We start from the raw sequence: 56,922 nt of genomic DNA on the forward strand, positions 1-56,922 counted from the left end.
CGTCGATGCGCCGAACCCCGGTCCGGTCCTGTGTTCGTGCTTTGGCATCGGCATCAATACCATCGTCGATGCGATCGAAACCAGGGGCCAGATGTCGGTGGACCAGATCGGGGCCGCGTTGGGTGCGGGCACGAACTGCGGCTCCTGCCGCCCGGAGATCGCGGACCTGCTGTTGTCGGCGCGCGCGCGCGAGGCGGCGGAATGACGTTGGCCAACCACGTGCGCACCCTGGGTCGCGGCCCGGGCCGGTCGCGGGACCTGACGCAGGACGAAGCCTTCGATGCGATGTCCCTGATGCTGCGTGACGATACCGCGCCCGAGGCCGTGGGCGCGCTGCTGATGCTATTGCGGATGAAGGGCGAGACCGCGCCGGAAATCGCCGGGCTGGCCGCCGCCGCACAAGCGCAGATACCTGCCCTGCCACAGGTCGATCTGGACTGGCCGACCTATGCGGCGGGCCGGACCCGTGGCGCGCCCTGGTTCCTGTTGTCGGCGAAACTGGTCGCCGCGGCCGGACGCCGCGTTCTGCTGCATGGCTGGAATGGCGCGGACCCCAAGGTGCGCGCCGGATTGCAGCAGGCCGGTATTGCCGTCGCACGCTCCGCTGCCGATGCGGAGCGTCTGCTTGGGCAGGACGGCATTGCCTACATGCCCCTCGAGGTGTTGCACCCTGCCCTGTTTCGCCTGCTTGGCCTGCGCGGCGTTCTGGGCCTGCGATCCTGCGTGAACACGATCTGCCGAATGCTGAACCCCGGCGTTGCGACGGCAAGCGTTCAGGGCGTCTTTCACCCCTCGTATCGCCTTTTGCAGGCCGATGCAGGTGCCTTGCTCGGATGGCGGAACCTGTCGGTCATCAAGGGTGGCGGTGGTGAGTTCGAACGCCATCCCAGCAAGGACATCGCAAGTTTCGGCCTGCGCGACGGCGAGCTTTGGGAACAGAGGTTTCCGGCCGTCGCGGAGGAGACGCGCCGCCTTGCGACCCCCGCTGTTGCCGGGACGGAGCCGGCGCAGCCATGGGATCCGACGGGCCCTTCTGCCTTCGAGACCGAAATCATCACCGGAACGGCGGCCCTCGCGCTCGACACTCTGGGTGCCCGCGACGCCGCAACACTGGCCCGGAACCTCTGGGCGTCCCGCAAGATGCCTGTCCTGACCTGAACAGCCGGCCTGACAAGGAGACCTGTCATGAAAGCCTTCCCCATGTTCATCCGCACCACCGGGCGCCGCGTCGTGATCGTGGGCGGCGGCGAGCAGGCAGCGCAGAAGGCCCGCCTTCTGCTGAAATCCGACGCATCTCTCGTCCTCGTAAGCCCTCAGCTGGATCAGGAGCTGGCCGAACTGGTGACGGAAGGGCGTGCAATCCAATGTCGCGACCTGTCCGCCGATGTCTTCGATGATGCCGCCATGGCGTTCGTCGGCACCGGCTGCCCGGGTCTGGATGCGGCGGCGCATGCGCTGGCCAAGGCCGCGCGCTGCCCCGTAAACGTGGTCGATCAACCCGATCTTTGCGACATGACCACACCGGCCATCGTCGACCGCGATCCGATCGTCGTCGCAATCGGCAGCGAAGGCACCGCCCCCGTTCTGACACGCGAGATAAAGACCCAGCTTGAACGCATGTTGCCCCTGTCGCTTGGCGGTCTTGCGGCACTGGCCGGCCGGTTGCGGCCCAGCGTTGCGCGCAACGTCCCGCGCGCGGGGCGCCGCGCCTTCTGGGCCTGGGTCTTCAAGGGGGCACCCCGCGACATCTGGGTGCGCGGCGCGGAACGTGACGCGGCGCGGGCGATCAAGACCGCCATCGCCACGGGTGGCGCGCCAACGCGCGTTGACAAATGCGGGCACATCGCACTGGTCGGGGCGGGTCCGGGTGCGCGCGATCTGTTGACCCTGCGTGCGGTTGAACGCCTGCAGGAAGCGGATGTGATCTTCTACGACCGGCTCGTCGACCCGGATGTCTTGGAGCTTGCGCGGCGGGATGCCGAGCGGGTGTTCGTGGGCAAGCATGTCGGGGCAAATGCATGGCCGCAGGATCGCATCAACGACGTGATCGTGGCTGCCGCCCGCAAGGGACAGCGCGTCGTCCGTCTGAAATCCGGCGATCCGGGCATCTTCGGCCGCGCAACCGAGGAGATCGAGGCCGCCCGCGCGGCGTCCATTCCGGTCGAGATCGTGCCGGGTATCACGGCTGCCTCCGCAGCCGGGGCCAGCCTGTCACGCAGCCTGACGGAACGCGGTGTGGCCAACACGCTGGTGTTGTCCACGGGCACGGGCCATGCGGGCGACCCCCTGCCCGACAGCACGCGCCATTGCGGCCCGGGAACGACGACCGTGTTCTACATGTCGGTCCGTCAGGCCGGGCGCCTTGCAACGCAGTTGATGAATCAGGGTCTGCCACCGACCAGTCCGGTCGACATCTGCGTCGAGGTCTCGAAACCGGGGCAACGTCACGTCGCCGCCACGGTGGAAACCATGGCCGATCGGATCGCCGCGTCGCAGATTGCAGGCTGTGCCGTCCTGCTGGTGACATGGCCCGCGCATCATGCGGCGGTCAATCCAGCCGCTGCACCCATGTCCGAAGCGACGGTTCAGAGTGTGCCAAGCCTGCGCCTGATGCCCGCCTGACGGCGGACAAAAGGGTCACTGGCCACTTACCGAAGGCGCCGGCGGATACCCGCACCGATCGCATCGACGACCGTGACCGCGGCAAGCACCACGAGGAGAAGCGCCGATACCTGCGCGTAGTCGAGGATGCGCAGCGCCCCGATGAGGTCGGTTCCGATGCCGCCCGCGCCGACCATGCCCATCACGGTCGACGCGCGGAAATTGTATTCCCAACGATAGATGGACATGTCCACGAGGCGCGGAAAGACCTGCGGCATGATGCCGTGCGAAACGACTTGCAAGGGTGCCGCCCCGGCGGCCTGTACGGCTTCGATCGGTCCCGTATCGGCGTGTTCGACGGCCTCGGCTAAGAACTTGCCCAGCATGCCGATCGAATGGAGGCCAAGAGCCAAGACGCCGGGAAGCATCCCGAACCCCACCGCGGCCACGAACACGATCCCGAGGATCAGTTCCGGCAAGGCGCGCAGGACGTTCAGGATAAGGCGGGCCGTGCCATATGTAATCGTGCCCGGTGCGGTGTCGCGCGCCGCCAGCAAGCCAAGCGGAACGGCGGCCGCTAGGGCCAGTGCTGTGCCGGCAACCGACATCGCCAAGGTCTCTACCAGCGGCCATATCCACGCCCGCCAGCGGGAAAAGTCAGGCGGAACCATTTCTGACAGCAACGTGCCGATCGCAGGCACGCCCCCCGCAAGGCGTGCGCCGTCGAAAAAGCCGGTGATCGCAAGACAGACCGCGACCGCCCCGACACCTGCAAGCGCGGTCAATCCCTTGCGCCGCCGACGCCTGCGGTCGGCCGCGAGGATGGCGTCGGCGTTCAGGCTCACTCGTCCAGCACGGTTTTCCGGATGTCGCGGATGATGTCGTAGTCAGCATCCGTAATCGGTGCGAACCGTTCGGCCTTGAACGGACCAAGCACCGCATCACCCGTCTCCGTTCCCTGTGCGAGGCCGAGGAAGGCCGCGCGAATGCCATCCCGCAGCCCCGTCGTCAGATCGGTCCGCATCACCCAAGGATATTGCGGCAGGTCTGCGGTGGTGTGAATGACCGCGACGCGCGTTGCATCGATGACACCCCGATCGATCAGGCTTTCGAAGATCGGCTCGCTCAGCCCCCCTGCTGCTGCATTGCCAAGCTCCACGTTGCGGGCGACCGCATCATGCGCCCCGGTGAACCGTGCCTCGTAATCGACACCCGCGACCGCACCCTCCAGCAGGAGCGCGTGGCGCGGTGCATAGTGGCTGGAGGTCGAGGCGGGATCACCGAAGGCGACATCCACCCCCGAGCCGACCAGATCGGCAACCGACACAATCCCGGATCCGGTCCCGGCGATGACAACCGAACGGTAGGTCGTGCTACCATCCGTCACGCGGGCCGCGAAGGGTTCGATATCGAGGTCGCCGCCCGCCATCCGTTCCTTGGCGATCGTGTAGGACACGGGTCCGAAATAGGCGACGTCGATGCGGCCGAAGCGCATCGCCTCGATCATCGAGGAATAGTCGGTCGTCACGATCATCTCGATGTCACGCCCGATCTCGGCCTCGAGATGGGCGGCAAGGGGGGCGTTGTCCTGAATGACGGTGGCCGCGTCCTCGTCCGGCAACAGCGCGACGCGCAGGACGTCCGGATCGTGCGTGCCCTGCGCCTGAACGGCACCGGCAAGAACGGCAAAGGCAAAAGCGACAGTCTTGAGCATGACGAGAGGTTCCTATTGGGAGGCAATGCTGCCGTAGATGCGGGCAATGTCGGACGCCATGAGCGCCGCAGGCGGTCCGTCGAATACGATGCGACCACTGTCAAGCCCGACGATGCGATCAGCGATACCGCGTGCCGCCTCCAGCTGATGCAGGCTTGCGACTGCCGGAATTCCATCCTCGTGACAGATCCTGCGCAGCAGGCGCAGCACATGTTCCGCCGAAGTCGGGTCGAGCGATGCAATCGGCTCATCCGCGAGGATCGCGTGCGGCTGCTGCGCCAGGGCGCGCGCGATGCCGACGCGTTGCTGCTGTCCTCCGGACAGGGCGCTGCAACGGGCCAGCGCCTTGTCCGCCAACCCGACCCGGTCGAGACAGGCAATCGCGATCTTTCGGTCCGCCGCAGGTAGGCCCCAGATCGTACGCCACGCGGGATGATGGCCAAGCCTGCCCATTTCGACGTTCTTCAGCGCGGACAGCCGCGGGATCAGGTGATGCTGTTGAAAGATCATGGCGGTCCGCCGACGATGGTCGCGAATGGCGCGCGCACTGGCAAGCGGTGTCGATGTCCCGTCCGCAGCCCATTCCACGGTGCCTTCGGTCGGCATGACCAACAGGTTCAGCATCCGCAACAGCGTGGATTTTCCCGCGCCTGACGGCCCCAGAAGAATACAGAACTCGCCTGCCCGAAAGCTCAGATCGGACGGGTGCAACCCCACGGTTCCATCGCCATAGGTCGCGCCGCCCCCCACGAGACGCAAGGTTGACGCGGGTCGGCCTTCGTTGGCGGACTTCATGGATTGAAACGAATTGCGACGTCTTTCATTCCGCCTCCGTCGCATGGTTGCGCGTGCTGGGAAAGGCGATCCGCACGGATCAGGTGATGGGGGGGCGGCCCGCGTCCCGAATGTGCCTGCAGATCGTTCGACCGGCACGCATGCGCGCATGTTGCGCACAATATCGGCGCGGATCGATGGTCCGTTCCTGCCGGGCCGGCCGGTTCTTACCCAAGTTCGAGACTGGTCACCGCGAACAGGACCGGTGGCGCGATACCCGGCGCGACGGTTCCGCCTGCGTACATCCGTGCGGTCTCGAACGAGGGCTCGAACCCTTCGCGGCGCAGCATCTCGCCGAAACCTTCAGCCCCGCCGGGGACATCGATCGACAAGGGACCCGGCGTGTATGCGGCCGCAGCCCCCAGGAGGGCCATCGCAGATGTCCGGTCCGGCGCGATCAGGGGGCCGATCTTCGCGCCCTCACGGCAGCGCCTGATCGTGACGGCCCCGGTGGGCATGTCATCCACATATTGCACGAACGTCTGACGGCCGTGCGCGCCCGCGAACCACGCGCGCATGTAGGCGGGTTTCAGGCGGCCCGATGCCTTCGCTTCGAGCGCAACGAGGACCGGGATATCCCGGTCGCTGGCCCGGCGGATATCGCCCGCGGACAATGGCGCGAGGCTGCCGACATGGCGCACCGTCTTTCCTTCCGGGCGAAATCCGGACCTTGCATAGTTGTCCTGTTGGGCAGGAACGCCGTCGAGGCCGACGATGCGCTTGCCCGCATGGGCCATCGCATGTTGCCAAAGGCTCAGACCGGCGCCCTGCCCGCGGTGGGAAGGCCGACAGATATAAAGGCCAAGGAACGCGTAATCCTCGTCGTGACGCACGACCGATATGGCGGCAACGGGCGTGCCGTCTTCCTCGGCCACGAAAAAGCCCTCCGGATCGGCGGCCCAGAAGGCGTCTGCGTCGTCCAGACCGGGGTTCCAGCCCTCTGCGGCCGCCCAATCGAGCACGGTATCGAGTTCGCTCCGCAGCATGGACCGGCAGCGGATCATTCGCCCAGCGCCTCACGCAGGGATCGCGGCGGTGGGGTCTGATCGCGCAGGTCAAGTTGCGACAGCAGGTCCACGAGATGGCCTTTCATCAGTTCCGATGCCTCGGCGGCGTCGCGTTGGCGGAAAGCGTCGAGCAATGCGTGATGCGCGTGGCTTTCGCACAGTGCGCTGCGTCGCCGCCAGTAGAGCGCGATCACGAGGGATGAGCGCGAGATCAGCTGCCGGATGAAGGCCTCGATGGTCGCCTGGTCGGCGATGCGCGCGATCTCGATGTGGAACTGGCCCGACAGGCGCAGGGCCTGCCCGGTATCCCCCGCGTCGAGCGCCGCATGTTCGGCCTCGATATGGGTTTCCAGCGCGGCGAGGTCGCACGATGTGATGCGCACGGCGGCCGCAGCGGCTGTCGTCGGCTCCAACAAAGCGCGCGCCTCGAAGACTTCGCGCGCATCGATCACCGAGGGCTGGGTGACGAAGGCGCCACGGTTGCGTTCGAGGGTCACGAGCCCCTCCTGCGCCAGAATGCGCAGGGCCTGACGCACGATCGTCCGCCCGACGCCGAACGTATCGCCGACCTCGTCTTCGGCCAGCTTCATGCCCGGCAGGACACGATGCTCATGCAGGGCCTCGGTCAGGCGATTGGCGATCCTTTCGGGCGTGAAGGACGCGGGGGCGGCACTTGTTTCGGTCACGAAATTCTCCGGTTCTACCCTGTCCTGTCAGGTCGGAGGATTCGCGACAAGGGGGACAGAAAGGCGCAGCACATCACGGACCAGATCGTATACGATCCGGGTTTAATTCGTGTGCGAAGGAGGCATTGCCTGCGGAAAGATCAGGCAATCCCTGCCGCCGTCGAACCGGGAACCGCCTCGGTGCTTGGCAAGTCATCACACTCGGCAAAGCGTCGAAGGCGACTGCTGGGGGAACACCGTGCGATCCAAACATGATCTCGAACTTGTCGGCCTGACCAAACGCTATGGCGATACGGTGGCCGTCGATGCCATCAACCACCTGTTTCGCGCAGGCAGCTATACCTGTCTGCTGGGCCCGTCGGGCTGTGGCAAGTCGTCGACCCTGCGCATGATCGCGGGGCACGAGGCCGTCAGCGACGGGTCGATCCTGCTGTCGGGCCGGGATGTGTCATCGCTGGCACCCGCTGCGCGCGGCACCGCAATGATGTTCCAGAGCTACGCGTTGTTTCCGCACCTGAACGCGCGTGACAACGTCGCCTTCAGCCAGCGCATGAAGGGTGTCGACAAGGCGGCCCGCACCGCGCGTGCGGACGAGTTGCTGGAGCTCGTGGACATGGCCGCCTACGCGGACCGCCTGCCTGCACAGCTGTCGGGCGGACAGCAACAGCGCGTCGCGCTGGCGCGTGCGCTGATTACCGAGCCCGAGGTCCTGCTTCTGGATGAGCCGCTGTCGGCGCTCGACCCCTTCCTGCGGACCCGGATGCGCGCCGAGCTGAAACAGCTGCAACGCAGGTTGGGCATCGCCTTCGTCCACGTCACCCATGGACAGGACGAGGCGTTGGCCCTCGCGGACGAGATCGTCGTCATGAACAACGCGCGCATCGAACAGGCGGGCCCGGCGCGCGCCGTGTTCGAGGCACCGCGCACCGCTTTCGTCGCCCGTTTCCTCGGCGCGCACAACGTCATCGACCTGCCCGGCGGTCAGGTCGCCGTGCGGTCCGACGAGATGGTTCTGGCCGAGCCGGGCGCCGGGCGCCTCGATGGCCATGTCACCGCCGTCGAGTACCAGGGCACCCATGTCGCGTTGACCGCGACGCTCGCACAGGGCGCGGAGGTCACGGCGCTGATGACGGACAAGGACTTCTTCGGCGCGCCGAAGGAGCCGGGCGAGGCCGTGGGCCTCGGCTGGCAGGACGGAGTGGCGCATCCGCTGCTCGCCTGAAGATCGCAACGACGACACAACCAACGACGGGGAAAAGACATGACGACGATTTCAAAGGTGCGCTACTCGCGCCGCTCGATTCTGAAGACAGGTGCTGCTGCGATCGGGGCCTCCACCCTCGCCGCGCCGATGGTCTGGGGCCAGGAAACCAAGGACATCACCCTGCGCCAGTTCGGCACGGGCGTGTCGAACCTGAACGACGTGGCCACCAAGGTGAAGGAAGACCTCGGCTTCAACCTCGAGATGACGGCGCTCGACTCGGATTCGGTCACGCAGCGCGCGGCGACCCAGCCCGACAGCTTCGACATCGCCGACATCGAATACTGGATCTGCAAGAAGGTCTGGCCGACGGGTAACCTGCAGGCGATGGATACCTCCAAGATCGCCAACTACGACAAGATCGTGGGCATCTTCCGAAATGGCAAGCTGACCCCGGACAGCACCATCGCACAGGGCACCGCACCACACACCGTGGGCTTTGTCGAAGGCCCCGGCGGCACGACCTTCGTCGACAACGAATCCGGCTGGATGACCCTGATCCCGACGATCTACAACGCCGACACGCTGGGCATCCGCCCGGACCTGATCGACGTGCCCGTCACCAATTGGCGGCAGCTGCTGGACCCGATGTTCCAGGGCAAGGCCTCGATCCTCGACATCTCGTCGATCGGCATCATGGACATGGCGATGGTCTGCGAGTCGCTGGGCGAGATCACCTATGGCGACAAGGGCAACATGACCCGCGAGGAGATCGACAAGACCTTCGCGATCTTCACCGAGGCCAAGCGCAACGGCCAGTTCCGCGCCTTCTGGAAGTCCTTCGACGAGAGCGTCAACCTGATGGCCTCGGGCGAAGTCGTGATCCAGTCGATGTGGTCGCCCGCGATCACGGCCGTCAAGTCGCGCGGCATTCCCTGCGTCTACCAGCCGCTGGAAGAAGGCTATCGCAGCTGGGGCGGCGGTCTGGGCCTGTCGTCCAACCTGTCGGGCATGGAGCTGGACGCCGCATATGAATACATCAACTGGTATCTCTCCGGTTGGGTTGGCGGCTACCTGATGCGTCAGGGGTATTACTCGGCCGTGCCCGAGACCTCCAAGGCGTTCATGTCCGAGAACGAGTGGGGCTACTGGTTCGAAGGCAAGGAAGCCACCGACGTCATCACCTCGCCCACGGGCGATGCCCTGGCCCAGGCCGGCGAGACCCGCGACGGCGGCTCCTTCGAGGAACGCATGGGCGCCGTGGCCTGCTGGAACGCGGTCATGGACGAGAACCAGTACATGGTTCGCAAGTGGAACGAGTTCATCGCCGCCTGAGGCACATGAACCCAGTGCGCGCCGGATACGCGGCGCGCACCCTTTTGCCGGGGACGCAATGACAGATCAGACAACCCTTTCCGCCCCGCTGGCACCACCCGCGCGAAGCGACCGCCGTGCATTGGGTCGCAACCTGACCGGCTGGTTGATGGCATCACCGCTGGTCCTCGTGCTTGCCGTCTTCCTCGTCCTGCCGATCGTGACAATCGTGGTGGTCAGTTTCTGGGGCGCGACCGAATTTTCGATCTATCCCGCCTTCCTGTTCGACAACTACGCCTTCCTGCTGACCTCGGATGTCACGTGGCGCGTTTTCGGCAACACCTTCAAATATGCCGCGATCACCTGGGTCTGCACGCTTCTGATCGGCTTTACCGTCGCCTATTACCTCGCCTTCCACATCCGCAGCCTGACATGGCAGATCGTCCTGTTCCTGCTGTGCACCATCCCCTTCCTGACCTCGAACATCATCCGCATGATCAGCTGGATTCCGTTCCTCGGACGCGAGGGGATCGCGAATTCGGCCCTGTTGTCATGGGGGGTCATCGACGCGCCGCTGGACTGGCTGCTGTTCTCCGACTTCAGCGTGATCCTTGCCTTCGTCCATCTCTACACGCTGTTCATGGTGGTCCCGATCTTCAACACGATGATGCGGATCGACCGATCCCTGATCGAGGCGGCGACGGATGCCGGGGCGAGCGGCTGGCAGACCCTGTGGCATGTCATCGTCCCGCTGACCAAGCCGGGCATCATGATCGGGACGATCTTCGTCGTCACCCTCGTGATGGGGGACTTCATCACCGTGCGGTTCATGTCCGGGTCGCAGTCGGCCAACGTGGGACGCCTGATTTCCAACGACATCAGCCTGCTGCAATACCCATCGGCCAGTGCCACCGCCGTTGTCCTGTTGATGACTGTGCTGATCGTCATCGGGGTTCTGCTGCGCTTCGTCGACATCCGAAAGGAGCTTTGACATGGAACGCCGCCCCCGATCCTTTTACGCCCTGACAGTCTTCTTCGTGCTGTTTCTCGTGTTCCTCTATGGCCCGACCGTGACCATCGGCATCCTGTCCTTTCAAGGGCCGCAGGGTGGCCTGACCTTCCCGATGCGCGGCACCTCGCTGCACTGGTTCCGCGACCTTTTCGAACAACAGGCCGTGGGCGACATCTGGGGCTCGTTCCGCCGATCGCTGGCCCTTGGACTGATGGTGATGATCACCACCGTCGTCGTGTCGGTCATGGGGGGGCTGGCCTTCCGCAAGCGTTTTGCCGGGTCGGGGGTGCTCTTCTACCTGATCATCACGGCACTGGTGATCCCCTCGATCCTGATCTCCCTCGGGGTTGGTCTGCTGTTCAATCAGGCCGGGGTTCCTGTGCATTGGGCGACCTCCGGCTATGGATCGCAACTGACGTGGACGCTGCCGTTCGGCCTTCTGATCATGTTCGCCGTCTTCAACCGCTTCGACGCGGCCTTCGAGGAGGCCGCCCGCGATCTGGGCGCATCACCATGGCAGACAATCCGGCATGTCGTCCTGCCGATCATCGCGCCCTCGCTGATCGGCGTCGCGTTGTTCGGCTTCACGCTCAGCTATGACGAGTTCGCGCGCACCCTGCTGACCGCAGGCAGCTACAACACCCTGCCACTGGAAATCTTCGGGATGACGACGAACGTGACGACACCCGTCATCTTCGCGCTTGGGACGTTGACGACGGTGTTCTCGCTTCTGGTGATCGCTGTGTTCCTTGTCATCGTCTGGACCATGGGCCGTCGTCGGGCGCGCATCGGGTCCGACGCAGGCAGGGAAGCTGTCTGACCGCGCATGTCCGTCGTCCTCATCAACCCGAACAGCACGGTCGCGATGACGCGGACGATGCTGGCCGCCGCCCGTGCCGCAGCGCCCGGTCAGACCATCGAAGGCTGGACCTCGCACGGCGCCCCCCCCGCAATACAGGGCCCCGAGGACGGAGCCGCCGCAGAGGGCCCCCTGCTCGATCTCGTGCGCAAGGCCGTTGATCAGGATGCGGATGCCATCATCATCGGATGCTTCGATGACACGGCCTTGATGGCTGCACAGCGCCTCGCCCCCTGCCCGGTGATCGGGATCGGCCAGGCTGCGTTTCATGCCTGTGCGATGCGCGGCTGGCGGTTCGGGGTCGTCACGACCTTGCCTGTTTCCGTCCCCATCATCGAAGGCAACATCGCGGCCTATGGTCTGAGCGGTGCCTGCGCGCGGGTGCGGGCCTCGGACGTTCCGGTTCTCGACCTTGAACACTACCCGGAACGTGCGGCCGCGACGATCACGGCAGAGGCGCAGATAGCCGTCAGAGAGGACGGGATCGATGCGATCGTCCTCGGCTGTGCAGGAATGACCCGGATCACGGAAACCCTGCGGTCGACCTTGCCGGTGCGTATCGTCGACCCCATCGAGGCCGCGATTACCTGCATTCCGTGGCTTGTCGGTCAGGGATAGCGCGAAGGTCGCGTGAATTTGCAGATCACTTTCCGACGGCTTGGCCGTGGGTCGGAAAAGGCGCCGTGCCAGGTGCCGAACGGTAATCCGTTTTGCCCGATAAGGTCGCGCTTTGACCCGTAATCGGTCAAGCCGAGGTGGGTGGTATTGCGACGGCACCGTGATCGCCAAGGCGACTTTGCGTGCCGATCATCGTCGGTCCGAACCGGTTTCGCAGCGGGGGCATGCTGCCGCAGGGGTCGCCCCTCCCTGCCGCAACGTACGGAACCCTTCATGCATACCACGGGTTACTCCTTCAGGACCGGATCAACTCGGAGACATTTCCCGTGCAAACTCATCTGACGATCAACGGCACGCAGCAACGTTTGGAACTTGATCCAAGGACCACCCTGCTCGACGCCTTGCGCCATCATCTCGGGCTGACCGGCAGCAAGAAGGGATGTGATCACGGGCAATGCGGCGCGTGCACCGTCATGGTGAACGGGCGGCGCATCAATTCCTGCCTGACGCTTGCCTGTATGCATGATGGCGACGAGGTGACCACGATCGAGGGGATCGGCCAGCCCGGCAATCTCAGCGACCTGCAGGAAGCCTTCGTCAGCGAAGATGGTTTTCAGTGCGGCTATTGCACGCCGGGACAGATCTGTTCGGCCACCGCCATGCTGGACGAAGTTCGAAGCGGCTGGCCAAGCCATGTGACGGACGATCTGACCGGTGATGCGGCCCTGACGACCGAGGAGATATCGGAGCGCATGAGCGGCAATCTGTGCCGGTGTGCAGCCTATCCCAATATCGTCGAGGCGATCCGCAAGGCCGCGGAGAAAACCGCATGAGACCCTTCGAGTATACCCGCGCCCAAAGCACCGAAACCGCGACACGGGATGCAGCGGGCGGTGCCATGTTCATCGCAGGCGGCACCAACCTGCTCGACCTGATGAAGCTGGAGGTCATGGCCCCGGCCGAACTGGTCGATATCAACCGGCTGGAACTGGACCGGATAGAGGAAACCGAGGACGGCGGCCTGCGGATCGGTGCCTTGGTGACCAACAGCGACCTTGCCAATGACACACGCGTCCGCCGCGACTGGCCGGTGCTCAGCCGCGCGCTGCTTGCCGGTGCAAGCGGTCAGCTCCGCAACAAGGCGACCACCGGGGGCAACCTGCTGCAACGGACGAGGTGCCTGTATTTTTATGACCGCGCCATGGCCTGCAACAAGCGCGAGCCGGGCAGCGGGTGTTCCGCGCGCGAGGGCTTTAACCGCATCCTCGCCATTCTGGGCACATCGGAGCATTGCATCGCGACGCACCCCAGCGACATGGCCGTCGCAATGCGCGCGCTCGACGCCGTCGTCGAGACGGTAAAGGACGACGGGTCCACTCGACGGCTGAACCTTGACGACCTCTATCTTCTGCCGGGCGACCGCCCTGACCGTGAAACCGTTCTGGAACCCGGTGAATTGATCACAGCCGTCGTCCTGCCGGCGCCCGTGGCCGGGCGTCAGACCTATCGCAAGGTGCGAGACCGGGCCTCCTATGCCTTTGCCCTCGTGTCGGTGGCCGGGGTCGTTGCGATGGAAGATGGCCGCATCACACGGGCCGACCTCGCCTTCGGCGGCGTGGCCCCAAAGCCGTGGCGCGATCCGCAGGTCGAAGCCCTTCTGGTCGGCCAGACACCGTCGGAGGCGCTCTTCGAGAAAGCCGCCGATCAGCTTCTGGCCGAGGCCGAGGGTTTCGGGGCCAATGACTTCAAACTCCCGCTCACGCGCCGGACGCTCGTGTCGGTGCTTACGGAATTGACGCAGGAGGCCCGGACATGACCGAACATTTCAAGATGGATGCCCCCGCCACCGACCGGCGGCTGGACGACATGGCGCAGGGTCTTGTCGGCGCACCGCTGGACCGGCCCGAGGGACCGTTGAAGGTCACGGGCACCGCGACCTATGCCAACGAATGGCAGGTCGAGGGCATGGTTCACGGGGTCATGGTCCGCGCGCCCGGCAACAGCGGTCGGGTCGTCCTGTCCAACCGCAACGATGTGGCGAAGATGCCCGGTGTTTTGTCCGTGATTCAGGACGACCGCCTTCTGCGCAACCCCGCGCAGGGAACGGCGAACAAGGCACCGATCCAGGGCCCGCAGCAGGCCGCCTATCTAGGGCAGCTGGTCGCGGTTGTCGTTGCCGAGACCTTCGAACAGGCCCGCCATGCGGCGCAGTCGCTGATGGTGCGGCTCGAAGACGGCGAGGTCAGGCCCGTCGATCCGGCCACCGCCGCCGTGGAGCCGCAGGACGATCAGACATTGGATCAGGGCGATCTCGATGCCGCCATGAAGGACGCCACCCACAGCGTCGACGAGGTCTATACCACCCCGTCGCACTCCAGCTCTCCGATGGAGCCGCATGCGTCGATCGCTTCGTGGGAGGGTGATGACCTGACCCTGCGCGGCAGCTATCAGATGCTGAAATACAACCGCAACGAACTTGCGGATTCGCTGGGCATCCACCCGGACCGGGTGCGCATTCTGTCGCCCTACGTCGGAGGTGGTTTCGGCTCCAAGCTGGGTCTGGCGCCCGAGGCCGTTGCCGCCGCCATCGCCGCGCAGGAACTTGGCCGCCCCGTATCGGTCGCCCTGCAACGCCCGCAGGTCTACGAGGCGACGATGCGCCGCTCGGAAACCCGCCAGAGGATCCGCCTGGCCGCCGATGCAGACGGCCGCCTGAGCGGTTTCGGTCACGATGCCCGGGTGTCGAACCTGCCTGGAGAGGTCTTTGCCGAGCCGGTCCTGCAGGCGTCGCATTTCCTCTATGCCGGAAAGAACCGTCAGATGTCGCTGGACCTTGCCCGCCTGCATCGCCTTTGCGCCGGTTCCGTCCGCGCACCGGGCGAGGCTGTCGGTGTGACCGTGGTGGAAAACGCGATGGACGAGCTGGCGCAAAAGGTCGGGATAGACCCCGTCGAACTGCGTTTGCGCAACATTCCCGAAACGGACCCGGAAAGCGGCAAGGAATTTTCCTCGCGCCGTTTTCGCGAGGCGCTGGAAAGCGGGGCACGCGCCTTTGGCTGGGCTGACCGTCCGGGTCTGAAGGAACGCCGCGAAGGCGAATGGCTGGTCGGGTATGGCATGGCCTCTGCTGCGCGCATCAATGCCCTGATGGAAAGTCAGGCGCGCGTCACCCTGCAACCGGACGGCCGGGCGCGGGTCGAGACGGACATGACCGACATCGGCACCGGCACCTATGCGATCCTCGGTCAGATTGCGGGCGAGATGCTTGGGCTACCACGGGATCGGGTCGATGTCGTACTGGGCGATACCACCCTGCCCCCGGCCGCAGGATCCGGTGGATCCTGGGGCGCATCGTCCAGCGGGACATCGGTCTACGTCGCCTGTCAGGCAATCCGCCGACAGTTGGCTGATCGGCTGGATGTGGACGAGAAGGACCTGCTGTTGAAAGACGGCCGCGTCACCTTTGACAATCAGACAAAGGCGTTGGGCGATGTGTTGCAGGGCGACGAGATCGCGAAACTGGGCCATGTAGAACCCGGCGATACGTCCACGGCCGTGCGTCAGGCCACGTTCGGCGCCTATTTCGCCGAAGTCGCCGTCCACGCCGCCTCCGGCGAAACACGCGTGCGCCGCATGCACGGCAGTTTTGCGGCAGGGCGGATCCTGAATGCCAAGACCGCGCGGTCGCAGTGCCTGGGCGGAATGACCTTTGGCATCGGGATCGCGTTGACCGAGGAGATCGCCTTCGATCCGCGCGACGGCCATGTGGCGAACCACAACCTGGCCGAGTATCACATCCCGGTAAACGCCGACGTGCCACAATTGACCGTCGAACTTCTGGAGGAACGCGACGACTGGGCGAGCCCCCTGCAGGCGAAGGGAATTGGCGAGCTTGGCATCTGTGGAGCGGCGGCCGCAATCACGAACGCGATCTACAACGCGACCGGCGTGCGTGTTCGCGACTATCCGGCGACCTTGGACAAGGTCATCGCCGGGTTGTGACGATGACAGGCGGGCCGCCGGTCAGATGGCCCGCCGTTGCACCACCAGCGCGGATGATCGATGCATCGTGATTATGGGGATGTCGGGGACGTAGCCTGTCGCCCCGTGATACAGAACCGGGCCGTCGACCTTTGCGACGACCCGGTAAATCTGCGATCCGACCGTTTGGATAGGCTGCACCATCCGGTGCAGCATCATGTGTTCACGGCAGCAGGACCGAGGGCAACCATGTTGCGATTGGCGGGACATAGGACACCAGCAGCAGCACGATGATATTGGTGGCGATGAACGGCAGAATGGCAATCACCACCGGTGTCAGCGGCTGACGTGCAATACCCGCACAGACGAAGAGGCAGACACCGAGGGGCGGTGTGGTCAGGCCAATCATCAGGTTGAGCACCGCAAAGGTTGCAAAGTGCAGCGGGTCGATCCCGACAGTCGTCGCAAGCGTGAGCAGTGGCACGAACAGGATGATCAGCGCCGCGATGGTTTCCATGAACATGCCCACGAGCAACAGCAGGATGTTGATGATCAGGATCACGACGAACTTGTTGTCCGTGAAGGACAACACGGCCGTGGCGATCATCTGGGGAATGCGCTCGGACACGAGGATCCAGCCGAACACGTTGGCGAAGCCGACAAGTACAAGGATCCCGGACGCGGCCACCGCACTCTCGACGACGATTTTGGGGATCTTGCGCAGAGGCAGTTCCCTGTAGACGAAAAGCCCGATGACGACCGCATAGATGCTTGCGATGATGGCGGTTTCCGTCGGCGTGGCGATGCCGCTCAACAGGCCGTAAAGGATCAGCCCGGTCATTGCCAACGCCCAGAAGGCACCGGCGAAGGAACGGCCGATTTCCGCGACGCCTTGCCATTCCTGCTTCGGAAAGTTCTTCTTCCTCGCGATCAGGTAGGTGGTCACCATCATGGCCACACCCATCAGGATACCGGGAATCGCCCCGGCAAGGAACATCTTGCCGACCGATATGCCGGACAATGCCCCGACGATGATCATCGGCACGCTGGGCGGAATGATCGGCCCGACGGTCGATGACGCAGCCGTAACGGCCGCGGAGAAGTCAGCGGGGTATCCCGCCTTCTTCATGCCGGGGATCATCACGCCGCCGATCGAGGCGGCATCTGCAACGGCCGTTCCGGTAATGCCGCCGAAAAGCATGGACGCGCCGACGTTGGTCAGGCCAAGCCCGCCCCGGATCCAGCCGACGAGGCCATTCGCAAAGCGAATGATGCGTTCCGTGATCCCGCCCTGGTTCATCAGGTTGCCGGCCAGAATGAAGCCCGGAATGCTGAGCAGAACGAAAACATCCATACCGGCATACATCTTCTGCGGCATGACGACGGCAGGGATGCCCATGTACAGCAGGTAGCTGAGCGAACTCAGGCCAAGGGTGATCGCAACGGGTATGCCTACGACAAGACCGAAGACGAAAACAGTAACGAGGATAAAGAGACCCATCTTAGATGTCCGTTCTGTTTTCAGGTTGCCCGTCATCCGAATAGAAAACCATCGCGACAATCCGCATCAATGCGAACAGGGCGATCCCGATCAGAAGGGCGAACACCGAGAAGTGTATGTAGTCCATCCGCAACCGAAGTGCGGCAGAGGTTTGAAGCGCGCCGATGGACACGTATTTCCAAGCTGGCGCGATAAGAAAGACGCAGAGGGCGAATGTCGCGATCGCCGAGAAAAGGCGCAGTCGGCGGGGCCATTGCCCCGGCAGGGATTCACAGACCACGTCCACGTTCACGAGATCGCCGGAGCGGAGCGAAAGCCCGGCACCGAAGGTCACGGTGAAAAGCATCGCAAACCTGGTCAGTTCCTCCGTCCAGACGGGTGACGAACTGAACGTTCTGCCAAGGACCTGGATGAGGACGGCCACGATCAAGGTCAGGAACGCTATGCCCACCCCGATACTGCAGATCGTCACGATGATGTTTTCGATGCGTTTCATTCTATTGCCCTGTTACGATCAGGAAGCCACCGATCCGGAGGCCGGCAGCTTCCCAAGGGAAATCCTGTCTATGGATCAGTTCGAGAACAGGTCTTCGACGACAGGCCGGATCTCATCGCTCACGTTGGCCAAGACCGCGTCCTTTGCGGCTGTCTGGAATGCTGCGCCGTCAACCTCGACGAACTCCATGCCATTGGCTTCGAGATATTCCTGATCGGCTGCGAGGCTTTCCAGCAGGAGGCCGCGCTCATATTCCTGAGCAGTGGCTGCGGCCTGCATCACCGCGGCCTGATCATCGGCAGAAAGCCTGTTCCAGGTGGATTCAGCGATGGTCAGATAGATCCAGGACCGGACATGTTCAGTCTGGTTCACGTAGCCCTGCACTTCGTTGAAGTTTGCGGAACGGATCAGCGCCAGAGGGTTCTCCTGCCCTTCGATCACGCCACTCTGGAGCGAGGTGAACACTTCGGAGAAGGCCATCGGCGTCGGCGCCGCACCCAGGGCGCTCCAGACATCGACGAAGAGCGGCACGTTCGGCACGCGCATCTTCATGCCGTTCAGATCAGAAGGCGACGCGATCGGACGCTGCGACGTCAGGTTCCGCGGGCCGCGGGCGAAATATGCGATCGGGCGGATCTGCGCCTTCTCGACAACCTGGTCGATGATCTGATCGCCAATGGCACCGGATGCCACTTCGTCCATGTGCTCCAGCGAACGGTACGCATATGGCACGGCCAGCAGTGCAGCCATCGGAGCCCAGTTCTGCAGCGTCTCGCCGGTGATCGTCATGTCGACCGTCCCGAGCTGCATGCCGTTGATCAGGTCGACTTCCTTGCCCAGCGATTCATTCGGGAAAACCTCGACGGCGATACGACCATCCGTCAGCGCATTCAGCTCCTCTCCGAATTTCACTGCGGCCAGATGCCACGAGTTCTGCTCGTTTGCGAGATGGCCCAGCTTCAGGGTCATTTCCTGCGCAAACGCAGATGTTCCTGCAATTGCGGCGACAGCGGTCGCAGCAGCCAGGATTTTAGTCGTCTTCAAGAGCCCCATTGGTATCTCCTCCAGTTGGCAAAAGCTTATCGATCATCCACCCCGCCCAAATCTCCGACAAAGTGCCCAGGGTACAATTGTTGGATTTTCGGCAGGGATTTCAGGATTTCCTTGAGATGGGAACGCATGGCCGCTTCGGCGGCCTCCACGTTTCCGGCTTCGATCATGTCTATGATATGACGGTGCTGGTCGATCAGGGTCTCGATCGGGAATTCGACCCCGGAGAAGAACCTGACGCGATCCATCTGCGCCTTGATGGCCTCGAGATAGGTCCAGGCACCTTCCACGCCTGCGGCCCGCGCCAGCGTCCTGTGAAATTTCTCGTCCTGCTCCATGAACACCGCGGGGTTGTCGCGCGACGTAGCCGCCTGATCTTCCAATTGCGCGCGCAGGTCGCGCACGAGATCACGGTCCCGGTCCCGGGCGAGCGAGCAGATGATATCGGCTTCAACAGCTTCGCGAACGAATTGGCCGTTCAGTACCGCATTCGCATCGATACGTTTCACATAAGTTCCACGCTGCGGTCGTATCTCGACAAGATCTTCATGTTCGAGCGTGATGAACGCTTCCCGGACGGGCTGTCGACTTACTTTATATTCCTTCGCCAGATCCGGCTCGGAAAGCCTGCTCATCGGCTTGAAGTCATTGCGAATGATACGACTGCGAAGGATCAGGCGCAGCTGTGGTGCCACGGCCTTCAGCGGATCGAGCCGCCAGCCCTTCATGTCCTCCACGTCCAAAATCATTCCATCGTCCCCCCACTTTCCGCATACATCCCTACTTCCATACATGTCAACATCATGTTAGTGCGGCATCGCGCCGTCGACACCGATCTCGTCGACGGCGAACAGGATATGCATGGAGGGGGCGCATAGAATGAAGCAGACGTGGCGATGGTTCGGGCCGGCGGACAAGGTTTCTCTGCAAGATATCCGGCAGGCAGGTGCGAAAGGAATCGTGACTGCCTTGCACGAGGTTCCCAACGGCGCGGTCTGGAGCCGCGAGGCCATCCAGACGCGGCAAGCCCTTATCCAGGGCGGATCAGACGGCCCAAGCACGGGGCTTGCGTGGGATGTCGTCGAAAGCCTTCCGGTAACCGAAGACATAAAGCGGCAGACCGGTGATTGGGCGACCCACGTCCAGAACTACAAGACCAGCCTCGAGAATCTCGCGGCCTGTGGAATCGACATCGTCTGCTATAATTTCATGCCGGTTCTCGACTGGACCCGTACGGACCTGCGCCATGAATTGCCCGATGGGGCGCGCTGCATGCGGTTTGACCTGGTCGATTTCGCAGTCTTCGATATTTTCGTACTGAAACGGAAAGGAGCGGACGGCGATTTCGATCAGACCGTCAGAGCAGAAGCAGAACTTCGCTACGCGAAAATGTCGAATGACGACGTCTCAAACCTGGTCAGCAATATCATCTGCGGATTGCCCGGCGCCGAAGAAGGTTATTCAATCGCGTCCTTGCAGGAAGAACTCGACCTATATGCGAAGATCGATGCCGACCGCTTGCGCCAACACCAGATCGATTTCCTGAGCGAGGTGATTCCAGTCGCGGAGCGGCTTGGCATCCGGATGTGCTGTCATCCCGACGACCCGCCCTTCCCGCTTTTGGGTCTGCCGCGCATCATGTCCACCGAAAAGGATTATGCGTCTCTCGTTTCGGCTATCGACTCGCCCTCCAATGGGATCACGCTTTGCAGTGGATCGTTGGGCGTGCGCGAATCCAATGACCTTCCGGGTATGGTTCGGCGCCTTGGATCGAAGATCCATTTTGCCCATTTGCGGAATGTGCGGCGCGAAAGCGAAACTGTCCCGAACAGCTTCCACGAAGCCGCTCACCTCGAAGGGTCGACTGACATGGTCGCCCTCGTTGCGTCGCTTCTGGAGGAAGAAGAGCGCCGCAAAGCCGATAACCGATCCGATTGCGAGATACCCTTTCGCCCCGATCATGGTCAGGACATTCTCAGCGACCTGCAAGCCGATGCGCAGCCGGGCTATCCGGCGGTCGGGCGATTGAAGGGTCTGGCAGAGCTGCGCGGGATCATTGCAGCACAAACCCATGCCGCTTCGCGTTGAGAGAGCTCTTTCAGGGTATTCATAGACTTTGGATGGACACTTCGGGGTTTTGTAAAACCCTGAAACCGTGGGGTCCGCGGGTCACCCTCGTCAGCCGGCAGTCTGGCACCTCGGCAAACCAGCCGGCGCCCTCTCATGCGTCTTGACGAACATGTCCAAGGGCCACTCACTGAAGTGGTCCCATGTTTTCGGACAGTCTTGCAGCGTTTCTAAAGTGTATCGGGTTTAGGTTTCATGCTGCTTTCTGCTCTTCCAGGCCCGCCCAATATGCGTCGTCAGGCGTTTGCCGATCAAGCGCGGAATGGGGCCGCTCTGCGTTGTAGAATGCCATCCAGTTCTTGATGACACGCCGGGCCTGTAAGCCGTCATTGATCTCTTCGAGATAGATCGCTTCCTGCTTCAGGGATCGCCACAATCGCTCGATGAAGATGGTGTCCAGATAGCGTCCGCGTCCATCCATTGAGATGCGCACGCCAGCCTCGGTCAGCGTTGTGATCCAGGCCGATCCCGTGAACTGCGATCCTTGGTCCGTATTCATGATCTCCGGTGTACCGTGTTTGGCAATGGCTTCATTCAATGCGTCTCTGCAAAAGTCTGCGTGCATCGTGTTGCTCAGTCTCCAACTCAGCACCTTGCGCGCAGCCCAATCCATGATCGCGACCAGGTACAGGAAGCCGTTCTTGACCGGCACGAACGTGATATCAGCGCACCAGACCCGATTGGGGCGGTCGATCTGCATGCCTCGAAGCAGATACGGATAGACCGGGTGCTGCGGGTGCGGTTGGCTGGTTCGAGGGCGTTTGTAGATTGCCTCCAAGCCCATCTTCGCCATCAATCGCCTGACGCGATGACGCCCGACTGCTGTGCCCTCTCTTCTTGGATAGGCAGCGATCTGACGACTGCCGAAGAACGGATATTTGGTGAAGACCCGGTCAATCTCTTTCATCATGACCAGCGTAAGGCGGCGCCGGGCAAGGCAAGTGTCAGGGCAGTGGCCAGTCTTGAAAAGATCTGCATTCGTGTTTCTCCTTGTTTCAGTGCTTGGCTTGGTGGAACGAGAGTATGTGATGGCTATCGCCGCAATGCGCGCTCAGCCCTGCTCAGGCCACGTGCCGAAGGGTTGCTTGGTCAGTTCCATGGTGCCGTCATCGGCGCGGTGGATGTTGATCCAGGCGCGCCAGTTTTCGTCGTCCACCTCGGGGGTAATCGAGCCGGAAGTGGCTGCACCGGCTTTCGGTCCGGAACAGCGACGCGCGCAGTTTCATCTCGGCCGACAGGATCATGTTGCGCGTCTCCCATGCCAGACGCAGCTCGTGCGTGTTGGCCGCACGCAACATCGGGTCGTGGTGGTCGCGGAGCTCTTCGATGTAGGCGAGGGGCGCTTTCATCATGGAGGCCTTCTTGATTTATGCGCTCTTTCAACACGGGGCCTTATTCGGGCAATTCGTCGTATTCGATGACGAAGCCCCTGTTGTACCCGGTCGGCATCGCGCGTTCGCTATATTGGGCGACGGTGTCCCAATAGTCGCCCCAGGCAGGCACGGGCACGTTCAACTCGCCCAAGCCCATGACGTTCTGGCGCCCGGCACCATTGGGCTGGGTGTTGTCTCGCGGATCGCGGTCGGTGACGCCGTCGTCGAGGTTCTGAGCCCAGTTGGTGTAGTCCCAGGGCTCGCCCGAGAGCCATTGCCACCCGTTTAGAGACTTCACGGTGTCGGAGACGCGTACACCACCCAGGAACGGGCCGATCTTGATGCGGTAGTGGCTGTCGGGCGTGTAGTCGTCGGGGAACTGCCAGAAATACGCATCGTCATAGACCAGGCTGAAGACAAAGGCGTTTTCTTCCGGCGACGTCAGCGAGGCAAGATAGCCGCCTTCGCTTGTCGCAAGGATGGCGGCCTGCACCTAGCTGACGTTCGTGCTCTCGACCAGAACGACCTCATAGTAGTGCGTGCCGCCTTCGCGGCGCTCGAAGCTCTGGATCGGTTGGCGGACATAGACAACGTCATCCGGCAACGAGGCGAAATCATCGAAGATCGGGTAGTTGACGCTGAACGTTGCGGGGCCAACCCGAACCTCCTGCGGTTGCACGTCGCCTTTCGGCGGTGGCCCGGAGGCATTGCCCGCGCCCGGCTTCGATCCGCCCTGCGGGTACATGCCGGTCTGTGGCATGTCGCTGAGGTCGTAGTAGTTTTCGGCAGGGGTATAGTCCTGCGCAGTGGCCTGCACGGCCAGCATCGCGGTCGAGGCGGCCAGAGTGATCAGAAAGAATTTGCGGGGCATATTCAGCTCCTGCGAATTGGGGGCAAAGCGCGGCAGTCAGTAGATCGCGCGGTGTCAAAGTCGACGGCAAGGGTTTCAAGGACCGCGAGGACGAAGGTTGCGAAACTAAGGTGTGTTACGCGCATTTCAGATCTCCTCTTAGGTCATCATCCTGACCTGTGTCAGAAGGATCGCTCATCATCGGGGATCAAGGATGAAGCGACTGTGCAGGAAAAATGAAGGAGAGCCTCTGCCCGCGCCTGCGTTTCGTCAGTCTGCGAACCGGGGGTCAACCCTCGTAGGCGTATCCGACACCATAGACGGACCGGATCGGGTCCCAGTCCGCCTTTACATGGATCTTGCGTCGTATGTTGCGGATGTGGCTGTCGATGGTCCGGTCGAACACCTCGGTATTGTCCGGGAACGCCAGCGACAGTAGTTGGTCGCGGGAAAACACCCGACCGGGGCGCGCGGCCAGTGCCGACAGGAGCGAAAACTCGCGGCGCGTCAGATCGAGGTCGGCGCCGTCAACCGTCGCGCGCCAGCCCTCCGCGTCGATAAGGAGACGCGCTTCCGGATCATCTTCCGGCGCATGGCCGACCAAAGGCCGCCGTCGCAGAACGGCGCGCACACGCGCCACCAGCTCGCGCGGGGAGTATGGTTTGCAGACGTAGTCGTCCGCCCCCATCTCGAGCCCGAGAAGGCGGTCGATTTCCTCGACCTTCGCGGTCGTCATGATGATGGGAACGTCGGACTTTTGGCGCAACTCACGGCAGATCGTGAGGCCGTCCACGCCGGGCAGCATCAGGTCCAGGATGACGAGGTCATGGGGCTTGGCCAGCGCCGTTTGGACCGCATGGGTGCCCGTCGACAACAGGTCCACCACCATCCCGGCCGCCAAGAGGTAGTCGCGCACGACCCCGGCAAGCGCGGGTTCGTCTTCGACGATAAGGATACGGGGCGCGGTCATGGCCGCCTTTCCGGCAGGGTCAGTGTCACGTTCAATCCGCCCATATCCGAGGCGGCGGCGGTGATGATGCCGCCTTGCGCCTCCACGATGGCCTTGCAGACGGAAAGACCGAGGCCCGAACCGCCGAGCGCGCGGGATCGCGACCCTTCAGCCCTGTAAAACCGGTCGAACAGTCGCGGCAGCACGTCGTTCGGCGCGGTGGGTGGCGTGTCGTCGATAGAAACCTGCGCAAATCCATCTTTGCGCTGGATCGCCAGTCGCACCTTGCCGGGCGCATCGGTATAGCGTGCAGCGTTCTGCAAGAGGTTGTCGATGACCTGCCCGATCCGCAACCTGTCACAGCCCAATGGAAGAGTTTCCGGAAACACGCACTCGATCTCGATCCCTGCGGCCTCCAGCGTCGGACGGGCGGTTTCAACGGCTTCGCGTGCGATCTCGACCAGATCCTCGCGGCCCATATCGGCCACGAGTTCTGGCTCGCGCGAATAGGTCAGGATCTTGAGGTCCTGTACCAGGCGCGACAGCCGCATTTGCGCCGCGTGCATCTCGGCCAGCGTCTCTGCGTTCGGCTGACGCACACCGTCCTGCAGGGCCTCGATCTGTGCCCTCAAGACGGCAAGCGGTGTCTGCAACTCGTGCGAGGTGTTGGAAATCCACCCCCGCTCGGCCTGCGACGTCCGGGCCAGCGTTTCGGCCAGCACGTTGTAGTGGGCGATCAGCTCGCCCAGTTCGTCGGTCCGGTCCTTGTGGATCCGCAGGCTGTAATCGCCAGAGGCCAGCGTCTTGGCGCCCGCTTCCAGCCGTTTGATCGGGATCAGGATCTGGCGGGCGATAAGGAATGCTGCGGCGGCCGAGACCATGAGCGCGATCAGCGCCGAGAACGTGAGCGACGCGTATTGGCCGCGAATGAAGAAGGCATCACTGGTGCTGTCGGAAAAAACTGGCGCGTTCAGGCGATGTAGCCAAGAGGGTCGCCTGTCTCGCATCTGCGATCGGCGCAGATCGGGCGCTGTTCGTAGATCGCGGTCCGTTCAGGTGCACCAGCGATGCGTGTGCCGGAGGCGGCAAGCAGCGCCAGCCTGTCGCCGATCATCAGGGGGTCAGCGTTGATTCTTTCCTGGTCCGGGTTGCCCGGCGGCGTGAAATGAGTGCGCATGAAATCATTCCAGGCCCGCGGATCATCCGCCAACTCGGGCCAACCCGGCGCCTCGAGATCATGCGCCAGCGCCAGTTCGCGCACCAGCGTGTTGAAGCGGATCAGCTCGCCCCGCAGTAAGTACTGCGAGAACCCGTCGCGCATCGACAGCGCCACCAGCAGGGCCATGGTGCCGATGACCAGCACCGCGGTGGCCGCGATGGCGAGGAAGATCTTGGTGGTCAGTGACATGCGCAGGCGGTCCATCCCCCTTCATGGCGCGGGTTTGTGCAGAGAGAATGCAGAAGCCGCTGCGCCACCGCACCCATCGCACTCACCATAAGCCCATGATGCTGCTTGTGAAAACCCCGTTTTGATGTTCGAGCGAATTCATCCTCCGTCTCGCCATTCGCTGCATATTCGTGCGTCACAGTAGATGTCAGATCGCTTCTGTAGGGACCGCACCCATGCTGAGAAACATCCGTATCTCCCTCTGGGGCCTGATGGCCGGCCTGAGCTTTCTCTGGCTGCTCGCCAATCTGCCGCTGCCCGAGACCTTCAGTATTCTCACCACCCGCAATCTGCTCATGCAGTATTCCGGTGTGATCGGGATGGGCGCGATGAGCGTGGCGATGATCCTCGCCGTGCGGCCCGTCGGGCTGGAGCCTTGGCTGGGCGGGCTCGATAAGTCCTACCGTCTGCACAAGTGGCTGGGCATTGCGGGGCTGGTGGCTTTGGTCTTCCACTGGGTCGCAGTGAACGGGCCGACATTGGCGGTGTCCTTTGGACTTATGTCTGCCCCCGAGCGTGGCGCACGCCCCGTAGGTGCAGTGTCCACCGATGTCGCGACGATCGAGTCCTTCCTGAACGGACTTCGAGGAACCGCAGAGGGGCTGGGTGAGAAAGCGTTCTACGTCGCTGTTCTGCTGATCGCTCTGGCGCTGATCAAACGCTTTCCCTACCGGCTGTTCGCCAAGACGCACCTGTTGATCGCCGTCGCCTACCTCGTCCTTGTGTTCCACTCCGTCGTGTTGATGGAGTTCGATGTCTGGGCGCAGCCGATTGGCATCGTCACGGGGCTTTTGCTGCTGGCGGGCACGGTTTCCGCCGCGATTGTCCTGACCCGGCAGGTCGGCAAGCGCCGCAAGGTCGAAGGCATCGTCGAAGATCAACACCTTTTTGAGGACATGAACGTGCTGGAGACGACCATCCGGCTGGATGATGAGTGGAAAGGCCATAGGAGCGGGCAGTTCGCCTTCGTGACCTTCGACAAGTCCAAGGGCGCACATCCCTTCACCATCGCTTCGGCCTGGGATGCCACCGATCCCCGCATCATGTTCATTACCAAGGGCTTGGGCGACTATACCGATTTTCTGCCCGAGCATGTGAAGCCAGGCGCCAAGGCCACCGTCGAAGGGCCTTATGGCGGGTTCACCTTCGACGACGCCAAGCCGCGCCAGATTTGGATCGGGGGCGGCATCGGCATCACCCCCTTCATCGTTCGGATGAAGCAGTTGGCGCGGCAGACCGAGGCACAACAGATAGACCTGTTCCATACCGCGACGCATCTGGCGCCTGCGGCGCGCGCGAAAATGACCGCCGATGCTGAAGCTGCCGGTGTGACCCTGCACATTCTCGTCGATGATCAGGACGGGTTTCTCACAGGCGACAGGCTGCGCGCCGCCGTGCCGGATTGGGACAACGCAAGCGTCTGGTTCTGCGGCCCGGCCGCGTTCGGCGAGGCGTTGCGCCGCGACCTTGCCGCGCATGGGATGCCGCGTGGCGCGTTTCACTAGGAACTCTTCAATATGCGCTAACGGCGCAATGCCCAAGGAGACTAACCATGAAACCTAAATCCATCTTTCGCACGATCTCCCTTGCCTTGCCGACCTATGCCATCGCCACAGGCGCGTCTCTGGCCGCCGCCCCTTTCCCGATCCCCGACACGATGCAGAGCGCCTGCTACGATGCCACGCAGGAGATCGATTGCCCCGAACCCGGTGAGGCCTTTTACGGGCAGGACGCCCAACACCAGAGCCCGCAGCAAAGCTACACCGACAATGGCGACGGCACCGTGACCGACAACGTCACCGGCCTGATGTGGATCCAGACGCCCGACCTGACCGGCGATGGTGTGATTGGCATTGACGACAAGCGGACGCTCGATGAGGCTTTGGCCGAGGCCGAGACGTTGACCATCGGCGGCTATGACGACTGGCGGCTGCCAACCATTACCGAGACGTATTCGCTGATGAATTTCAACGGCATCGACCCGAGCGGTCTGGAAGGTGACGATACTTCAGCCATTCAGCCATTCATCGACACGACGGTTTTCGACTTCGGCTATGGCGACACCGAGGCTGGCGAGCGCCTGATCGACGGGCAGATGGCGTCGAGCACGCGTTACGTCTGGAACACCATGCATGGGCAGGACGAGACGCTCTTCGGCGTGAACTTCGCCGACGGGCGGATCAAGGGCTACGGCCTGATCCTGCGCGGAGAGCCCAAAGAGTCTACGTCATGTATGTCCGCGGACCCCAGGGCTACGGGGTGCGGGACCTTGCCGACAACGGCGACCGCACCGTGACTGATGTCGCCAGCGGGTTGATGTGGGCGCAGGCCGATAACGGCGAGGCGATCAGCTGGGAAGATGCGTTGGCCTGGGCCGAAGAGATGAACGCGGAAGGCTACCTTGGCTATGAAGATTGGCGCGTGCCCAATGTGATCGAACTGCAGGGCCTGGTCGACTACACCCGCTCGCCTGACACCACTGGGTCCGCCGCGCTCGATCCCATTTTCGAGATCAGCGAAATCACCAACGAGGCAGGCGAGCGCGATTTCCCGTTCCACTGGAGTTCCACCACGCACGCGAATTTCACCGATCGGCCCGGTGCCTTTGCCGCCTATGTCAGCTTCGGCCGCGCCATGGGTTACATGAACGGCTGGACGGACGTGCATGGCGCGGGAGCGCAGCGTTCTGACCCCAAGATCGGCGAAGCGGCGGACTATCCCGAGGGTAACGGCCCCCAGGGCGATGCGATCCGGGTGCTGAACTACGTCCGCCTCGTGCGCGATGCGGAGTGAACGGACCATGGGACACGAGCATTCGATTGCGCGAGCGATCTACACCCTCGCAATTTTTGCCTTGGTTCCGGCCAGCCTGTCGGCAGAGACTTTCTCTGCCGACGTTTGGGCCGACAACTGGTTCGCGCTGCGCGTGAACGGCGTGCAGGTCGCCGAAGACAGCGTTCCGATCACCACCGAGCGGTCCTTCAACGCCGAGAGCTTCGAGTTTCAGGCGGACCGCCCCTTTGTCCTCGGGCTCGTCGCGCGCGACTTCATCGAGAACGACACCGGGCTGGAATACATCGGCACGCGCCGACAGCAGGTGGGCGATGGCGGGGTGATCCTCCAGATCAGGGACGCCACCGGAGAGACAGTCGCGGTAACCGACGACACCTGGCAATGCCTGACAATCCACACTGCCCCGCTCGACACCGCCTGTGAGGACGAAGCGAACCCGGTGGCGGGCGAAGGAGCCTGCGCCTACGAAATCCTCGCCGAACCCGAGGGCTGGGACACCGCCGGTTTCGATGCCTCCGACTGGCCGCAGGCCTCCGTCTACACCGCCGCTGAGGTCGATCCCAAGTTCGGCTATGACGAGATCGCCTGGGACCACGCGGCAAACCTGATCTGGGGGCCGGATCTGGAACAAAGCAACACGGTGCTCTGCCGCCTGACGGTCGAATGATCCTCTCTCAATTCCTCACCCAACAAGACGAAAGGACTACCCAGTGGCAAACACATTCATTTCCTCTGCGGCCTGTGGCCTGCTCATGATCTCCGCCGCCCATGCCGAAACGGTCGAGGTCTACGCGCTCGACCTGCTCGACAACATCCAGAACGGCTACTGCCTCGATATCTCGGGTGGTCAGGGGGCGCAGGCCGATCCGGCCAACGGTCTGCAGGGGCATACCTGCTACTCCCCGTCCGGGCAGATCTTCGTGGATCAGGGCTTCGCATCCGAGCAATTCGCGGACGGCGTTTTCTACATGCCCAGTTTCGAAGTCTGCATGCAGGCCGCCGCGGTCGAGGAAGGCGCGGCGCTGGAGCTTGCCGCATGCGACGGATCGGAGGCGCAAAGCTTCGTCTTCTCCGGCGAGGGCATTATCACGCCCGCCTCAGCACCGGGCCTGTGCGTGACGCTTGGCGAAGACACCCGCACCGGACGCAGCGATACGAACCAGATCAAGGCCCTTTCGTTGTCAACATGTGACAACGCCCTCTTGGCCTACCAGCTTTGGAGCGGACGCAAAGCCTCCGAGTAATCTTCGATCCGGCGCGCGGGTGGGTCAGCTATGTCATCGGCCCAGTTCGCAAGTACCTTTCTTGCACCTCGACCTAGCAATAGGGATCAGCCTTGATCCACACAGCGGATTTTTTCTTCGGCACCCCGTCCCTCAGGCGCGCGATCTTCGACATTGCGCTTGTCGCCGCGCTCTGGTCGGTGTCGTCGGTCGGTTACTACGAGATCAGGGACCAATTGGGCCTCGAGAACGGCTACCGCGACGCGCCGCTGATTTACTCGGCCTATTATCCTGGCTTCACCGTGCTGGCGCTGCTGCTATTCCGGCACCGCCTTCGGGACTGGCAACTGCCGGCCCACGGGGTCCTGCCGGTCCTCGCGGTTCTGGCCATGATCGCTGTCTTCACGCTCGGGATCCTTCCCATCCTGCCGGACATCGACCTGTCGCTCGCGCCCCGCAACCCACCGGAGTTCATGTTCGCCGATGCGATGTACTACGTGGCGAAATCCTTCGAGACCCTGTTCCAGCAGGCCCTCATCCTGACGCTCGTCCTATTGTTTCACTCTTTTGGGTGGAAGACCCTGCAGGTTGGTATGCTGACGGCCGCCCTTTTCGGACTGTTCCACCTGTCGCTGATATTCAACGGCGCCACGGATTTCTACGTTGCCCGCTTCACGATAGCCGCGACCTGTTTCGGCGCGGTGGTTCCAACACTGCTCCTCGCCACGCGCAACGGCGCGACCCTGTCCTACGGGCTGCATTGGGGCTTCTACATCGGGGACAACATTTTCACGCACTTCATGCTGTCGTTGCCAATATGACTGCGCTCATCTGCAACGCCGCCATCGCGCAGGTGCCCACCCGAGTGCTGACTGTGGACGGGTTCGAAAGTCAGCTCGGCACCAACCACTACGGCCACTTTGTGTTGTGCGGTATGCTCTTCGACCGCATCGAGGCGTCGAAAGGCCGGATCGTCGTTGTGGCCAGTCTCGGCTACAGGATGGGGCTGCGCACGATCAAGTTCGACGACTTGAACTGGGACAACGATTACTCCCCCAATTCCGCTTACAGCCAAAGCAAGCTGGCGCAGATGATGTTCGCTTGCGGGTTACAGGACCGTATCAAGAAAGCAGGGAAGAGTGTCGCGGTCCTTGTCTGCCATCCCGGATCATCGGCGACCTCTCTGATCACCACAAGCGGCAGCCGCTTGATGCGGTTCGTTTTCTGGCCCATGACCAAGACGCCGATGGTCCAAACCGCCGAACAGGGCTCTTACCCTGAGGTCATGTGCGCGACCGAGGATGGTCTGGAAGAGCGCGCCCTTTACGGGCCAACGGGGCGGATGGAGGTCGTTGGCCCCGTCGGGAAAGGCAGCCTTCAACCCCATGCCTACGAAAAGCCGGTGATGGAAAAGCTCTGGCAGCACTCGGAGCAGGAAACGGGTCTGATCTTGTCGCCGTAGCGATCACCTTGGAACAGCAGGACAAAAGCGCCTGATCGCGTGAGCCAGCTCCTTGCATTTCATGGTTGCCCCATCGGCCTGGCCCGCGCAAGACGTCGGATCAAACCTCAGAACCAGCCGATGATTGCATCGTAGGCATAGAGACCGAGATAGGCCAGCGCGATGTTGTAGAGGACATTGCCAATGGTCAGTGGCACGACAGTGCGCCAGTAGCCGTAGCCGCCGATGCTGAGCGAAGCGACGACAAAGTCGTTCGAAAAGGGCGACACGGTCCCGTAGGCCACAAGCGCTGGCGTCACGAGGCGTGGATGGTGAAGCAGATACATCGACAGCCGGTCGATGATGGCCAGGACGCGCGGTGGCAGGCTGCCTTTGACCTGCTTCCCGATCAGGAACATCGTGCTGTCACCCATCATCACGCCGATGGCGGTCGAAACCCCCAGCCAGACAGGATTCAGCCCGCCGGCAGCAAGGCTCATCAACACGAAATGGTAGGGGATCCCGGTGAAGGTCGTGAAGCCCCCGATTGTGCCCAAAGCGAACATCAGTATGTAGGCGTTGTCGCTGCCGACAATGTCGATCAGGTCTTCGACAGGGACGCTGGCCAGCATCATCGATAGCGCGAGGTAGAGCGCGACAACTGTGGCAGCCCTGAGGATTGCCACCCGGCGGCCTGACGGCACGGGCTTGGCGGCCGTCATGGATGCTCCGGCCCGCGAATGACCCTCAGACGGTCGGCGACGAAGGTTCCATCCTCCGCGAAGCTGCCACGTGTCATGACATGCTGGCCAATCTCAAGCCTTGCTATGTCGGCAATGCCCCGAAGCTCGGCGTCCGGCTGAAAAATCAATTCCGTGATCGTCCCGCGAGCGTTACGGATGTCGAGGCTGTCGCTGCCCACGGCGACGACCTCGCCCACAAGCCGGTGATTGGCGTTCTGTGCCTGCATGTAGAAGAAAAACAGGGGCAGCAGTGCAAACACCACTGCCGTACCCAGACCCAAAACAAGGGTGCGGCCCAATGAATACGGTTTGCCCCCTTCCTTCATGTCACGGCCCAATCACCCGAATGGGAGTGAGGCAAGTTCGATGCATTCTTTATCGTTTTCTCAAGTCAGATGACGGACCCTCCAGGGCCATGTTGCCCTGGGAAAAGACCGGCAGAATGTCTTCCAAGACGGGGGCGGGCTGCCCCCGACGCAAGGCCCGCCGCCGTTGCCAACAATACCCAGAACGCCGCAAACCAAAAGAGACCGCGAAGTTTTCCTCGATAACGGGAATGTAACTCGAACATACGTGGCACACAAACTCTCTCAAACAATTGAAATCAATGCTAATTATCTACCATCCGTCACTGGATTGACGCGATGCGCGCCTTCGGATGGCCGCTTCGCAGCGTGTTGAGACCTTGGTGCATGTTGCAGCGTTGGTCCTTTTGGGCTCAGAGCGGCCATCTGAAGCTACGCAGCATCCTGTGATATGCTGTCTTGGTCAACGTCGGGTTGACGTAGTGGGAGGGCATGGCGGATCGGAGGATTTGTCATGGACACACCAAACCTACCAGCCCTTCGTGCACTTCGCCCCGCATGGAACAAAGGCCGCATCGTAGGCCAGAAAAGACCGCTGAAACCAAAGCATGTCTGGGCCATTCGGGTACGACTTGAATTGGCCGAGAACCATCGTGACCTGGCGTTGTTCAACATGGCCATCGACAGTTAGCTTCACGGCTATGACCTTGTGAAGATGAAAGTCGTCGACGTCATGGCGTCCGGTCAGATCAAGGAACGGGCATCGGTCTTGCAGAGCAAAACACAAAAACCGGTACGCTTCGAGATTTCTGAAGGCACTCGAGCCTCAGTCGAGAAATGGATGGAAGACGAATTGATGGTCGGCTCTGAGTACTTATGGCCGGGTTGGTTCCATGATCGCCTGCATATCTCGACGCGGCAGTACGCAAGTATTGTCCGCGACTGGGTTACGCCGATCGGTCTCGAGGCGAGTGTTTACGGCACCCATTCGATGCGCCGAACCAAGGTCACCCAGATCTACAAGAAGACCGGAAACCTTCGTACCGTACAACTCCTCCTCGGACACACCAAGATGGACAGCACAGTCCGGTACCTTGGCGTCGAACTCAAGGATGCCCTGGCCATAGCTGAAGGCATCGAAATCTAGCAACTTCGGGTCGCCTTCCCGGGCGGCCCAAGGCTGCCCTCCAACGAGCGTCCCGATTTCTGCATTAGCGGCCCGCATAGCTGCCATTCGCTGCGCATGCGCGGTCAACGCGGTTCACCAAGGTCCGGACCGCGGACCTACCAGACTTTAGCCGCAGTTGCGCCGATGACCGCTTTGGTGTCTGTCACCGCGAGTGGGGCCAGGTTCCGAGCAGGTTCATGGCATTCAGTTTGATTGCCCAATCGGATAGCCAGATTTTATGCTAAGGATCCTCTTTAGGTAACAAGCGATCGCTTTTGGAATTTTTGCTCCATCCACCGCTCTTCCTTATGGATCGCAGCAAGTACGTCTGTCGCGCCGATGATCTCAGCCTCACTGAGAAACAGCGGTGTGATCCCAAACCGCATGACATTCGGGGCACGGAAGTCACCAATCACGTTTTCGGCGATCAGCGCCTGCTTTGCTGCATAGCCATGCTCAAAAGCAAAGGACACGTGGCTGCCGCGCTCGGCCGGATCGCGCGGGCTGACCAACTTCAGGCCGGGGCATCGGGCCTCCACTGCGCGAATGAACAACTCGGACAATTCGATGGACTTGGCATAAACCTCGCCCATGTCGATCTTGTCCCAAATATCCAAAGCGACGGACATAAGCGCGAAGGACGCGATCGCTGGTGTGCCGATGCGCATACGCTCGATCTTGCCCGGCATCGGGCGATAATCGGTGTCGAATGCAAAAGGTGCTTCGTGGCCTTACCAACCCGACAGGAACGGTTCGACCGTCTCCAGCAGGCGGAGTGCGACGTAGATGAAGGCCGGGGCGCAGGGCCACCGTTGAGATACTTGTCGTGCAGCCGATGGCGAAATCGGTATCAAGTCCGCCCACATCGACCGGCACCGCGCCCACTGAATGCGCCAAATCCCAGACCACGACAGCCCCTACGGCATGCGCCTTTCAATGATGGCCTTCATATCGTGGCGACGGCCCGTGCGGTAGTCCACCTCGGTGATCATCACCACGCCGACCTCCTCGGTGATGCTGTCCAGCACCTCCTCGGGATCGGGCGCGCGCAGCTCGTAACCGGCATCCTTCAGCTTCATCAGCCCTTAGACCATGTAAAGATCGGTCGGGAAATTGCCGCTGTCCGACAAAATCACGCGGCGCTCCGGCACCATCGCCATGCCTGCGGCAACCGCCTGAAACACCTTGATCGACAGCGTGTCGCCCACCACCGTCGTACCCTCCGCCGCGCCGATCAGCCGCCCGACACGGTCGCCCAGCGTGTTGGTCTGCATGAACCAGTTTTTGGTATTCCAGCCCTTGATCAACTCCGTCCGCCATTCGTCATTAAGAAAGCTGGTCATCGCAGGCACCGACGCGCGCGGCATGGGCCCCAGGGAATTGCCGTTCAGGTACATCATTCCCTCGGGCAGATCGAACTGTGCCCGTGCTCATTCGCAATCGGTCATGTCTCATCCTTTCCGGAAAACTTTGGCGCATGGCATTGCTATGACACGTCATTGCGCTCCCGGTTTCTGGGCGCACTCCAAGAACACCCGCAGCTTGCAGTCCGCGCAAATCTTGTCGTCGGCGGCTTCTACCGCGGCTGCGATCGCCTCGCCTTTGTTGTTGTGCAGGTTCTCAGGGCCCAGTTCATCGAAAACATGCAGCCGCTTCAAGATCAGCATCGCTGGGGCGTTCGTGGTGAAGATTCTGAAATCGGCCCCGGATTTGCGCGCGCGCCGGATTTCCTTGAGCAAGAGGCTCGCACCGGACAGGTCGATCTTCCACAGCCCTTTCAACCCCATGAGTTTGGTCTTGGGCATCGGGCTTGCAGCTTCAGCTCCTCTGAACTGGTACTCCACGTTCTCGACCGAGGCGAAAAACAACGGCCCATCGACCCGGATGACAGAAATTTGCGGGCATTCGGGCAGACCATAGGTGGCGGCGTTCTTGAAAACCCGCCGTCCGTTGATGTTGGTCGGCGCGCCGACGGCTACGACGGGGTGTGCGCTGTCATACAGAAAAACACAAAGCGACGTGATCACACCCACGACAATGGCAAGATCAAGCTCGGTGAGGATGCCGGTGAAAAACGTAGCCGCGAGGATAGCCGTCTCTTTTTTATTGGAGTTCAGGACATGGCGGACTTCACCTAAGTTTATGAGCCTGTAGGACACAAACAGGATCACGCCCGCCATCGCCGGAACCGGAACATGCTCCAAGTAAGGGGCCAGCACGAACAACAAGACCACCAAAAATCCTGCTGCGAAGACGGTGGACATGGGCGTCTGGGCGCCTGCATCCACGTTGAGTCCGGACCGCGTGAAAGACCCGGACCCGGCATAACACTGGAAGAATGACCCTACGGCATTGGAGAGCCCTTGCCCGACCATCTCCTGACTTGAATCATAAGGCTCATCGCGGCGCAGGGCGAAGGCGCGTCCGATGGAAATGGCCTCCAACAAGCCGACAAAAGCTACGGTTGCGGCGATGGGCAAGAGTTCGACCATCAGGCCCGGCGACAAATCAGGTGCGCCAATCGCCGGGACGATCGAGGAAAGGGGGTCGAACATGGCAACGCCTTGCGCGGGTGCCTGGAGGAACCACGCCACACCCGAGCCAACAGCCAGAGCGATGATGTAGGACGGTATCTTCTTGCTGATGCGGGACAAGACAACGAGCGTGAGGATCGTGACGCTTGCGATGATGACGGCGGTCACATTCACCCGGTCGATATGCCCTGCCACATGGATCAATCTGTCCAGAACGCCTCCGCCCACGCCCGCTTCGAGGCCAAGCGCGCCACCAAGCTGGCTGGCGGCAATGAGGAATGCAGCTGCTGCGGTGAACCCGATCAGGACCGAATGCGATATGAACGAAATCAAACCGCCAAGCTTGAATACGCCTGCGATGATCTGGATCACACCCACCATCAGCGTCAGCGTGAATATCATTGCGATGTAGTCTTCCGACCCCGGTGTCGCGAATTGCGACATGGAGACGAAGAGGACGGCCGAGATGGCGGTGGTCGGGCCGGAGACCATGACCATGGACGAGCCCCATATCCCGGCAATCAGGGCGACGACGACAGCGGTGAACAGCCCAAATTCAGGTGGTAGGCCTGCGATGATCGCAAAGGCCACACCCTGGGGCAAAACGATCGCCGCTCCGGTCAGGCCCGCTATCGCATCCGCCTTGAGCGTCTCGCTATTGACCCGGGCGAACCATGGACGCACCGGATTGAGCGATGATGCCAATGCTTTGAGCCTGAGTTGCATTGTGATCTCCGAGCCTGCGCCTCAGGCCCTTGCGGGGGAACAAAGTCAGCCTTGCGAGCACTTTGCGTCCTCTTTCAGCGCTGCTTGGAGATCAGCTTCCGTTGGGAAACCGATGATGATCCCTGCCTTGGCCTCATTCAGGTCCTGCCCGCGCCGCTCGATCTCGGCATCGGACATGGTGGTGCGCTGGCTGATGCGGCGGGTCCATTGGAAGAACAGGGCCTGCAAGCGGTCACATTCGGTTGCATAGTCGGGATCGCCGCCCAAATCCCGGAACTCCTCCGGGTCGGTTTCCAGATCGAACAGCATCGGACGGAAGCCTTCGGCAAAAACATACTTCCAGCGCCCGTCAAACAGCATCGTCAGCTTGGCATCGGCCACACTGACCCCAAGACGGCGGCGCACCTGGCGGAAAGAGTAGTCGTATTCGGATACGACGAAATCCCGCACGGCCTCTTGTTTGCCATGCAGCAGCGGCAAGAGGGATTTGCCCTCGATAATGTGGGGAACCTCCGCGCCGCCGAAATAATCGAGGAAGGTCGGCGTCAGATCAATCGCCTCAACCAGCGCATCCGACACCGTGCCGCGCGTGACATCCGCCTTGGGGCTGGGGTCCACGACGATGAGCGGGATACGGGCCGATGGATCGTGGAACAGCTCCTTTTCACCCAGCCAATGATCGCCCAGATAATCGCCATGGTCCGAGGTGAAGACGATCATCGTCTCGTCCGTCAAACCCTTGGCCTCCAGATACGCCATCAGCACACCCATCTGGTCGTCGATCTGCTTTATCAGGCCCATATAGGCGCCGATGACCTTGGCGCGTGTGGTTTCGTTGGTGAAGGCCTTGGAGACGCGCTCCTGCATGAAGGCCTCGAAAACCGGATGCGGATTGTCCTGTTCGACTTCGCTGCGCAGCACCCGGGCGTGCGTCTCGGGCGGGTACATATCGTGATAGGGCGCAGGCACGATGTAGGGCCAATGGGGCTTGATGAAACTCAGATGCAGGCACCAGGGTGTATCTCCGGCCTCGTCGATGAATTCCATTGCGCGGCGGGTGATGTAGGGGGTTTCGCTTTCCTCGTTGGCAACGCGGGCCTTCAGGTCGGAATTGTCCAAAAACCAGCCGCTGAGGATATTGCCGTCCTCATCCTCGCCACTGTTGGCTACGGTATCCCATGGGTTTTCATCCTCCCAGCCGCGGTCCTTCATGTAGGCATCATAATTCTTGTTGCGCTTGCCGTAGGCCGTGCTCGGGTGCAGCCCGTCATCGCGCTCATAGGGTTCAAACCCGCACTCCGACACAAGCGCCCCGATGGTGCTGTCGGGCGCAAGGCCGAGGCGCCTCATCCCTTCGGCATCGGCGGCCATATGGGTCTTGCCACAGAGCACGGTGCGCACGCCAAGGGGGCGCAAATGATCCCCCAATGTCATTTCGCCCACTTTCAAGGGGATGCTGTTCCATGTCGATCCATGCGAACTGACATAGCGCCCGGTGTAAAAGGACATCCGCGACGGACCGCAGATGGGCGATTGGACATAAGCACGATCGAACCGGACGCCGCGCTTGGCCAAAGCATCGATATGGGGTGTGTCGAGGCCCGGATGTCCGGCGCAGGAAAGATAATCCCACCGCAGTTGATCACACATGATGAAGAGGACGTTCTTGGCCATGGAAGGATCCGGGATCAGTTAATCAAGTGGGATTGGCAAAGAAGCCGGGGCTTGCAACAGCCCCGGCCTGTTTTATCAGCCTCTGGCGGCCTCGGGGATATCGACACCAAGCTCTGTGAGGGCGCGCAGGGCGCCTGGGTGCAGGGCGAGGTTGATGTCCTGAACGGCACCTTCGGGCGTGATCGCACGCAACCAGGGCGATGTATCACCAGACTCCGCGACACCGGTATAGAAGGCCTTTGTCATCTCATAGATCATGTCTTCATCGGCGTTTTGATTGGTCACGATCCCAACGGTCACACCAAGGGTTGTGACATCGCCTTCGTTCAGCTGGTTGTCACCATAGATGCCTGCAGGCAGGGTTGCGGCGCTGAAGCCCGGGCGTCCAACAAGCGCCTGTACGCCCTCGGTCTCAAGCTTGTCTGCGGGAATGCCCAGGAAGCGGATCTCGTTGGTCACGGCGATCTGGGTCAACGCCGGGCTGGGCGCGTTGGTCGGATTGCAATAGACGTCGATGTTGCCGTCCTGGAAGGCTGCAGTGGCCGCGTCCCAACCGAGGGTGACGGCCTCATAATCGGTGCCTTCTTCAAGATCGGCAACCGCTTTGAACAGGCGCGCCATGGTGGTGAAGGCCGCGCCGCCCGGAGGGCCTAGGAAGACGCGTTTGCCGGCGATCTGGTCCATGGATGTGATGCCGGAATCTCCGTAGACGGCGATGTGATAGACGCCCATCGGGAAGTTCAGAACCGTCCGCAGGTTCTTGACCAGTTCAGGCGCCTGTTCGATCTTTTCGTACATTGCCGCCTGGCGGCGCATCAGCGCGTGGATGATAGGGGACGACATGCAGAAATCGCTGCGGCCCATGGCCACTTCGAGAACGTGACGCGTGGCGGCCCCGGTTGCGTTCAACTGGATCTCGTAGTCGGGCAAGGCACCGTTTACGATGTTGGCGAATGTCGTCATCACAAGGTTGGGGCTGGTGCCCGGCCCAAGCGTGGACATGCGCAGCAGTTGCTTGGCGAAGGCCGCGCGTGGCAGAGCCGCGATGGCGGCGGCACTTGCGGCGGTTCCCAAAAGCGAACGGCGGGTTAGGGTTGTCATGGTGGTTTCCTCCTCCGAATTTAAGATTTTTCGGGCAACATGAAGCTGCCGAATTTGACGACGGACCACATCGCGATGGTGGCGACAACAGCGCCCCACGCCACAAGCGGTCCGGTGAACAGCAACGCAAAGGCCAGCGCCAGCCCGATCGGCGCATAGCGGGCCTTGTCTTTTGCAGGGTAGCACGCACGCGAGATGTGCAGCACGGCAAGGGTCACGAACACGATCGACTGCGCGGATTCCGTCAGTGGGTATCCGGTGCCCAAGAGCATCGCGGGCTGGTAGATGAAGGCGAAGGGAATCACGAAACCAGGCAGCGCCAGACGGGACGCTTCCACGGCTGTGCGCATCGCGCCCGCGCCAGCAATGGGGGCCGCAGCGAAGGCGGCCAGCGCCACGGGTGGCGTCACCGCTGACAACACGCCGAAATACAGCACAAACATGTGCGTGTGGATGATCGGCACGCCCAGCTTTTGCAGCGCGGGGCCCATGACCAGAACGATGATGAGGTAAGCAGGAACCGTCGGCATCCCCATACCCAGCAGCAGACAAGCCAGCGCCATGAGCAGGAGCGAGACCGCCAACTGCCCGTCCGCATAGCTGCCCACGAGGGAGGCAAACCGCAGGCCAACGCCCGTTAGGTTCAGGATGCCGATGATGATGCCGACTGCGCCCACGATCACCACAAGTTGTGCAGAGATCATGCCCGCCAAGTGGATGAATTTGAACCATGATGCCGTGTCTGTCAGAAGCGACGGTTTCACGGCAAAGCCGAATACGACGGCAAAGGCGACGCCGATGAAACCGGCATAGGCTGGTGACGACCCGCCGACCATGGCCACGACAATTGCCGTCAGCGACAGCATGAACACGATGATCTGGGCGACTTCGCGCCAGGCAAAGCTCAACTTGGGCTGTTCAGATACGTCCAGGTCCATATCGCGTGCAGCGCTGGAGGTCGCCATGAACAGACCGACGTAATACAGGATGGCGGGTACGGCGGCAGCGACACAGATTGTCAGGTAGGGCTGGCCCGTGACATCCGCCATGATGAAGGCGACCGCGCCCATGATGGGTGGCGTGATCTGCCCGCCGCTGGAGGCGGCAGCCTCAACTGCGCCGGCGAAATGCGCTTTGAACCCGCGCTTCTTGATCAGCGGGATGGTGATGACACCAGTGCCGACCACATTCGCGACGGCGCTGCCGGAGATCGTGCCGAACAGACCGCTGGCAATCGTGGCAGCGGCAGCAGGGCCAGAGCGGACCCGACCCGTGGCGGCCAGCGCAAGCTTGACCAGAACCTTGTCGATGGTCAGGAACTCAAGGATGGCGCCAAAGATAATGAAGATCAGGATGGTCGACACGACCGTGGCCATCGGGCGCCCGAAAACACCATCGAATGAATACCAAAGCACTTGGATCAACTCTTCAGATGTCATGCCCGCATGGCGCATGAAACCTGGGGCATGCTGCCCAAACGCACCATAGATGAGAACAAAGGCCGCAACACAGGCCATGACCATACCGACGGACCGGCGGGTCAGTTCAATCACCGCGATCAATCCCAGCGTCCCCAGCCAGATGTCGGCTGAAGTCAGGAAGTAAAGACCGGTCTCGATCTCCGCCGCCGCGCGGAAGTATTGATAGACAGCGACACCCAGAAACGCCGCCGTGATGAGCGCCAAGAGCTTCCCAATCAGACTTTGGCTGCCCTCGATTTGCGCCAGGAGGATCAGCAGACCGCCAACCAGAAGCATACCCACCCGAAGATAGGACTCACTGAAGACACCAAACACGGAGACGTAAAATACAACAACGACGACCAGAGCGCACAGACCCAGGTTCAGTCCGCTGACGGATTTCGAAAGCACGTTCTGCACTATTTCCCTCCCCCTCGAAATGCGCAGGCCCGGCTCCCCACCGGATCAAAGCACACCTTCCGATGAAGCTAGACATTTAGAAGGATTCGGTCGAATGTGCGTTTCACTAGGTGGAACGTATGATGAAGACTAATCGCTCTGTTGAACGCAGTATGAAAATACTAGAAGTTGTCTCGGATAGCGGTGTGTGTTCATTGGCTTTTTTGGCAAGTCAGACAGGCTTGCCTAAGCCCACTATCCTGCGGATCTGTGCAACACTTGTTGGACAAAGGTGGCTCACACAAAGCCGCAGTGACAGCCGCTACCGTATCGGGTCTGGATTTCCGCGCCTCGAAAGCGCATCCAATTCGATTGATGCGCTTGTCGAAGCCGGTACTGCTCAGATCATGGAGCTCTCCCAAGAAACCGGCCTTGGCGTGGATCTGGCCGCAGCCATCGGGAACGGGCGTGTCGAAATCGTTGATACGACGCGGCAGTATAGCAGGCACGGTATTTTCCCCGATTGCATCGGGTATCGCCCCTCCCCTTTCAGATCGGCTTTGGGCGGCGCCTTCCTGGCCGCTCTGGAGCCAAAGGAACGCATGGAGTATTCGGACACTCTGTCTGCCAATACCACTGGCAAAGATCGCGCAGCCGCTTTGCAGCTCCCATCTAAGCTGAGGGAAATCCGCACGCGCGGCTTTGCCAGCCGCGAGCCGGGGTATTGGGGCCGGGCCGTGGATTATGGCGGTATCCCAAGCGCCATCGGGGTCGCGGTTCGCTCTGGCGGTCAGGTTGTGGGGGCGTTGAGCCTTGTCTGGCTGGCCGAGAGGCGCAGCGTTGACGACGTGGCTCAGGCACATCTGGGGCGGCTCACCGCGACCGCGCAGGCCATTGGCAAGCATTTTGCATCCTAGGGTCAGGACCCAAGAAACGCCTGCGCCTGTGCGCTCGTCTCGAAAATATGCGTGCGCGCGTCAGGGAAGACCTCGCCCAGCTTCATCCGCATGAACGCTGACCTGGAATAGCGAGAGACCCGCGCGTAAAACCGTTCGGTCAGCTTGGCCACCATTTCCGCCCAAAAGCTTTCGAGCGCCTCGTCAATCCGGAAACCGTCATAGTTCACAGGGACATCCACCCGGCCACCGTGGGCCTTGCAGGTCTTTGTAACAGCGTCCCGGACGAGGTCGATTTCGTCACGCATCCGGATCCGCATCTTCTCGAAATTGAGAAACACCTGACCCAGAGTGCGATCCAGAGCGACGCGGTCCGCCAGATCTAGGTGCAAAAGATCGGTGCGCAAACCCATCTCGGCCTCTTGGAAGATGCGCGGATCCATGGGGCGCAGGTCGTCAACAATCGGGGTCACGTCCATCAGGCCCAGAGTATCTCGCTCCAGATCAATACCGGGGGCGATTTCGATCAGCTTCAATCCCTGAGGTGTCAGTTCAAAAACACAGCGCTCGGTCACATGAAGGACCGGTTGCCACAATCGCGCCGCCCGCGCACTGCAGAATGAAATCTGCTCCACATGGTCAAGGAATTTGCGGGCCTTGCCCTCCTGACGGATGCGCACCGCGTCGTCGGTGATCTGAACGTCCAGCCCTTGGGCGGTAAAGGTTCCGGCGAAGACAACCGCGCGGGCGTTCTGGCTAATGTTGATGAAACCACCGGCTCCAGCAAGACGCGGGCCAAAGCGCGAAACATTGACGTTGCCCGTTGCATTGGCTTGGGCAAGGCCCAGACAGGCCAGATCGAGTCCGCAGCCATCATAGAAGTCGAACTGATTGTTTTGCGGAATGACCGCATCCGTGTTGACCGCCGCGCCAAAATCAAGACCGGGGCCGGCTGACCACCAATCACGCCGGGTTCGGCTGTGAGCGTCAATGCTCTAGCAACCCATCTTCTGCGGCGACCGAAGCAACCCCCTCAGGCATACCGATCCCAAGATTGACCACACCGTTAACCGGTAACTCAAACGCGCAACGCCGTGCGATAACCTTTCGGACATCCAGCGGCATCGCCGGGATTTCGCCCAAAGGTGGGCGGATACGGTTGTTGAAAGCCTGGCTGAAGGCCGTGCTGTAGGTTTGCAGGTGATGCTCAGGCTTGGCCACGACCACGGCGTCCACGACGATGCCGGGAATATGGACGTCGCGGGCAAGCAGTGTCCCGGCTCGCGCCACCCGTTCGACCTGCACGATCACCACACCGCCCGCGATATGCACGGCCATTGCTTGCGCCAAATTGTCGATGGTCAGAGCCTCGCGCTCCATCGTGACGTTGACTGCTTCATCCGCCGTTGTGCCGCGCAACAAGGCAACGGTCAGTTTCTACGCCGGGTAGAAGAGGACTTCTTCGCCACCGATCTCCATCAACTCGACCTGCGGGTCGGTGGGAATCCCATTGATCGCCCCGCCGTCATTGCGCGGATCGACGAAAGTCTCCACCCCAACCTTGGACAGCATCCCGGGCTTGCCCGCTGCGATATCGCGGTAGAGCTGGCTGAACACGCCCTGTGGCAGGTTCCAGCCTTCGATCTTGCTAGCCGTTGCCAACTTCGCGACCTTGGGGATCAACCCCCAATGACCGCCAACGGCACGTTTCAACAATCCCTCATGGCCCAGCCGGTTCAGGCCCCGTTCCTTCTCATCGCCCTGCCCTGCCGCGAAGACCAAAGACAGATCGCATGGATGGCCGGTTTCGACAAAGCGGGTCTCAAGAGCGGCCAGCAATTCATCGGGCACACCGATGCCCACGAAACCTGATGTCGTTATTGTGTCGCCATCCTTGATCAGGGCGGCGGCCTCAAATGGGCAGACAAGCTTGCTTGCCTTCATGCCGCGGTCCACTCGCCATCCACCGGCAGGGCAATCCCGGTGATGTTTTTCGCCGCGTCCGAGCACAGGAACAGAGCAACGCCTGCAAGCTGTTCAACAGTGACGAACTTCTTGGTCCATTGCGCGGCCAGAAGCACATCGCGCTTGACCTCTTCCTCGGTCATGCCGCGCGACTTGGCCGTGTCGGGGATTTGTGCTTCAACCAGGGGCGTCAACACTAGCCCGGACAGATCGCGTTGCAGGTGATGCCGTCCTCGGCCACCTCAAGCGCAATCGTCTTGGTCATGCCCACCACTCCATGCTTCGCCGTGACGTAGGCCGACTTGAAAGGAGAGGCGACGCGCCCGCGCGCGCTGGCGATGTTGATGATCCGGCCCCAGCCTTTGTGTTTCGTCGCCGGACTTGCCGCGCGCGGGGTGTGGAAGGCCGAGGTCATGTTTATGTCGATGATCATGTCCCACTTATCGCGCGCGAACTCCTCAACTGGCGAGACCTGTTGGATGCCGGCGTTGTTGACCAGAATATCGATGCTGCCATGTTGTGCGATAGCGGTATTGATCAAGGCCTCGATCTGGTCCGGCTTGGTCATGTCCGCGCCGCTCTAGGCCACCCGCCCCGAGGTCGCGGCATCCAGTTCCGCGCGCGTCTTTTCGATTTCCTCGGCATCCCCGAAACCGTTCAGCACGACATTCGCACCCGCCTGCGCACCCCCCCGGGCCAGCCCCGGCCCGATGCCCGATGTCGATCCGGTGACTACAGCTGTTTTGCCCGTCAGATCCGTCATTTTTCGTGTCATCTGTGTTGTCGTGTTTCCGGGTATTCACGTCTCGCTAGTGGGCATCCTTTGAAAGCGAGCCAAAACCGTCGCTGTCCATCTGCGGTCGGCGTGTTGCGTCCGGCAGCCCGTCAAGAACGTCATGCAGCCGTTCCATCAGGTCATGCAGTTGGTCCCTTTCCTCAGGTGAGAAAGCGCTCAGGATCGCTGCCTCGAAAGACAGCGCTTCGGGCACGATCCCATTGAACATTTCGAGCCCTGCGGCAGTCAGCGCAATTTCAACCAGACGGTGGTCGGTCTCGCAGGTGGTTTTTCTGAGAAGGCCTGCCTTTTCGAGCTTGGCAACGGCACGGCTGACGGCAGGTTTTTCCAAATAGACACTGTCATGAATTTCTCGGACGGACATCTTTTCACGACGCGCGACGTGCACCAACACCCGCCACTCCGGCGTCGAAAGGCCATACTTTTCGCCATAAACCCTCGACAACATCTTGGTGGTCCGAGAGGACAGAACCGACAGTCTGTAGGGCAGAAATTCCGACAGATTGAAGTTGTCTGAAGTCATTTGGGTCAACCTCCCGCATTTCGTTGCGTGTGTAATGATCTTGACTCACTCTCCCACAGAATGATAATCGTTGCAAGTGAAACGAATTTCTGCCCGGTCGGTTATCGCCTGCTCAAGTTCGACAATAACGGCTTCAAACCGACAGTACCAAAGGAGGATAAGCGCATGAAAGACCTTGATATCAGCCCCATGGTTCAGGCCGACGGTGGCTTGACGAATCCTGGCTACATGCCCGGCTTCGGCAATGATTTCGAAACAGAGGCCCTGCCCGGCGCGCTGCCCCAAGGGATGAACAGCCCTCAGAAATGCAACTACGGGCTTTACGGCGAGCAGCTCTCCGGCACGGCCTTCACCGACGTGCGCCCCGAGCGGACCTGGTGCTACCGCATCCGCCCCTCCGTCAAGCACTCCCACCGCTACGAGAAAATTGATCTCGCCTACTGGCGCTCTGCCCCCGACATCCATCCCGATGTGACGTCATTGGGCCAGTATCGCTGGGATCCCGTTCCGCATACCGATGAGCCGCTCACATGGCTGACGGGCATGCGGACGATGACAACCGCGGGCGACGTGAACACCCAGGTCGGTATGGCCTCACACGTTTATCTTGTGACCGAATCCATGAAGGATGAGTACTTTTTCTCCGCAGATTCCGAGTTGCTGGTCGTGCCGCAGGAAGGCCGCCTGCGCTTTGCCACTGAGTTGGGCATCATTGACCTTGAGCCTAAGGAAATCGCTATCATCCCGCGTGGCCTTGTTTACCGGGTGGAATTGCTCGACGGCCCCGCGCGCGGCTTCGTTTGTGAAAACTACGGCCAGAAGTTTGAACTGCCAGGCCGTGGCCCTATCGGGGCCAACTGCATGGCGAACCCGCGTGATTTCAAAGCCCCTGTTGCGGCTTATGAGGACCGCGAAGTGCCCTCGACCGTCACCGTCAAATGGTGCGGCCAATTCCACGAGACCAAGATCGGCCAGAGCCCGCTGGACGTGGTGGCCTGGCATGGCAATTACGCGCCCTACAAATACGATCTGCGCAACTACTGCCCCGTGGGAGCCATCCTGTTCGATCACCCCGATCCGTCAATCTTCACCGTGCTGACCGCCCCCTCGGGACAACCCGGCACCGCGAACATCGACTTCGTGCTCTTCCGTGAGCGCTGGATGGTGATGGAAGATACCTTCCGTCCGCCGTGGTATCACAAGAACATCATGTCCGAGATGATGGGCAACATTTACGGCGAATACGACGCCAAACCGCAGGGCTTTGTCCCCGGTGGCGTGAGTTTGCACAATATGATGCTGCCCCATGGACCCGACCGCGAAGCCTTCGAGAAAGCGTCGAACGCGAACCTTGGCCCGGACAAACTGGACAACACCATGTCCTTCATGTTCGAGACCCGCTTCCCGCAACAACTGACCCAGTTCGCAGGCAAGGAAGCCCCGTTGCAGGACGACTACATCGATTGCTGGGCGGATATGGAGAAAAAGTTCGACGGCACGCCGGGCAAGAAGTGACCGGAATGCTGACACTTTATTCCTATTGGCGCTCGACAACATCCTACCGGGTGCGCGTGGCGCTGAACCTGAAGGGGCTGTCCTATCGGACAGTCCCGGTGGATCTTGTCGCCGGGGGACAGCGGGCGTCGAATTACGTCGCCAAGAACCCGAGCAAGGGCGTGCCGACGCTGGTGCTGGAGGACGGCACCGTGCTGACACAGTCCCTGGCGATCCTCGACTATTTGGATCACATCGCGCCCGACCCTGCGCTCTTGCCGAGTGACCCGATCTTGCGGGCGAAGGTGCAGGCTGCGGCGCAGGTCATCGCGCTGGACATCCATCCGGTAAACAACCTCAAGGTCGTTAGCCGCCTGAAATCCGAACTTGGATTGAGCGGCGATCAAGGCACTGAATGGATGCGCCATTGGATGACCGAAGGGTTCCATGCCTATCAGGCGCTGCTGCCCGGGGGCCTTGGCTACAGTTTCTCGGACACGCCGCTCCTGTGCGATATCTGCCTTGTTGCCCAGCTTTACAACGCACATCGCTGGGGCGTTGACATGACGCCCTTTGCCCGTCTGCTCGAAATCGAAGAACAGGCGTTGAAACTGCCGGCCTTTGACGCCGCGCGCCCCGAAAACCAGCCAGACGCGAACTGAAGGAAATCCGATGACACAGCTTCTCCGCTCTTGGGTCGAAAGCGCCAATTCGCCCGATACCGACTTTCCTCTCAACAACCTGCCTTATGGGGCTTTCCGCATCGGCGGCAGCGACCTGCACGCAGGTGTTGCCATCGGCGATCGAATCCTTGACGTCACCGCCGTTGAACAGGCCGGTCTGCTTCACCTGCCTGAAAGCGGCGTCTTTGCCCGCGGCACATGGAATGACTTCATGGCGCTTGGCGCGGATGTCTGGGCCAGCTTTCGTGACCACCTGACAAAGGCACTGTCTGAGGGCGCATCGCAGCAATCCGATCTTGAACCGCATCTGGTGGTGATGGCCGATGCCACGCTTGAATTGCCCTTCACCGTGACCGAGTTCACCGACTTCTACGCGGGCCGCCACCACGCGTTCAACGTCGGCTCCCTGTTCCGCGATCCTGAAAACGCCCTGCCGCCTAACTGGCTGCATATTCCCATCGGCTACAACGGCCGCGCGTCTTCGGTCGTTGTCAGCGGCACTGACATCACCCGCCCCCACGGCCAGTTGAAAGCGCCCGACGCCGATATGCCCGTGTTTGAGGCCTCCAAACGGTTCGATCTGGAGTTGGAGATGGGAGCCATCGTGGGCAAGCCATCGAAAGGTCGCGTCAGCGTGCAAGAGGCCGACGACATGATCTTTGGCTACGTGCTACTCAACGATTGGTCCGCCCGCGACATTCAGGCCTGGGAATACCAGCCGCTCGGCCCTTTTCAAGCCAAGGCGACGGCGACCACCATCAGTCCGTGGATCGTGACCAAGGCGGCCCTTGAGCCTTTCCGTGCGGCCACTCCGCCGCGCGAAAAGGAGCTTCTGCCCTATCTCGCGGAACCCGGCCCGATGATTTACGATATTGATCTTGAGGTCGGTCTCGCTCCCGAGGGCAAATCCGAGACGGTCATCTCCCGCACGAACTACAACGTGATGTATTACTCGGCGGCCCAGCAACTCACGCATCACACCACCAGCGGCTGCCCGATGCGCGTGGGCGACCTGTTGGGATCCGGCACCATCTCCGGGCCGCAGAAGGAAAATCGCGGCAGTCTGCTGGAGCTCAGCTGGGCGGGCAAAGAGCCTTTGACACTGGACACCGGCGAGACGCGCACATTCCTAGAGGACGGTGATACGCTCACCCTGCGCGGCGCAGCCCAAGGAGATGGGTACAAGATCGGCTTTGGTGAATGTGCTGGGACGCTTCGTCCAGCAGTCCCTCGTTCGTAAGCGCTAGACGGAATATCAAATAAAGAATGCGCAGCGCCGGAACCCGGCCCTGTGCTGTCGCGCTAGAATTTCCGCAAATCTGTTGCCGCGAGCTGACTGAGCGCGACAGCGGTATCAAAGCTGCCAAAATCGATAGCCACCCGAAGGTCTAACGCATGGCCGGCGTCAGATGACAAGTTGGCATAGGGTTCCGCCATCACAATTGCTAAAACGCGGGTCCTGTCTGCCTTTGTCCAATGCACCTACAAGACTGAAGTGGTCCCCTCAAACCGGACAGTCGGCCAAGGTGTATCCTAAGCCTTTGAAGGGATACGAGAATGGCAAAGCTCCGGAACTTTGCAGATCAGTTTAAGGCTAAGGTGGCGTTGGAAGCGCTGCGTGGTGATAAGACAGTGCAGGAGATCGCGGCAAAGCATCAACTGCATCCGAACCAAGTTAGCACATCGAAGCGGCAGGCCATTGATGGAATGGCCGATGTGTTCTCTGGCGGCAAGCAGAGCGGCCCAACAGAAGCAGAGGTCAAAGAGCTGCACGCCAAGATCGGGCGGCTGGCGGTCGAGAATGTTTTTTGTCCGAAGGGCTGAAGCGCTGAGCCCGGCAGAGAAACGCTCCATGATCAAGCGGGATCACCCTGAGCTGAGCATCAGCCAGCAGTGCAAACTGGTGCGGCTATCGCGGTCGGCGTTTTATTATACGCCCGTCGGGATCGACGCGGATACGCTGGTCATGATGAAAGAGATTGACCGGGTCTTCACCAAATATCCGTTCTTCGGCAGTCGTCAGATCGCTGCCTATCCAAGAAGAGAGGGCACAGCAGTCGGGCGTCATCGCGTCAGGCGATTGATGGCGAAGATGGGCTTGGAGGCAATCTACAAACGCCCTCGAACCAGCCAACCGCACCCGCAGCACCCGGTCTATCCGTATCTGCTTCGAGGCATGCGGATCGACCGCCCCAATCGGGTCTGGTGCGCTGATATCACGTTCGTGCCGGTCAAGAACGGCTTCCTGTACCTGGTCGCGATCATGGATTGGGCAACGCGCAAGGTGCTGAGTTGGAGACTGAGCAACACGATGCACGCAGACTTTTGCAGAGACGCATTGAATGAAGCCATTGCCAAACACGGTACACCGGAGATCATGAATACGGACCAAGGATCGCAGTTCACGGGATCGGCCTGGATCACAACGCTGACCGAGGCTGGCGTGCGCATCTCAATGGATGGACGCGGACGCTATCTGGACACCATCTTCATCGAGCGATTGTAGCGATCCCTGAAGCAGGAAGCGATCTATCTCGAAGAGATCAATGACGGCTTACAGGCCCGGCGTGTCATCAAGAACTGGATGGCATTCTACAACCCAGAGCGGCCCCATTCCGCGCTTGATCGGCAAACGCCTGACGACGCATATTGGGCGGGCTTGGAAGAGCAGAAAGCAGCATGAAACCTAAACCCGATACACTTTGGAAACGCTGCAAGCCTGTCCGAAAACATGGGACCACTTCACGTCATCAATGCCCAAGCATTCGGCTTGCACCCTTTTGACGGCGTCGACTGAAAGTGGCTCGCACTCTTGCACCCCAGCCTGCTTGTCGAAGTAGACGCCGCTGAAAGGGTTGGTGAAGGAAACACCCAACTCACAGGCTGCGATGTTGGTGACGGACCGAACAGTTCCGAAGATGCGGGTCATGCTGCTTCCAGACAGGCCGCGCTTGATCAGGGCATCACGAAAGGCATTGGCATCTTTATTGGTATAGGCCCAGAGGTCCTTGGCGCCTGCAACGTCGATCACGTAACCACAGGAGCGTTCTGCAGCCCTGTGGAACGTGACGGGACGGCCATGCCCCTTCTGCTTGAGATAGACGGACACGGCTTCAGAGAGCGTCACTGAGTCACTCAGCGGTGCTTCTGGAGCTGCACCATTTGGTGCCGCTCTCATCCTCAGGCGGTGTTTACCCGGCAGGTCGGCATCCTTGGAGCGCAAGTGATACCAATACCCGTCAAGCTGATCCGCAGCCCGTCTTGCCCGTGCCTCCGCGATCCTGACCGACCGTGTCCGCAACGAGTATGAGATTTTCCGTGTGTCGTAGTGCTTCAAGAGGTCCGTTGGAACACGTCTCTCGAAGTAGAAGATGCCGTTCTTGGTGAGCGAAAAGGGCACCGAATTGTCATACGCCATGTCCTACGCCCGCACAGTTTCCCAAATAAACTGCTATAAATCAACAGGTTGTAACATGAAGTGGTGCCCGGGGGCGGACGTGCCCATGCTGCAAACCCCTTGTTTTACAGGGGCTTGGGTAGCATCAAGCTGGAGCCGTGTGTAGTGGTCATGTAGCGGATGACGCTCCTCCACCACTTCTTGGAGGGATGCCGGTCAAACTAACCGTCGTAGCATTTGCAGAATATTGCCTAACCGCGACTCTCAAATGCCTGGATTGCGCCGTGTACTTCTCAGAACGCGAATACTTGGCTTGGAGGTCATAGGAAGCGAAATAAGAAGTAGAATGCGCCCCTGCCTGAAATAGGTCTCCAAATCGCTATGCTATTGAGCCCCGAGGCGTGAAAAAATGCCACTTAGAAGTGGAATTATGCCTGTCTACCCTGTCTCAATTCATCACAAATCTATGATCTAACCATCGCGCCCGTGCGATATGCAGCAATCTCACGCCTATCACCGGGGATGCTCAACCGTAGACTCATTATCCGAGTTGTAGGCTGCTTATCTTCAATATGATCGAAGCATATAGAGAACAGCTTCCAGGTATCGAGGATCGTTATCTTACCGCGTCGATATGGAACAGCAAAACCGTGCTTCGTTACCAAGTCCCCACGGGTCTGCTCGAAGTCGCATTGAATGGCTTGAATTGACTCTTTCAGTTCAATTTCTTGTTTTGTCGTGTAAGCCCAGACGCCCAGGTCTGTCGTAAACAGCTCGACGTCGAGAGCGACATGCCTTGCACGAAGCTTGACTGTATCTGCAATCTGACCAGCTTCCTCACACGCCGTCAGGGCTTGTCGAATGGTGTTCACGCAAAGCAGGCTTGAAATGACTGTTGTTGGATAACTCATGTTGAGTTGAAGTGCTCGCTCAGGTTTGGTCCGAGTGGTCGCAACCTCTATTTTGGTTTCGTTGCCACTCGCGATTGACAGATTGCGAAACAATTCCAATGGCTCAGGAGCATAAATTTCGGCAAACGTCTCTTTCATCACGAGTTCCTGTACCACCGCACACAGAAACCGTGCCTCTCCCTTATGAGCGCCTTGCCGATTGGGGTCCCAGCGGTGAGGACTCTTGAGCGAATGGTGGCGTAGTCTGCCTCGTAGTAGCACTAAAGCCCTTACTTTAGCTTCTATACTATCGGTCACGCTGAATAGATCGAAATTCTCATCTCTTGCCCTTCTGCGGGCGGTCAAGAATGCCCTCGCGGTCTCTTCGATACTTGTGCAGAGCTCCGACACACCTGCGAGTAATTGAATTTGTTGCGCTGTCTTGGTCTTGCCGTCGCAATATCGGGTTTCCAGAAATAGAAACATGTTGTTATAGGCATCAACGTATCGACCGGCTTCAAACGCCAACCTCCCTTCGCGATAGTGAGCCGTTGACTCGATCACCTCGTCGGAGACTGTTTCCACGCAAAACGCTCTTCCGAACTGTTCAAAGTCACAGGCTAGGTTAAGGGATTCATCATAACTAGTCTTGATCGACTTGAGGTGGATATGTTCCTCTTCCTCTACGTTTTCCGCGTGATAGCGAATTTCTGGATTGTCATAAGCAAGGTCAATGATCTGAGCCCCGGTGATAACAGCCTGCCATTGAAGTAATTTCTTTCGGGCGCGGTTTGCGTAGTCCCCATCGGATACTTTGATGCTCGATGAACCTCCAGGCTGCTTTGATTGGGCGACCTTTGGCGCATAGTCTGTACTAACGCCAGCGAAGGATAGGCTGACCCTCCGCAGTAATGTGCCGTCTCTTTCAAGATGGAACGTTGTATCTCCTATTCGAATTGGCCATCCTTCCATCACCTCGACATGGTTTTTAACTTCGAAAGACAGCGTGATAATCATATTGTTCTACTATCAAGCACGAGAGGCACTGCGTGAGTTGAAATTCACAGAACCTTCCGCATGGTGTGTGAGGTGTCGCGAGCTGCGTGTCTGACGTGGCATCCGCCGTGTCTTGTATCCGAACACTGCAACCGCAAGAACGCAAGCGGGCGTCGGGTTATGGAAGTATTCTTCAAATACCGGTACAATATTTGGGGTCAGATTTCTGAAGCCTCCACCATTCTATCGACGATCTGAGTTTCCCCCCGGTGGCCCGCGCCCTTGCGTCCGGGACAACCCGCCGGGGTCGTCTCTCGATGGCGGCGGGGTCTCTTTAGCGCACTACCACCCGCTACCCGGTTCCGCTTCCATAGCAACTTGGGGTGTCCTGCCATGTGGCCGTAAGGGTATAGGCTTGTGGCCATCCGGCGGACAGTCTGTTTCGGGTAGCCATTAGGGTTGTTTCGCGTCAACGGCCATGTTTCCTATCGGCCATTACCCGAACGGCCATATGGAAGCACCATGCCCCAGACGATCCTTTACGCCCGTGTCAGCACGGCAGACCAGAACATCGACCACCAGACGGCGCAAGCCGAGGCGGCGGGCTTTAGGCTCGACGCAGTGGTGTCCGACCACGGCGTGTCGGGCCTCAATGTGCCCCTTTGTGAGCGACCCGAGGGGCGACGGCTAGCCGACATGCTGCGGTCCGGCGACACGCTTGTGGTCCGGTGGGTGGACCGGCTGGGGCGCAACTACGAGGACGTGACGGACACGATCCGGGCCTTCATGCGGCGGGGCGTCATCGTCCGAACGGTCATTAACGGGATGACCTTCGACGGCGCGACGAGAGACCCGGTGCAAGCGGCGGTTCGGGACGCGTTGATTGCCTTCATGGCCGCTACCGCTCAGGCCCAGGCAGAGGCGACAAAGGAAGCCCAGCGGGCGGGCATCGCAGGGGCGAAGGCGCGGGGCGACCGCTACCTTGGGAAGAAGCCCAGCTACGACCGCGAGGGGCTGACCATAGTGCAAGCGATGCTGGCCCAAGGGGCGAACGTGTCCGAGATTGCCCGCACGGCTGGCCTGACCCGCCAGACGGTACGGCGCATTCGGGATGAACCTGATGGCGCAGAGGCGGCACTCGCACGGTGGGGGATGTAGGCGGGCCATAGCGGCGCAGAGAGAGTCGCCGGACAACAGGTCGCGTCTGGCCTGTCACTGGGAGCCTACCACCAAAGATGACCGCTGACGCGCCGCTTTGAGGGGCTGCGCACCTGCTATCTGTTTTGCGGGGTGGTGAAGCGCAGGCCGCAGGGTCGGAACCGATGACCCGTTGCCGCCGGAAGGCATCCCCAACGGCCCCTCGACGTTCCCTTGCCCAGCGCCTCGGCCTGCCACCTCGCCCGCCTCCCGCCACCTCGACCGCCCGACGTTCCTTAAAGGGATACTCGCCATGCTGACCATCCTGGCCAAGCTAACCGCTCCCCTCGACGCGATCCTCGGACCCCTCATCGGTATTGGATGGACCGCAGCCGCCGTGGTCGCGGGCGTGCTCACGGCGGTGACGTTCCTCTGCTGTCTTTGGACTATGCGAGCCTCGATGATGCAGCCGTTTGAGGGTTGCTCGATCAGGAAAGAGAAACGCCGAATCTTGATGGTTGCCCGCAAAGGAGGAGCAAGTGGGATTTCATGGCGCGTGCTTTCTGTTTCTAGGGGTTGCCCGCTCTGGTGAAATGATACCGGTCTCCGCGTTGCCGAATTGAAGCCCAACTGAAGTAGCCCGCTATATCCACGATGAACGGGTATCCCCGACCCGCATCATCCTTCGGGCTAGCGACCCGGCCACTTCGCCCGCCCCTGAGACGCTCCAGGGTCAGCACAATTTGCTAGGCGATCACTGCCCAGCGCCCCGCCGCCCATGCGTCACCTCGACGTGACCGAAACGGCGACCTGCAACGATCCCCCAGACCATAGACCGCGTCCCGGCTGACCATCGCGCCCCTAGCGGGCACGGCGGACCGCTGCCCCATGCGCGGCCCCGCCCGGTCGCAGGGGTCTTCACCCTCACCATCCCATCAACGCTACGCCCAGCGGCATCGATGCGCTTCCGCGCTGCAAGCCGAAATGGGCGAACATTCCGATCCTTCCGAGGTATCCCGTCAGCCGAGCTGCGCGGGCCTTCGTCCTTTCGCCCGCCCGCTTGGCGGTTGTGGCGACCGTGACGGGGCACCTCCGAGGGTTCGATCCCACCCCGCCGCATCCCCTCGCCACACCCTGCGCGGCCTCCCCCTGAAAGGACTACCCCATGACCACATTGACCAAGCCCAGCCGGACCGACCTCGCCCGCTACTTCCTTCCCCTGATCCCCGCCGCCGCCCGGCAGGAGGGCATCAAGACGCTGCCCGCCTTCCACGCCTGGAACGACCGCAAGGCGACCCGACACCTCGGACCTCGCGCTGCGGGTCTGATCCGCAAACGGTGCCGCCGCCGTCCCGTGCCCTTCATGGACGACCGGGGAGAGCCGGTGTTCCGCGTGCCGCTGGATGACCTCGGCAATCGCTTCGCCCTAGTCGATGCTGCCGACTGGTTCGCCATGCAGATGACGGTCTTCGATGGCCTCTAGACGGCGGACGATGACGGGCGCGGCAACATTCGCGTCAAGACCCGCCGCCCCATGGCAAAGGGCAGACCACTGCATGACGCCATGGTCGCCCGCATCATCCTCGATCTCGGGGATGAAGCGCAGGTGAGCTATCCCAACCGCAACCGCCTCGATCTGCGGCGTTGTAGCCTCAACCCTGCGGCATCCAGTGCATCGCGTGGCCGCCCCGCGAAGTATCGCCCTAGCCAAGCCGCTAAGGCGAGCGCGGAAAGGCGAGCGGCCATTTCCGCCGGGGTCTACGAGTGAGCGGCCCCAAGGTTCAGGTGCTCGAAGCGGGGGAAGCGGGCGACCGCGCCCCCGTCACCGCCGAGCCCCTATGCGAACGCTGCGGGCAACCCTTCACGCGCCGCCGCAAGGATCAACGCTACTGCATCCCGGCCTGTCAGAAGAAGGCGAGCCGGAACGCGGTCCGTGGCGCACGGCTTGCCGAGAACGCCCAGCGCAACCGGGGCCACTACGACCGGGCGTCTTGGCTGTCCTACGATGTTCTTCGCATGTCACCCGAGGCGCAACGCCCGATGATAGTCGCCATCCTCGAAGCGGCGTCCGGCCCCGATGCGCCGCTCAGGAACATCCTGTTGGACCCGGCCTTGCTGGGGGCGGATCGCATGTCGCCCATCGGGAAGCTCTACCCCGATATCCGATCCCCCAGTGCGCTCAACATCGCCAAAATGGTCGATGCGTTCTGCCGCGAGGAATGGGGCGTTGGGACGCGGGACGCGATCCTTGACGATGGCAAGCCTGCGCGTCGGGTCTTCGCCGAACCGGCCCCTGCGACCGAACCCAAGGAGCGGCCCCGGCAAGTAGAGATGCGACACATACGGCCTCGTGCCCAGACCCCGTCCGGCGGCTACGACTGGCGCAAGCTGGCGCGGGCGATGCGCGATCCGGGGTGGCGGCGCTACTTCTCGCAAGAGGAGATGGACGGCTTCCTGTAGCGGGGCCGTCCAATCCGCCCTCCGCACTATAGAAGGGGAACGTGAAGCGTGACCTCGACAGGTGGCCTTGATCGTTCGAGGTAGCCCGAGGGGCGCACGGCGGACGGGGATGACCCGGACCCACCGCTTTCGAGGGATGCAGACCCAGGCCCTTCGGCAATTGTGGAAGCTGGCTGAGTCGGGATGCCTGTAAGGTGACAGTTGCTCGGGTGCGCCGCCGCCGTCTTCGCCTTTAAGCATACCCGACCACGCCAGCCTTCACGATCTCATAGGTGCCTTGGTCGGCCAGCCTTCAAGGTGGGGATGTGGTCTTCCCCGCCGGGCGACCGACGCCAGACGGACACCCGAGACGATCCTTCAAGGTCAGCCGCCGGGCCTTCCCCATGATGCCCCAGCGCCACACCGCGCCGCTGCCGCCCGCCCGGTGCTTCTGTCGCACTGGTCTTCCCGCCCCGCCGGGTATCCCATGCCGGAGGAAGCGAACCGCGCCACCTGTGG

At 61.3% G+C, this 56,922-nt stretch carries 54 protein-coding genes and 6 pseudogenes (1 of these 60 cut by a window edge); 31 read left to right on the top strand and 29 right to left on the bottom strand.

The window, feature by feature from the left end; translation table 11 throughout:
- The 3 genes in view from V6N07_RS13905 to cysG are tightly spaced (at most 27 nt apart) and all read left to right on the top strand, a layout consistent with a single transcriptional unit that may run on beyond the window.
- Positions 1–205: the 3' portion of a molybdopterin-dependent oxidoreductase gene (locus V6N07_RS13905; protein WP_371157225.1), read on the top strand. The gene continues 2,426 nt to the left of window position 1, outside the view; only the last 205 of its 2,631 coding nucleotides appear in the window; its start codon lies off the left edge, out of view; its stop codon occupies positions 203–205.
- Positions 202–1,158 (top strand): glycosyl transferase family protein, encoded by a 957-nt coding sequence (locus V6N07_RS13910; RefSeq protein ID WP_371156936.1) that lies wholly within the window; start codon positions 202–204, stop codon positions 1,156–1,158. Before V6N07_RS13905 ends, V6N07_RS13910 begins: the two co-directional genes overlap by 4 nt.
- Positions 1,159–1,185: 27 nt before the next feature.
- Positions 1,186–2,622: a siroheme synthase CysG gene (gene cysG, locus V6N07_RS13915; RefSeq protein ID WP_371156937.1), complete on the top strand. Its 1,437-nt coding sequence runs from the start codon at positions 1,186–1,188 to the stop codon at positions 2,620–2,622.
- 26 nt (positions 2,623–2,648) lie between these two features.
- Here the strand turns inward: cysG and phnE are convergent, their stop codons facing one another.
- The 5 genes from phnE to V6N07_RS13940 form a co-directional block, all read right to left on the bottom strand.
- A complete protein-coding gene (gene phnE, locus V6N07_RS13920; protein WP_371157226.1) occupies positions 2,649–3,440 on the bottom strand; it encodes a phosphonate ABC transporter, permease protein PhnE in 792 nt (263 codons plus the stop codon).
- 2 nt (positions 3,441–3,442) lie between these two features.
- The gene (gene phnD / locus V6N07_RS13925) at positions 3,443–4,315 is read right to left on the bottom strand and encodes a phosphate/phosphite/phosphonate ABC transporter substrate-binding protein (RefSeq protein WP_371156938.1); all 873 of its coding nucleotides are present in this window, start codon (positions 4,313–4,315) and stop codon (positions 3,443–3,445) included.
- Between the two features lie 12 nt (positions 4,316–4,327).
- The gene (gene phnC / locus V6N07_RS13930) at positions 4,328–5,110 is read right to left on the bottom strand and encodes a phosphonate ABC transporter ATP-binding protein (RefSeq protein WP_371156939.1); all 783 of its coding nucleotides are present in this window, start codon (positions 5,108–5,110) and stop codon (positions 4,328–4,330) included.
- A 206-nt stretch (positions 5,111–5,316) separates the two neighbouring features.
- Positions 5,317–6,135, bottom strand: coding sequence for a GNAT family N-acetyltransferase (locus V6N07_RS13935; RefSeq protein ID WP_371156940.1), 819 nt, complete (start codon positions 6,133–6,135; stop codon positions 5,317–5,319).
- A 14-nt stretch (positions 6,136–6,149) separates the two neighbouring features.
- Positions 6,150–6,842 carry a GntR family transcriptional regulator gene (locus V6N07_RS13940; protein WP_371156941.1) on the bottom strand — a complete coding sequence of 231 codons (693 nt, stop codon included), beginning with the start codon at positions 6,840–6,842 and terminating at the stop codon, positions 6,150–6,152.
- 238 nt (positions 6,843–7,080) lie between these two features.
- Here V6N07_RS13940 and V6N07_RS13945 point away from each other — a divergent pair, with 238 nt between their 5' ends.
- The 8 genes from V6N07_RS13945 to V6N07_RS13980 all read left to right on the top strand — a co-directional run bounded on the left by V6N07_RS13945 (position 7,081) and on the right by V6N07_RS13980 (position 15,848).
- A complete protein-coding gene (locus tag V6N07_RS13945) occupies positions 7,081–8,064 on the top strand; it encodes an ABC transporter ATP-binding protein (protein WP_371156942.1) in 984 nt (327 codons plus the stop codon).
- A gap of 48 nt (positions 8,065–8,112) precedes the next feature.
- The gene (locus tag V6N07_RS13950; protein ID WP_371157228.1) at positions 8,113–9,378 is read left to right on the top strand and encodes a PotD/PotF family extracellular solute-binding protein; all 1,266 of its coding nucleotides are present in this window, start codon (positions 8,113–8,115) and stop codon (positions 9,376–9,378) included.
- Between the two features lie 148 nt (positions 9,379–9,526).
- The gene (locus tag V6N07_RS13955) at positions 9,527–10,348 is read left to right on the top strand and encodes an ABC transporter permease (RefSeq protein WP_371157230.1); all 822 of its coding nucleotides are present in this window, start codon (positions 9,527–9,529) and stop codon (positions 10,346–10,348) included.
- Position 10,349: 1 nt separating this feature from the next.
- Positions 10,350–11,189, top strand: coding sequence for an ABC transporter permease (locus V6N07_RS13960; protein WP_371156943.1), 840 nt, complete (start codon positions 10,350–10,352; stop codon positions 11,187–11,189).
- A 6-nt stretch (positions 11,190–11,195) separates the two neighbouring features.
- On the top strand, positions 11,196–11,846 hold the full coding sequence (locus V6N07_RS13965) for an aspartate/glutamate racemase family protein (protein WP_371156944.1): 651 nt from the start codon (positions 11,196–11,198) through the stop codon (positions 11,844–11,846).
- A gap of 326 nt (positions 11,847–12,172) precedes the next feature.
- Positions 12,173–12,679, top strand: coding sequence for a 2Fe-2S iron-sulfur cluster-binding protein (locus V6N07_RS13970; protein ID WP_371156945.1), 507 nt, complete (start codon positions 12,173–12,175; stop codon positions 12,677–12,679).
- A complete protein-coding gene (locus V6N07_RS13975; RefSeq protein ID WP_371156946.1) occupies positions 12,676–13,662 on the top strand; it encodes a xanthine dehydrogenase family protein subunit M in 987 nt (328 codons plus the stop codon). Before V6N07_RS13970 ends, V6N07_RS13975 begins: the two co-directional genes overlap by 4 nt.
- Entirely contained in the window at positions 13,659–15,848 is a 2,190-nt protein-coding gene (locus tag V6N07_RS13980) for a xanthine dehydrogenase family protein molybdopterin-binding subunit (protein WP_371156947.1), read from the top strand. The genes V6N07_RS13975 and V6N07_RS13980 overlap by 4 nt, the downstream gene beginning before the upstream one ends.
- Positions 15,849–16,050: 202 nt before the next feature.
- Here V6N07_RS13980 and V6N07_RS13985 read toward each other — a convergent pair whose 3' ends face one another.
- The 4 genes from V6N07_RS13985 to V6N07_RS14000 all read right to left on the bottom strand — a co-directional run bounded on the left by V6N07_RS13985 (position 16,051) and on the right by V6N07_RS14000 (position 19,623).
- Positions 16,051–17,328 (bottom strand): TRAP transporter large permease, encoded by a 1,278-nt coding sequence (locus V6N07_RS13985; protein ID WP_371156948.1) that lies wholly within the window; start codon positions 17,326–17,328, stop codon positions 16,051–16,053.
- Between the two features lies 1 nt (position 17,329).
- On the bottom strand, positions 17,330–17,824 hold the full coding sequence (locus V6N07_RS13990; RefSeq protein ID WP_371156949.1) for a TRAP transporter small permease: 495 nt from the start codon (positions 17,822–17,824) through the stop codon (positions 17,330–17,332).
- A gap of 75 nt (positions 17,825–17,899) precedes the next feature.
- Complete coding sequence (locus V6N07_RS13995; RefSeq protein ID WP_371156950.1) at positions 17,900–18,877, bottom strand: TRAP transporter substrate-binding protein; 978 nt, start codon at positions 18,875–18,877, stop codon at positions 17,900–17,902.
- Between the two features lie 26 nt (positions 18,878–18,903).
- Complete coding sequence (locus tag V6N07_RS14000; protein WP_371156951.1) at positions 18,904–19,623, bottom strand: GntR family transcriptional regulator; 720 nt, start codon at positions 19,621–19,623, stop codon at positions 18,904–18,906.
- Between the two features lie 130 nt (positions 19,624–19,753).
- Between V6N07_RS14000 and uxuA the strand changes: the two genes are divergently transcribed.
- Positions 19,754–20,962: a mannonate dehydratase gene (gene uxuA, locus V6N07_RS14005; protein ID WP_371156952.1), complete on the top strand. Its 1,209-nt coding sequence runs from the start codon at positions 19,754–19,756 to the stop codon at positions 20,960–20,962.
- A 265-nt stretch (positions 20,963–21,227) separates the two neighbouring features.
- Here the strand turns inward: uxuA and V6N07_RS14010 are convergent.
- From V6N07_RS14010 to V6N07_RS14040, 7 genes and pseudogenes are all read right to left on the bottom strand, one after another.
- A pseudogene (locus tag V6N07_RS14010) lies at positions 21,228–21,920 on the bottom strand (IS3 family transposase); the annotation flags it as partial.
- Positions 21,921–22,107: 187 nt separating this feature from the next.
- Positions 22,108–22,353: a hypothetical protein gene (locus V6N07_RS14015; RefSeq protein ID WP_371156953.1), complete on the bottom strand. Its 246-nt coding sequence runs from the start codon at positions 22,351–22,353 to the stop codon at positions 22,108–22,110.
- Positions 22,354–22,393: 40 nt separating this feature from the next.
- Entirely contained in the window at positions 22,394–22,867 is a 474-nt protein-coding gene (locus V6N07_RS14020; RefSeq protein WP_371156954.1) for a hypothetical protein, read from the bottom strand.
- On the bottom strand, positions 22,868–23,245 hold the full coding sequence (locus tag V6N07_RS14025) for a hypothetical protein (protein ID WP_371156955.1): 378 nt from the start codon (positions 23,243–23,245) through the stop codon (positions 22,868–22,870). It lies immediately after the preceding gene.
- A 268-nt stretch (positions 23,246–23,513) separates the two neighbouring features.
- On the bottom strand, positions 23,514–24,194 hold the full coding sequence (locus V6N07_RS14030) for a response regulator (RefSeq protein WP_371156956.1): 681 nt from the start codon (positions 24,192–24,194) through the stop codon (positions 23,514–23,516).
- A complete protein-coding gene (locus V6N07_RS14035) occupies positions 24,191–25,180 on the bottom strand; it encodes an ATP-binding protein (protein WP_371156957.1) in 990 nt (329 codons plus the stop codon). The genes V6N07_RS14030 and V6N07_RS14035 overlap by 4 nt, the downstream gene beginning before the upstream one ends.
- A complete protein-coding gene (locus V6N07_RS14040) occupies positions 25,144–25,596 on the bottom strand; it encodes a hypothetical protein (RefSeq protein WP_371156958.1) in 453 nt (150 codons plus the stop codon). The genes V6N07_RS14035 and V6N07_RS14040 overlap by 37 nt, the downstream gene beginning before the upstream one ends.
- A 200-nt stretch (positions 25,597–25,796) precedes the next feature.
- Here V6N07_RS14040 and V6N07_RS14045 point away from each other — a divergent pair, with 200 nt between their 5' ends.
- The 7 genes from V6N07_RS14045 (at position 25,797) to V6N07_RS14075 (ending at position 31,098) form a co-directional block, all read left to right on the top strand.
- Positions 25,797–27,125: a ferric reductase-like transmembrane domain-containing protein gene (locus V6N07_RS14045; RefSeq protein WP_371156959.1), complete on the top strand. Its 1,329-nt coding sequence runs from the start codon at positions 25,797–25,799 to the stop codon at positions 27,123–27,125.
- A gap of 47 nt (positions 27,126–27,172) precedes the next feature.
- Complete coding sequence (locus V6N07_RS14050) at positions 27,173–27,916, top strand: DUF1566 domain-containing protein (RefSeq protein WP_371156960.1); 744 nt, start codon at positions 27,173–27,175, stop codon at positions 27,914–27,916.
- Positions 27,913–28,413, top strand: coding sequence for a DUF1566 domain-containing protein (locus tag V6N07_RS14055; protein WP_371156961.1), 501 nt, complete (start codon positions 27,913–27,915; stop codon positions 28,411–28,413). The genes V6N07_RS14050 and V6N07_RS14055 overlap by 4 nt, the downstream gene beginning before the upstream one ends.
- A gap of 7 nt (positions 28,414–28,420) precedes the next feature.
- On the top strand, positions 28,421–29,080 hold the full coding sequence (locus V6N07_RS14060) for a PEBP family protein (protein WP_371156962.1): 660 nt from the start codon (positions 28,421–28,423) through the stop codon (positions 29,078–29,080).
- 43 nt (positions 29,081–29,123) lie between these two features.
- On the top strand, positions 29,124–29,657 hold the full coding sequence (locus V6N07_RS14065) for a hypothetical protein (RefSeq protein ID WP_371156963.1): 534 nt from the start codon (positions 29,124–29,126) through the stop codon (positions 29,655–29,657).
- 92 nt (positions 29,658–29,749) lie between these two features.
- Complete coding sequence (locus V6N07_RS14070) at positions 29,750–30,457, top strand: hypothetical protein (RefSeq protein WP_371156964.1); 708 nt, start codon at positions 29,750–29,752, stop codon at positions 30,455–30,457.
- Positions 30,454–31,098 carry a hypothetical protein gene (locus V6N07_RS14075; protein ID WP_371156965.1) on the top strand — a complete coding sequence of 215 codons (645 nt, stop codon included), beginning with the start codon at positions 30,454–30,456 and terminating at the stop codon, positions 31,096–31,098. Before V6N07_RS14070 ends, V6N07_RS14075 begins: the two co-directional genes overlap by 4 nt.
- A 107-nt stretch (positions 31,099–31,205) precedes the next feature.
- Here V6N07_RS14075 and V6N07_RS14080 read toward each other — a convergent pair whose 3' ends face one another.
- Together V6N07_RS14080 and V6N07_RS14085 are read right to left on the bottom strand one after the other, a co-directional pair.
- Positions 31,206–31,799, bottom strand: a complete 594-nt coding sequence (locus tag V6N07_RS14080) for a hypothetical protein (RefSeq protein ID WP_371156966.1) — start codon at positions 31,797–31,799, stop codon at positions 31,206–31,208.
- Positions 31,796–32,146, bottom strand: a complete 351-nt coding sequence (locus V6N07_RS14085; protein WP_371156967.1) for a hypothetical protein — start codon at positions 32,144–32,146, stop codon at positions 31,796–31,798. Before V6N07_RS14085 ends, V6N07_RS14080 begins: the two co-directional genes overlap by 4 nt.
- Positions 32,147–32,639: 493 nt before the next feature.
- On the opposite strand from V6N07_RS14085, the pseudogene V6N07_RS14090 reads away from it, so the two are divergent.
- Positions 32,640–33,272: pseudogene (locus V6N07_RS14090) on the top strand (tyrosine-type recombinase/integrase).
- Positions 33,273–33,547: 275 nt separating this feature from the next.
- On the opposite strand, the pseudogene V6N07_RS14095 reads toward V6N07_RS14090, so the two are convergent.
- From V6N07_RS14095 to V6N07_RS14115, 5 genes and pseudogenes are all read right to left on the bottom strand, one after another.
- A pseudogene (locus tag V6N07_RS14095) lies at positions 33,548–34,693 on the bottom strand (kynureninase).
- A 96-nt stretch (positions 34,694–34,789) separates the two neighbouring features.
- Positions 34,790–36,553: a SulP family inorganic anion transporter gene (locus tag V6N07_RS14100; protein ID WP_371156968.1), complete on the bottom strand. Its 1,764-nt coding sequence runs from the start codon at positions 36,551–36,553 to the stop codon at positions 34,790–34,792.
- 45 nt (positions 36,554–36,598) lie between these two features.
- A complete protein-coding gene (locus V6N07_RS14105; protein ID WP_371156969.1) occupies positions 36,599–38,227 on the bottom strand; it encodes an alkaline phosphatase family protein in 1,629 nt (542 codons plus the stop codon).
- A gap of 75 nt (positions 38,228–38,302) precedes the next feature.
- A complete protein-coding gene (locus V6N07_RS14110) occupies positions 38,303–39,328 on the bottom strand; it encodes a TAXI family TRAP transporter solute-binding subunit (protein ID WP_371156970.1) in 1,026 nt (341 codons plus the stop codon).
- Positions 39,329–39,348: 20 nt separating this feature from the next.
- On the bottom strand, positions 39,349–41,208 hold the full coding sequence (locus V6N07_RS14115) for a TRAP transporter permease (protein WP_371156971.1): 1,860 nt from the start codon (positions 41,206–41,208) through the stop codon (positions 39,349–39,351).
- Between the two features lie 119 nt (positions 41,209–41,327).
- On the opposite strand from V6N07_RS14115, the gene V6N07_RS14120 reads away from it, so the two are divergent.
- Positions 41,328–42,104: an IclR family transcriptional regulator gene (locus tag V6N07_RS14120; RefSeq protein WP_371156972.1), complete on the top strand. Its 777-nt coding sequence runs from the start codon at positions 41,328–41,330 to the stop codon at positions 42,102–42,104.
- Positions 42,105–42,106: 2 nt separating this feature from the next.
- Here the strand turns inward: V6N07_RS14120 and V6N07_RS14125 are convergent, their stop codons facing one another.
- Entirely contained in the window at positions 42,107–42,718 is a 612-nt protein-coding gene (locus tag V6N07_RS14125; RefSeq protein WP_371156973.1) for a hypothetical protein, read from the bottom strand.
- Between V6N07_RS14125 and V6N07_RS14130 the strand changes: the two genes are divergently transcribed.
- Positions 42,719–43,039, top strand: a complete 321-nt coding sequence (locus V6N07_RS14130) for a hypothetical protein (protein ID WP_371156974.1) — start codon at positions 42,719–42,721, stop codon at positions 43,037–43,039.
- A 31-nt stretch (positions 43,040–43,070) separates the two neighbouring features.
- Here V6N07_RS14130 and V6N07_RS14135 read toward each other — a convergent pair.
- The 3 genes and pseudogenes from V6N07_RS14135 to V6N07_RS14145 form a co-directional block, all read right to left on the bottom strand.
- Positions 43,071–44,027, bottom strand: a pseudogene (locus V6N07_RS14135) (CoA-transferase).
- A pseudogene (locus tag V6N07_RS14140) lies at positions 44,024–44,811 on the bottom strand (3-hydroxybutyrate dehydrogenase). The pseudogenes V6N07_RS14135 and V6N07_RS14140 overlap by 4 nt, the downstream one beginning before the upstream one ends.
- A gap of 46 nt (positions 44,812–44,857) precedes the next feature.
- The gene (locus tag V6N07_RS14145; RefSeq protein ID WP_371156975.1) at positions 44,858–45,367 is read right to left on the bottom strand and encodes a MarR family winged helix-turn-helix transcriptional regulator; all 510 of its coding nucleotides are present in this window, start codon (positions 45,365–45,367) and stop codon (positions 44,858–44,860) included.
- A gap of 165 nt (positions 45,368–45,532) precedes the next feature.
- Between V6N07_RS14145 and hmgA the strand changes: the two genes are divergently transcribed.
- The 4 genes and pseudogenes from hmgA to V6N07_RS14165 all read left to right on the top strand — a co-directional run bounded on the left by hmgA (position 45,533) and on the right by V6N07_RS14165 (position 50,227).
- The gene (gene hmgA / locus V6N07_RS14150) at positions 45,533–46,882 is read left to right on the top strand and encodes a homogentisate 1,2-dioxygenase (RefSeq protein ID WP_371157232.1); all 1,350 of its coding nucleotides are present in this window, start codon (positions 45,533–45,535) and stop codon (positions 46,880–46,882) included.
- A 5-nt stretch (positions 46,883–46,887) separates the two neighbouring features.
- The gene (maiA, locus tag V6N07_RS14155) at positions 46,888–47,523 is read left to right on the top strand and encodes a maleylacetoacetate isomerase (RefSeq protein ID WP_371157234.1); all 636 of its coding nucleotides are present in this window, start codon (positions 46,888–46,890) and stop codon (positions 47,521–47,523) included.
- A gap of 10 nt (positions 47,524–47,533) precedes the next feature.
- Positions 47,534–48,784, top strand: coding sequence for a fumarylacetoacetase (gene fahA, locus V6N07_RS14160; protein ID WP_371156976.1), 1,251 nt, complete (start codon positions 47,534–47,536; stop codon positions 48,782–48,784).
- Between the two features lie 317 nt (positions 48,785–49,101).
- Positions 49,102–50,227, top strand: a pseudogene (locus V6N07_RS14165) (IS3 family transposase).
- Between the two features lie 3 nt (positions 50,228–50,230).
- Here V6N07_RS14165 and V6N07_RS14170 read toward each other — a convergent pair.
- On the bottom strand, positions 50,231–50,962 hold the full coding sequence (locus V6N07_RS14170; protein ID WP_371156977.1) for a DUF6538 domain-containing protein: 732 nt from the start codon (positions 50,960–50,962) through the stop codon (positions 50,231–50,233).
- A 443-nt stretch (positions 50,963–51,405) separates the two neighbouring features.
- Positions 51,406–52,848 carry a hypothetical protein gene (locus V6N07_RS14175; protein WP_371156978.1) on the bottom strand — a complete coding sequence of 481 codons (1,443 nt, stop codon included), beginning with the start codon at positions 52,846–52,848 and terminating at the stop codon, positions 51,406–51,408.
- 501 nt (positions 52,849–53,349) lie between these two features.
- On the opposite strand from V6N07_RS14175, the gene V6N07_RS14180 reads away from it, so the two are divergent.
- The 5 genes from V6N07_RS14180 to V6N07_RS14200 all read left to right on the top strand — a co-directional run bounded on the left by V6N07_RS14180 (position 53,350) and on the right by V6N07_RS14200 (position 56,424).
- On the top strand, positions 53,350–53,985 hold the full coding sequence (locus V6N07_RS14180) for a recombinase family protein (protein WP_371156979.1): 636 nt from the start codon (positions 53,350–53,352) through the stop codon (positions 53,983–53,985).
- Positions 53,986–54,277: 292 nt separating this feature from the next.
- The gene (locus tag V6N07_RS14185) at positions 54,278–54,556 is read left to right on the top strand and encodes a hypothetical protein (RefSeq protein ID WP_371156980.1); all 279 of its coding nucleotides are present in this window, start codon (positions 54,278–54,280) and stop codon (positions 54,554–54,556) included.
- Between the two features lie 573 nt (positions 54,557–55,129).
- Positions 55,130–55,447, top strand: a complete 318-nt coding sequence (locus V6N07_RS14190) for a hypothetical protein (RefSeq protein ID WP_371156981.1) — start codon at positions 55,130–55,132, stop codon at positions 55,445–55,447.
- A gap of 81 nt (positions 55,448–55,528) precedes the next feature.
- Positions 55,529–55,732 carry a hypothetical protein gene (locus tag V6N07_RS14195; protein ID WP_371156982.1) on the top strand — a complete coding sequence of 68 codons (204 nt, stop codon included), beginning with the start codon at positions 55,529–55,531 and terminating at the stop codon, positions 55,730–55,732.
- Positions 55,729–56,424, top strand: coding sequence for a hypothetical protein (locus V6N07_RS14200; protein WP_371156983.1), 696 nt, complete (start codon positions 55,729–55,731; stop codon positions 56,422–56,424). The genes V6N07_RS14195 and V6N07_RS14200 overlap by 4 nt, the downstream gene beginning before the upstream one ends.
- Positions 56,425–56,922: the final 498 nt, after the last annotated feature.

The sequence above is a fragment of the Jannaschia sp. 2305UL9-9 genome (assembly GCF_041403465.1).
Lineage (GTDB): Bacteria > Pseudomonadota > Alphaproteobacteria > Rhodobacterales > Rhodobacteraceae > Jannaschia.

Bases quoted from the DNA above. Each gene is read 5' to 3' on its own strand.
- V6N07_RS14035 (WP_371156957.1), bottom strand. From the start codon at position 25,180: ATGCGAGACAGGCGACCCTCTTGGCTACATCGCCTGAACGCGCCAGTT.
- V6N07_RS13910 (WP_371156936.1), top strand. From the start codon at position 202: ATGACGTTGGCCAACCACGTGCGCACCCTGGGTCGCGGCCCGGGCCGG.
- cysG (WP_371156937.1), top strand. From the start codon at position 1,186: ATGAAAGCCTTCCCCATGTTCATCCGCACCACCGGGCGCCGCGTCGTG.
- uxuA (WP_371156952.1), top strand. From the start codon at position 19,754: ATGAAGCAGACGTGGCGATGGTTCGGGCCGGCGGACAAGGTTTCTCTG.
- V6N07_RS13955 (WP_371157230.1), top strand. From the start codon at position 9,527: ATGGCATCACCGCTGGTCCTCGTGCTTGCCGTCTTCCTCGTCCTGCCG.
- V6N07_RS14185 (WP_371156980.1), top strand. From the start codon at position 54,278: ATGCTGACCATCCTGGCCAAGCTAACCGCTCCCCTCGACGCGATCCTC.
- V6N07_RS14085 (WP_371156967.1), bottom strand. From the start codon at position 32,146: ATGAAGGAAGGGGGCAAACCGTATTCATTGGGCCGCACCCTTGTTTTG.
- V6N07_RS14030 (WP_371156956.1), bottom strand. From the start codon at position 24,194: ATGACCGCGCCCCGTATCCTTATCGTCGAAGACGAACCCGCGCTTGCC.
- V6N07_RS14180 (WP_371156979.1), top strand. From the start codon at position 53,350: ATGCCCCAGACGATCCTTTACGCCCGTGTCAGCACGGCAGACCAGAAC.
- V6N07_RS14050 (WP_371156960.1), top strand. From the start codon at position 27,173: ATGAAACCTAAATCCATCTTTCGCACGATCTCCCTTGCCTTGCCGACC.
- V6N07_RS13985 (WP_371156948.1), bottom strand. From the start codon at position 17,328: ATGGGTCTCTTTATCCTCGTTACTGTTTTCGTCTTCGGTCTTGTCGTA.
- V6N07_RS13975 (WP_371156946.1), top strand. From the start codon at position 12,676: ATGAGACCCTTCGAGTATACCCGCGCCCAAAGCACCGAAACCGCGACA.
- V6N07_RS14025 (WP_371156955.1), bottom strand. From the start codon at position 23,245: ATGCCCCGCAAATTCTTTCTGATCACTCTGGCCGCCTCGACCGCGATG.
- V6N07_RS13990 (WP_371156949.1), bottom strand. From the start codon at position 17,824: ATGAAACGCATCGAAAACATCATCGTGACGATCTGCAGTATCGGGGTG.
- V6N07_RS14145 (WP_371156975.1), bottom strand. From the start codon at position 45,367: ATGACTTCAGACAACTTCAATCTGTCGGAATTTCTGCCCTACAGACTG.
- V6N07_RS14170 (WP_371156977.1), bottom strand. From the start codon at position 50,962: ATGGCGTATGACAATTCGGTGCCCTTTTCGCTCACCAAGAACGGCATC.
- V6N07_RS14060 (WP_371156962.1), top strand. From the start codon at position 28,421: ATGGGACACGAGCATTCGATTGCGCGAGCGATCTACACCCTCGCAATT.
- fahA (WP_371156976.1), top strand. From the start codon at position 47,534: ATGACACAGCTTCTCCGCTCTTGGGTCGAAAGCGCCAATTCGCCCGAT.
- V6N07_RS14000 (WP_371156951.1), bottom strand. From the start codon at position 19,623: ATGATTTTGGACGTGGAGGACATGAAGGGCTGGCGGCTCGATCCGCTG.
- V6N07_RS14080 (WP_371156966.1), bottom strand. From the start codon at position 31,799: ATGACGGCCGCCAAGCCCGTGCCGTCAGGCCGCCGGGTGGCAATCCTC.
- V6N07_RS14130 (WP_371156974.1), top strand. From the start codon at position 42,719: ATGGTCAAGGAATTTGCGGGCCTTGCCCTCCTGACGGATGCGCACCGC.
- V6N07_RS14015 (WP_371156953.1), bottom strand. From the start codon at position 22,353: ATGATGAAAGCGCCCCTCGCCTACATCGAAGAGCTCCGCGACCACCAC.
- phnC (WP_371156939.1), bottom strand. From the start codon at position 5,110: ATGAAGTCCGCCAACGAAGGCCGACCCGCGTCAACCTTGCGTCTCGTG.
- phnD (WP_371156938.1), bottom strand. From the start codon at position 4,315: ATGCTCAAGACTGTCGCTTTTGCCTTTGCCGTTCTTGCCGGTGCCGTT.
- maiA (WP_371157234.1), top strand. From the start codon at position 46,888: ATGCTGACACTTTATTCCTATTGGCGCTCGACAACATCCTACCGGGTG.
- V6N07_RS14105 (WP_371156969.1), bottom strand. From the start codon at position 38,227: ATGGCCAAGAACGTCCTCTTCATCATGTGTGATCAACTGCGGTGGGAT.
- V6N07_RS14120 (WP_371156972.1), top strand. From the start codon at position 41,328: ATGATGAAGACTAATCGCTCTGTTGAACGCAGTATGAAAATACTAGAA.
- V6N07_RS14175 (WP_371156978.1), bottom strand. From the start codon at position 52,848: ATGATTATCACGCTGTCTTTCGAAGTTAAAAACCATGTCGAGGTGATG.
- V6N07_RS14110 (WP_371156970.1), bottom strand. From the start codon at position 39,328: ATGACAACCCTAACCCGCCGTTCGCTTTTGGGAACCGCCGCAAGTGCC.
- V6N07_RS13980 (WP_371156947.1), top strand. From the start codon at position 13,659: ATGACCGAACATTTCAAGATGGATGCCCCCGCCACCGACCGGCGGCTG.
- V6N07_RS14190 (WP_371156981.1), top strand. From the start codon at position 55,130: ATGACCACATTGACCAAGCCCAGCCGGACCGACCTCGCCCGCTACTTC.
- V6N07_RS13965 (WP_371156944.1), top strand. From the start codon at position 11,196: ATGTCCGTCGTCCTCATCAACCCGAACAGCACGGTCGCGATGACGCGG.
- V6N07_RS13935 (WP_371156940.1), bottom strand. From the start codon at position 6,135: ATGCTGCGGAGCGAACTCGATACCGTGCTCGATTGGGCGGCCGCAGAG.
- V6N07_RS14195 (WP_371156982.1), top strand. From the start codon at position 55,529: ATGGTCGCCCGCATCATCCTCGATCTCGGGGATGAAGCGCAGGTGAGC.
- V6N07_RS13960 (WP_371156943.1), top strand. From the start codon at position 10,350: ATGGAACGCCGCCCCCGATCCTTTTACGCCCTGACAGTCTTCTTCGTG.
- V6N07_RS14075 (WP_371156965.1), top strand. From the start codon at position 30,454: ATGACTGCGCTCATCTGCAACGCCGCCATCGCGCAGGTGCCCACCCGA.
- V6N07_RS14040 (WP_371156958.1), bottom strand. From the start codon at position 25,596: ATGGACCGCCTGCGCATGTCACTGACCACCAAGATCTTCCTCGCCATC.
- V6N07_RS14100 (WP_371156968.1), bottom strand. From the start codon at position 36,553: ATGCAACTCAGGCTCAAAGCATTGGCATCATCGCTCAATCCGGTGCGT.
- V6N07_RS14045 (WP_371156959.1), top strand. From the start codon at position 25,797: ATGCTGAGAAACATCCGTATCTCCCTCTGGGGCCTGATGGCCGGCCTG.
- hmgA (WP_371157232.1), top strand. From the start codon at position 45,533: ATGAAAGACCTTGATATCAGCCCCATGGTTCAGGCCGACGGTGGCTTG.
- V6N07_RS13995 (WP_371156950.1), bottom strand. From the start codon at position 18,877: ATGGGGCTCTTGAAGACGACTAAAATCCTGGCTGCTGCGACCGCTGTC.